General features: G+C 62.6%; 48 protein-coding genes, 2 tRNA genes and 1 rRNA gene (1 of these 51 running past the window's edge). 31 read left to right on the forward strand and 20 right to left on the reverse strand.

Annotated features, from left to right (window positions below):
• Nucleotides 1-310: 310 nt before the first annotated feature.
• Together rrf and AC0L16_RS17605 are read left to right on the forward strand one after the other, a co-directional pair.
• A 5S ribosomal RNA gene (rrf, locus tag AC0L16_RS17600) occupies nucleotides 311-425 on the forward strand.
• A 240-nt stretch (nucleotides 426-665) separates the two neighbouring features.
• A tRNA-Met gene (locus AC0L16_RS17605) sits at nucleotides 666-742 on the forward strand.
• Between the two features lie 753 nt (nucleotides 743-1,495).
• Here the strand turns inward: AC0L16_RS17605 and AC0L16_RS17610 are convergent.
• Nucleotides 1,496-2,323 carry a MurR/RpiR family transcriptional regulator gene (locus tag AC0L16_RS17610; RefSeq protein WP_473622206.1) on the reverse strand — a complete coding sequence of 276 codons (828 nt, stop codon included), beginning with the start codon at nucleotides 2,321-2,323 and terminating at the stop codon, nucleotides 1,496-1,498.
• Between the two features lie 147 nt (nucleotides 2,324-2,470).
• Here AC0L16_RS17610 and AC0L16_RS17615 point away from each other — a divergent pair, with 147 nt between their 5' ends.
• The 20 genes from AC0L16_RS17615 (at nucleotide 2,471) to AC0L16_RS17710 (ending at nucleotide 21,875) form a co-directional block, all read left to right on the forward strand.
• Complete coding sequence (locus tag AC0L16_RS17615) at nucleotides 2,471-3,301, forward strand: N-formylglutamate amidohydrolase (RefSeq protein ID WP_473622207.1); 831 nt, start codon at nucleotides 2,471-2,473, stop codon at nucleotides 3,299-3,301.
• An 18-nt stretch (nucleotides 3,302-3,319) separates the two neighbouring features.
• Entirely contained in the window at nucleotides 3,320-3,832 is a 513-nt protein-coding gene (locus AC0L16_RS17620) for a TRAP transporter small permease subunit (protein ID WP_473622209.1), read from the forward strand.
• Nucleotides 3,829-5,154, forward strand: coding sequence for a TRAP transporter large permease (locus AC0L16_RS17625; protein ID WP_473622210.1), 1,326 nt, complete (start codon nucleotides 3,829-3,831; stop codon nucleotides 5,152-5,154). Before AC0L16_RS17620 ends, AC0L16_RS17625 begins: the two co-directional genes overlap by 4 nt.
• Before the next feature lie 108 nt (nucleotides 5,155-5,262).
• Entirely contained in the window at nucleotides 5,263-6,330 is a 1,068-nt protein-coding gene (locus AC0L16_RS17630; RefSeq protein WP_473622211.1) for a TRAP transporter substrate-binding protein, read from the forward strand.
• A 67-nt stretch (nucleotides 6,331-6,397) separates the two neighbouring features.
• Nucleotides 6,398-7,768, forward strand: a complete 1,371-nt coding sequence (locus AC0L16_RS17635; protein WP_473622213.1) for a glutamine synthetase family protein — start codon at nucleotides 6,398-6,400, stop codon at nucleotides 7,766-7,768.
• 90 nt (nucleotides 7,769-7,858) lie between these two features.
• A complete protein-coding gene (locus AC0L16_RS17640; protein WP_473622214.1) occupies nucleotides 7,859-8,302 on the forward strand; it encodes a DUF7662 domain-containing protein in 444 nt (147 codons plus the stop codon).
• Nucleotides 8,299-8,718, forward strand: a complete 420-nt coding sequence (locus AC0L16_RS17645; RefSeq protein WP_473622215.1) for a type II toxin-antitoxin system VapC family toxin — start codon at nucleotides 8,299-8,301, stop codon at nucleotides 8,716-8,718. Before AC0L16_RS17640 ends, AC0L16_RS17645 begins: the two co-directional genes overlap by 4 nt.
• A gap of 12 nt (nucleotides 8,719-8,730) precedes the next feature.
• Complete coding sequence (locus AC0L16_RS17650; protein WP_473622217.1) at nucleotides 8,731-10,116, forward strand: aldehyde dehydrogenase family protein; 1,386 nt, start codon at nucleotides 8,731-8,733, stop codon at nucleotides 10,114-10,116.
• A gap of 18 nt (nucleotides 10,117-10,134) precedes the next feature.
• A complete protein-coding gene (locus tag AC0L16_RS17655; protein ID WP_473622218.1) occupies nucleotides 10,135-11,307 on the forward strand; it encodes an iron-containing alcohol dehydrogenase in 1,173 nt (390 codons plus the stop codon).
• A gap of 242 nt (nucleotides 11,308-11,549) precedes the next feature.
• Nucleotides 11,550-12,656 carry an ABC transporter substrate-binding protein gene (locus AC0L16_RS17660; protein ID WP_473622219.1) on the forward strand — a complete coding sequence of 369 codons (1,107 nt, stop codon included), beginning with the start codon at nucleotides 11,550-11,552 and terminating at the stop codon, nucleotides 12,654-12,656.
• A 72-nt stretch (nucleotides 12,657-12,728) separates the two neighbouring features.
• On the forward strand, nucleotides 12,729-13,622 hold the full coding sequence (locus tag AC0L16_RS17665; protein WP_473622221.1) for an ABC transporter permease: 894 nt from the start codon (nucleotides 12,729-12,731) through the stop codon (nucleotides 13,620-13,622).
• Entirely contained in the window at nucleotides 13,619-14,413 is a 795-nt protein-coding gene (locus AC0L16_RS17670) for an ABC transporter permease (protein ID WP_473622222.1), read from the forward strand. The genes AC0L16_RS17665 and AC0L16_RS17670 overlap by 4 nt, the downstream gene beginning before the upstream one ends.
• A 30-nt stretch (nucleotides 14,414-14,443) precedes the next feature.
• On the forward strand, nucleotides 14,444-15,508 hold the full coding sequence (locus AC0L16_RS17675) for an ABC transporter ATP-binding protein (protein ID WP_473622223.1): 1,065 nt from the start codon (nucleotides 14,444-14,446) through the stop codon (nucleotides 15,506-15,508).
• A 270-nt stretch (nucleotides 15,509-15,778) separates the two neighbouring features.
• Nucleotides 15,779-16,231 (forward strand): hypothetical protein, encoded by a 453-nt coding sequence (locus AC0L16_RS17680; protein ID WP_473622225.1) that lies wholly within the window; start codon nucleotides 15,779-15,781, stop codon nucleotides 16,229-16,231.
• Entirely contained in the window at nucleotides 16,221-17,003 is a 783-nt protein-coding gene (locus tag AC0L16_RS17685; protein ID WP_473622226.1) for a class I SAM-dependent methyltransferase, read from the forward strand. Before AC0L16_RS17680 ends, AC0L16_RS17685 begins: the two co-directional genes overlap by 11 nt.
• Nucleotides 17,004-17,030: 27 nt before the next feature.
• A complete protein-coding gene (locus AC0L16_RS17690) occupies nucleotides 17,031-17,981 on the forward strand; it encodes an NAD-dependent epimerase/dehydratase family protein (protein ID WP_473622227.1) in 951 nt (316 codons plus the stop codon).
• Nucleotides 17,982-17,998: 17 nt separating this feature from the next.
• Nucleotides 17,999-19,171, forward strand: coding sequence for a glycosyltransferase family 4 protein (locus AC0L16_RS17695; protein WP_473622229.1), 1,173 nt, complete (start codon nucleotides 17,999-18,001; stop codon nucleotides 19,169-19,171).
• 186 nt (nucleotides 19,172-19,357) lie between these two features.
• Nucleotides 19,358-19,984, forward strand: a complete 627-nt coding sequence (locus tag AC0L16_RS17700) for a cation:proton antiporter domain-containing protein (protein WP_473622324.1) — start codon at nucleotides 19,358-19,360, stop codon at nucleotides 19,982-19,984.
• 123 nt (nucleotides 19,985-20,107) lie between these two features.
• Nucleotides 20,108-21,022: an endonuclease/exonuclease/phosphatase family protein gene (locus AC0L16_RS17705; protein ID WP_473622230.1), complete on the forward strand. Its 915-nt coding sequence runs from the start codon at nucleotides 20,108-20,110 to the stop codon at nucleotides 21,020-21,022.
• A 7-nt stretch (nucleotides 21,023-21,029) separates the two neighbouring features.
• The gene (locus AC0L16_RS17710) at nucleotides 21,030-21,875 is read left to right on the forward strand and encodes an EamA family transporter (RefSeq protein WP_473622231.1); all 846 of its coding nucleotides are present in this window, start codon (nucleotides 21,030-21,032) and stop codon (nucleotides 21,873-21,875) included.
• A gap of 28 nt (nucleotides 21,876-21,903) precedes the next feature.
• Here the strand turns inward: AC0L16_RS17710 and AC0L16_RS17715 are convergent, their stop codons facing one another.
• The 12 genes from AC0L16_RS17715 to AC0L16_RS17770 form a co-directional block, all read right to left on the reverse strand.
• Nucleotides 21,904-23,562, reverse strand: coding sequence for a GMC family oxidoreductase (locus tag AC0L16_RS17715; RefSeq protein ID WP_473622233.1), 1,659 nt, complete (start codon nucleotides 23,560-23,562; stop codon nucleotides 21,904-21,906).
• A 12-nt stretch (nucleotides 23,563-23,574) separates the two neighbouring features.
• Entirely contained in the window at nucleotides 23,575-24,336 is a 762-nt protein-coding gene (locus AC0L16_RS17720) for a 3-ketoacyl-ACP reductase (RefSeq protein ID WP_473622234.1), read from the reverse strand.
• Nucleotides 24,333-25,847, reverse strand: a complete 1,515-nt coding sequence (locus AC0L16_RS17725) for a GMC oxidoreductase (RefSeq protein ID WP_473622235.1) — start codon at nucleotides 25,845-25,847, stop codon at nucleotides 24,333-24,335. Before AC0L16_RS17725 ends, AC0L16_RS17720 begins: the two co-directional genes overlap by 4 nt.
• 5 nt (nucleotides 25,848-25,852) lie before the next feature.
• Complete coding sequence (locus tag AC0L16_RS17730) at nucleotides 25,853-26,968, reverse strand: ABC transporter ATP-binding protein (protein WP_473622237.1); 1,116 nt, start codon at nucleotides 26,966-26,968, stop codon at nucleotides 25,853-25,855.
• Nucleotides 26,969-26,972: 4 nt separating this feature from the next.
• Nucleotides 26,973-27,917: a carbohydrate ABC transporter permease gene (locus AC0L16_RS17735; protein WP_473622238.1), complete on the reverse strand. Its 945-nt coding sequence runs from the start codon at nucleotides 27,915-27,917 to the stop codon at nucleotides 26,973-26,975.
• Nucleotides 27,914-28,870, reverse strand: coding sequence for a carbohydrate ABC transporter permease (locus tag AC0L16_RS17740; protein ID WP_473622239.1), 957 nt, complete (start codon nucleotides 28,868-28,870; stop codon nucleotides 27,914-27,916). The genes AC0L16_RS17735 and AC0L16_RS17740 overlap by 4 nt, the downstream gene beginning before the upstream one ends.
• Before the next feature lie 164 nt (nucleotides 28,871-29,034).
• The gene (locus AC0L16_RS17745; RefSeq protein WP_473622241.1) at nucleotides 29,035-30,288 is read right to left on the reverse strand and encodes an ABC transporter substrate-binding protein; all 1,254 of its coding nucleotides are present in this window, start codon (nucleotides 30,286-30,288) and stop codon (nucleotides 29,035-29,037) included.
• A 59-nt stretch (nucleotides 30,289-30,347) separates the two neighbouring features.
• Entirely contained in the window at nucleotides 30,348-31,859 is a 1,512-nt protein-coding gene (locus AC0L16_RS17750) for an aldehyde dehydrogenase family protein (protein ID WP_473622242.1), read from the reverse strand.
• A gap of 19 nt (nucleotides 31,860-31,878) precedes the next feature.
• Nucleotides 31,879-32,655, reverse strand: a complete 777-nt coding sequence (locus AC0L16_RS17755; RefSeq protein ID WP_473622243.1) for an enoyl-CoA hydratase/isomerase family protein — start codon at nucleotides 32,653-32,655, stop codon at nucleotides 31,879-31,881.
• Nucleotides 32,648-34,246 (reverse strand): acyl CoA:acetate/3-ketoacid CoA transferase, encoded by a 1,599-nt coding sequence (locus tag AC0L16_RS17760; protein ID WP_473622245.1) that lies wholly within the window; start codon nucleotides 34,244-34,246, stop codon nucleotides 32,648-32,650. The genes AC0L16_RS17755 and AC0L16_RS17760 overlap by 8 nt, the downstream gene beginning before the upstream one ends.
• Nucleotides 34,243-35,259: a Gfo/Idh/MocA family protein gene (locus AC0L16_RS17765; protein ID WP_473622246.1), complete on the reverse strand. Its 1,017-nt coding sequence runs from the start codon at nucleotides 35,257-35,259 to the stop codon at nucleotides 34,243-34,245. The genes AC0L16_RS17760 and AC0L16_RS17765 overlap by 4 nt, the downstream gene beginning before the upstream one ends.
• Complete coding sequence (locus AC0L16_RS17770) at nucleotides 35,256-36,299, reverse strand: LacI family DNA-binding transcriptional regulator (protein WP_473622247.1); 1,044 nt, start codon at nucleotides 36,297-36,299, stop codon at nucleotides 35,256-35,258. The genes AC0L16_RS17765 and AC0L16_RS17770 overlap by 4 nt, the downstream gene beginning before the upstream one ends.
• Before the next feature lie 217 nt (nucleotides 36,300-36,516).
• Between AC0L16_RS17770 and AC0L16_RS17775 the strand changes: the two genes are divergently transcribed.
• Together AC0L16_RS17775 and fcl are read left to right on the forward strand one after the other, a co-directional pair.
• The gene (locus AC0L16_RS17775) at nucleotides 36,517-37,671 is read left to right on the forward strand and encodes a dihydrodipicolinate synthase family protein (protein WP_473622249.1); all 1,155 of its coding nucleotides are present in this window, start codon (nucleotides 36,517-36,519) and stop codon (nucleotides 37,669-37,671) included.
• A gap of 142 nt (nucleotides 37,672-37,813) precedes the next feature.
• The gene (gene fcl, locus AC0L16_RS17780; RefSeq protein ID WP_473622250.1) at nucleotides 37,814-38,776 is read left to right on the forward strand and encodes a GDP-L-fucose synthase; all 963 of its coding nucleotides are present in this window, start codon (nucleotides 37,814-37,816) and stop codon (nucleotides 38,774-38,776) included.
• Nucleotides 38,777-39,039: 263 nt separating this feature from the next.
• Here fcl and AC0L16_RS17785 read toward each other — a convergent pair.
• Together AC0L16_RS17785 and cpdR are read right to left on the reverse strand one after the other, a co-directional pair.
• A tRNA-Val gene (locus AC0L16_RS17785) sits at nucleotides 39,040-39,114 on the reverse strand.
• Nucleotides 39,115-39,232: 118 nt separating this feature from the next.
• A complete protein-coding gene (gene cpdR / locus AC0L16_RS17790) occupies nucleotides 39,233-39,595 on the reverse strand; it encodes a cell cycle two-component system response regulator CpdR (protein ID WP_006199474.1) in 363 nt (120 codons plus the stop codon).
• Nucleotides 39,596-39,742: 147 nt separating this feature from the next.
• On the opposite strand from cpdR, the gene AC0L16_RS17795 reads away from it, so the two are divergent.
• From AC0L16_RS17795 to AC0L16_RS17805, 3 genes are all read left to right on the forward strand, one after another.
• Nucleotides 39,743-40,699 (forward strand): N-formylglutamate amidohydrolase, encoded by a 957-nt coding sequence (locus AC0L16_RS17795; RefSeq protein WP_473622252.1) that lies wholly within the window; start codon nucleotides 39,743-39,745, stop codon nucleotides 40,697-40,699.
• 372 nt (nucleotides 40,700-41,071) lie between these two features.
• The gene (hisN, locus tag AC0L16_RS17800) at nucleotides 41,072-41,845 is read left to right on the forward strand and encodes a histidinol-phosphatase (RefSeq protein WP_473622253.1); all 774 of its coding nucleotides are present in this window, start codon (nucleotides 41,072-41,074) and stop codon (nucleotides 41,843-41,845) included.
• A 96-nt stretch (nucleotides 41,846-41,941) separates the two neighbouring features.
• Nucleotides 41,942-42,469, forward strand: coding sequence for a DUF1579 domain-containing protein (locus AC0L16_RS17805; protein WP_473622255.1), 528 nt, complete (start codon nucleotides 41,942-41,944; stop codon nucleotides 42,467-42,469).
• Nucleotides 42,470-42,564: 95 nt separating this feature from the next.
• Here AC0L16_RS17805 and AC0L16_RS17810 read toward each other — a convergent pair whose 3' ends face one another.
• Nucleotides 42,565-43,539: an alpha/beta fold hydrolase gene (locus AC0L16_RS17810; protein ID WP_473622256.1), complete on the reverse strand. Its 975-nt coding sequence runs from the start codon at nucleotides 43,537-43,539 to the stop codon at nucleotides 42,565-42,567.
• A 558-nt stretch (nucleotides 43,540-44,097) separates the two neighbouring features.
• Here AC0L16_RS17810 and AC0L16_RS17815 point away from each other — a divergent pair.
• Nucleotides 44,098-44,562, forward strand: a complete 465-nt coding sequence (locus AC0L16_RS17815) for an Hsp20 family protein (protein WP_128169805.1) — start codon at nucleotides 44,098-44,100, stop codon at nucleotides 44,560-44,562.
• 71 nt (nucleotides 44,563-44,633) lie between these two features.
• Here AC0L16_RS17815 and AC0L16_RS17820 read toward each other — a convergent pair whose 3' ends face one another.
• Nucleotides 44,634-45,686, reverse strand: coding sequence for a threonine aldolase family protein (locus tag AC0L16_RS17820; RefSeq protein WP_473622258.1), 1,053 nt, complete (start codon nucleotides 45,684-45,686; stop codon nucleotides 44,634-44,636).
• Between the two features lie 614 nt (nucleotides 45,687-46,300).
• On the opposite strand from AC0L16_RS17820, the gene gltB reads away from it, so the two are divergent.
• Both gltB and AC0L16_RS17830 read left to right on the forward strand, forming a co-directional pair.
• Nucleotides 46,301-51,049 (forward strand): glutamate synthase large subunit, encoded by a 4,749-nt coding sequence (gene gltB, locus AC0L16_RS17825; RefSeq protein ID WP_473622259.1) that lies wholly within the window; start codon nucleotides 46,301-46,303, stop codon nucleotides 51,047-51,049.
• A gap of 143 nt (nucleotides 51,050-51,192) precedes the next feature.
• Nucleotides 51,193-52,647 carry a glutamate synthase subunit beta gene (locus tag AC0L16_RS17830; RefSeq protein ID WP_473622260.1) on the forward strand — a complete coding sequence of 485 codons (1,455 nt, stop codon included), beginning with the start codon at nucleotides 51,193-51,195 and terminating at the stop codon, nucleotides 52,645-52,647.
• A gap of 70 nt (nucleotides 52,648-52,717) precedes the next feature.
• Here the strand turns inward: AC0L16_RS17830 and AC0L16_RS17835 are convergent, their stop codons facing one another.
• Nucleotides 52,718-53,953, reverse strand: coding sequence for an SGNH/GDSL hydrolase family protein (locus AC0L16_RS17835; RefSeq protein ID WP_473622262.1), 1,236 nt, complete (start codon nucleotides 53,951-53,953; stop codon nucleotides 52,718-52,720).
• Between the two features lie 127 nt (nucleotides 53,954-54,080).
• On the reverse strand, nucleotides 54,081-55,307 hold the full coding sequence (locus tag AC0L16_RS17840) for a lytic murein transglycosylase (protein ID WP_473622263.1): 1,227 nt from the start codon (nucleotides 55,305-55,307) through the stop codon (nucleotides 54,081-54,083).
• A 212-nt stretch (nucleotides 55,308-55,519) separates the two neighbouring features.
• Between AC0L16_RS17840 and galU the strand changes: the two genes are divergently transcribed.
• Nucleotides 55,520-56,425, forward strand: coding sequence for a UTP--glucose-1-phosphate uridylyltransferase GalU (gene galU, locus AC0L16_RS17845; protein WP_473622264.1), 906 nt, complete (start codon nucleotides 55,520-55,522; stop codon nucleotides 56,423-56,425).
• Between the two features lie 133 nt (nucleotides 56,426-56,558).
• On the opposite strand, the gene AC0L16_RS17850 is transcribed toward galU, so the two are convergent.
• On the reverse strand, nucleotides 56,559-57,671 hold the 3' portion of the coding sequence (locus tag AC0L16_RS17850; protein ID WP_473622265.1) for an outer membrane beta-barrel protein. 621 nt of this gene lie beyond the right edge of the window; only the last 1,113 of its 1,734 coding nucleotides appear in the window; its start codon lies beyond the right edge, outside the window; the stop codon is at nucleotides 56,559-56,561.

Below are 57,671 nucleotides of genomic sequence, written 5' to 3' on the forward strand. Positions count from 1 at the left end.
AGCTTACCGGTACTAATAGTTCGATCGGCTTGATCGTTCTCATTCCCTATGCCCATCTGACAAAGTCAGATGGTCTTGCCAGCGCTCACGCATGAGCGGCCCTTACGGGCCTATGCTCCGCGAGGGCGCCGGAAAACCGGCGACGCGCAGTCGCGCTTGCGGGCTTCGCCCGTAACAGACTGCAATGTCGCCTTGGCACACATTAAGACCAGCGAACAGCTCAGAGAGAGCAGAAAATAGGCTTCCCTATTCGCTACTCCCTCATGGCTATTCGCTCAAAAAGCTTCTCGAGCAACGTGCGCTTTGCCGACCTGGTGGTTATGGCGGAGCGGCTGCACCCGATCCCATTCCGAACTCGGCCGTGAAACGCTCCAGCGCTGATGGTACTTCGTCTCAAGACGCGGGAGAGTAGGTCGCTGCCAGGTCTGCAAAACGCACGTTGTCAAAATCCAAATCTTCTCCTTACCAAAACAGGCCCGCCAATCGGGAACTCGGGCCGCGCAAGCGGCCCTTTCAGTTGGCGGCTTGAATCCAGTAAGCCAAAGCTTACTTCCGAAGTTGACGCGGGGTGGAGCAGCGCCCCGTCCGCCCGCAAAGGCCGAAGGCCTCAAGGACGGACAAAACAAAAGTCCGGGCTGCCCGGCCGGCATTCGCCGTCTAGTTGACGCGGGGTGGAGCAGCCCGGTAGCTCGTCAGGCTCATAACCTGAAGGTCACAGGTTCAAATCCTGTCCCCGCAACCAAATCCACAAAACGGCCCGCCTCGCGCGGGCCGTTTTGCGTTTGCGGCATGGCGCGGCGCGTGGTGCGCAAGCACCGTTTGGCCGGGGTGGTAGCCGGTCGATGACTTGGAGGTGGGAGTCCTCTGCGGGCCCTGGTGATGGGAACCGCTAGCCGAACAGCAAGGGCGTCGTCGCGAGGCGGGGTCTGAAGGAAGCTGCAAGCAAAGTGCCGGCCTGACGAACAGGAAGCGCATATGAGGCGTCCGCATCCGGGCGAGGGAGCAATGAAGCCCGAAGCCCGACATCACCCGGAGGGTGCGGCCGTAGATGCGACAGGTATATGGCACGAAGGTCACGCGTCTTACCCTGGGAGGTCTGCCGACCTGCCCCTGGTTTCAGGTGTGCTACCGACGTCGTGAGGCGGCGGGATGGGATCGCAGAAGTCAGCAGAGGCCGTAGTAGCCGGACCAACCGGTGAAGGGCTGAACGTGTCGATGGAGGTCGGACTTCATTTCCGACCGCCTTGGGCAGATACCTCGCGAGAGGGCCTTAGTCGGAAGTAGCGGGCGGAACCCGCAAGATAAGGCTGGGCGCCAATAGGGCGGCGGGCATTGAGGACCTCAAGCCGAGCGCGACACGAACCGCCGTGTACGGAACCGTACGCACGGTGGTGTGGGAGGAGGGACGCCGAAAGGCTCCCTCCTACCCGATTGCGGCCTGGCGCGCTCGCCTTCCCGGCACGGAAGCAATCATGCCGCCGGTTCAGGCCGCGCCCTACCGCAGGCTTTCCAACTCGCGGATGCGTTTGGCGCCGTCGGCCTCGAGCTGCCGAGTGACGGCGCCGATAAGCGTTTCGGCAACGACGAAAAGGGCCGCCGAAGAATCCCAGGCCGAGGGCACGGCGGTGCGCCCGGCGATGACATGGCGGGCGAAGCGGGCGATCGGCGACAGCCACTGGTCGGTGAACAGCACGATCTGCACGCCGCGCTGATGCGACGTTTCGGCGAAACGGACCAGGCTGTCCTGGTAGCGCCTGATGTCGAAGATCACCAGAACGTCGCGCTTGCCCATGTCGATCAGCCGGTCCCGCCAGACGCTTTCCTGTCCGGCGAGGTGAAAGACGTTGGGCTGGATGATGGCGAGGTGGGCGGCCATGTAGCGCGCCAGCGGATCGGTGAAGCGGCCGCCGATCAGGAAGGTTTTGCCGCGCCGGTCGGCAAGCTTTGCGACGATGTCGGCAAGCTGCTTGTCGGACAAGTGCCTGAACGTCTCGCGCATGTTGTCGAGCGTCGCCTCCAGCATCGGCGACGCCGCGCCGCCGTTCGGCGATGGCGGGTTGAGCGTGCGCGACGCCGGCGACTGCAGTTGCGCCGCCAGTTCGTCCTGCAGCGCCGCCTGGAACTCCGGGTAGTTCTGGAAGCCGAGCCGGGCGACGAAACGCAGGATCGTCGGCGAGGAGACGCCGGCGGCAGCCGAGAATTCGGCGACCGTCTTTAGGCCGATCAGCGGATAGCTGGCGATCAGCGTTTGCGCTGCGCGGCGCTCGCCCGCCGGCATCGTGCCGATGCGGTCCGAGATCAGTTCGGCAATGCTCGAAATCATCTTTTCTCCATGCCCGGCCGTTTGCCGAAATCGCATTTCGAAATCGCGTTTGACAAAGCCCGACAAACTGTATGAAATCATCCACAGGGACGCAATGAGGCAAAATACGTAACATACGATACAGCGCTCCCCGGGGACGACAGGATAATGGAGACAGCACGGCCCGCCAGCCTTGCATCGCCTGAAACCGTAGGGGTGACGAACCCCGGCGGATCGAGCCCTTTCTTGCTGACCTGCGACCACGCCTCCAATTTCCTGCCGCCGGAATTCGGAACGCTCGGCCTTGCTGCCGAAGAGCTTTCCCGCCACATCGCCTGGGATCCCGGCGCGCTGCCGGTCGCCCGCCGCATGGCCGCGGCGCTTGACGCGACCCTGGTCGAGACCTGCACTTCGCGCCTTGTCATCGACTGCAACCGGCCACTGGATGCGCCGGACCTGGTGCCCCTGGTCAGCGAGACCACAACCATTCCGGGCAATGCCGGCCTGTCGCAAAAGCAGCGCGCATTGCGCATCGCGTTGTCCTGGCAACCCTTCCATGATGCGGTCGCTGACATCATCGACAAAAGGCTGGCGCGTGGGCTCGAGACGCGGCTGGTTTCAATCCATTCCTTCAACCCGGTCTACAACGGCAAGAGCCGGCCCTGGCACATCGGCGTCATCCATGACGAGGATCGTCGGCTGGCAGCGCCGCTTGTCGCCGCGCTGCAGCGGCTCGCCGGCGTCACAGTCGGCGTCAACGAGCCCTATTCGCCGGCCGACCGCGTCTATTTCACGCTGGAACGGCACGCCCGCCCGCGGGGGCTACCCTGCGCGATGATCGAAATCCGCAATGACGAAATATCCGACGAAGCCGGGCAGCGGAAATGGGCGGATCTGCTCGCGGGCATCTTCGTTGGCATTCACACGCCAGAACCATCAATGAGTTCGGATTCCCTGCCGCGGCGCGGCAGGGAATTCCCCGCCAATCCGATCCGATAATTCGACAGGAAGAGAGCATTGCCCCAAGCCGCACAGCTTTTCGTCCGCTACGTTGACGCGATAAACTATCGCGTCGGACGCGTCGCCATGTACCTGCTGTTCGTCATGGGCGCGATCCTGCTCTACTCGACGCTGTCGCGCATCATTTTCGGCGTGCCGATCAACTGGGTGCTGGAAATGTCGCAGTTCCTGCTCTCCGCCTATTATCTGGTAGGCGGCGCCTATGCCCTGCAACTCGATCAACATGTGAGGATGGACCTCTTCTATAGCCGCCTCAATGCAAGGAAGCGTGCGATCACCGACGCCATCACCATCCTTTTTGTTATCTTCTTCCTGGTCGTGCTTCTCGGTGGTGGCCTGTCGAGCACAAATTACGCCATCCAATACAATCAGAAGAACTACTCGGCCTGGTCGCCCGTGCTCTGGCCGATCAAGGTGGTGATGACGACGGGCGTCTTCCTGATGTTGCTGCAGTGCATCTCGACCTTCATCAAAGACGTAGCCGTTGCCCGCGGGAAGCCGATCGCATGAGTTCCGAGGCGATCACCCTTTTCATGTTCGGAACCATGATGGTGCTGCTCTTCACCGGACAGCGCGTCTTTGGCGTCATCGGCTTCGTCGGTTCGGCGGCGGCCCTGTGGCTGTGGGGGCAGGGATCCTTCGAGATGCCCTTCAACGCCTCCTTCCAGGTATTGAACTGGTACCCGCTGATCACCGTGCCCTTCTTCATCTTCATGGGCTACATGCTGTCGGAATCCGGCCTGGCGGGAGACCTCTACCGGATGTTCCACGTCTGGTTCGGGCCGGTGCGCGGTGGGCTGGCGCTGGGCACGATCGGCCTGATGGTGCTGGTTGCCGCGCTCAACGGCCTGTCGGTGGCCGGCATGGCGATCGGCGCGACGATCGCTCTGCCGCAGTTGTTGCGCCACGGCTACGACAAGTCGATGGTCACCGGTGTCATCCAGGCAGGTTCCTCGCTCGGTATCCTGATACCGCCGAGCGTCGTCCTGGTGCTCTACGCCATGATCGCCCGGCAGCCGGTGCTGGACCTTTGGCTGGCCGGGGTCGGCCCTGGCCTGCTGATGGCGCTGATCTTCGGCGTCTATGTCTATTTGCGCTGTCTCATCCAGCCGGAAGCCGGCCCGGCGCTGCCGGCCGAGGAGCGCGCGCTGATCACGCGCGCTGAAAAATTTGCGCTGCTCAGGGAAGGTCTGCTGCCGATTGCCATTTTCGCCGTCATGATGGGCATGTTCATGACCGGAGTGACGAGCCTCGTGGAAAGCTCGGTCGTGGGGGCGGTGCTGGCAACGCTCGGCGCCTGGTGGGCGGGAAACCTGAACCGGAAATCCTTCGAGACGGCTACGCGTAACACGCTTGGCATCAGTTGCATGTTCCTATGGATTATCCTCGGCGCGCTGTGCTTCAGCTCGGTCTATGACGGGCTGGGCGCGGTTAAGGCGGTCAAGGCGCTGTTGATCGACACATGGGAGTTCAGCCCGTGGACCATCCTGGTGCTGATGCTCCTCTCCTTCATCGTCATGGGAATGTTCCTCGACGACACCGCGATGCTGGTCATCGTCGCGCCGCTCTACATCCCGCTGGTTATCAGCCTCGGCTTCAATCCGATCTGGTTCGGCATCCTATACACGATCACCTGCCAGATCGCGTACATCACACCGCCCTTCGGTTATAATCTGTTCCTGATGCGCGCAATGGCGCCGCCCGAGATCACGTTGGCCGACATCTATCGCTCCATCGTGCCATTCTTCTTCCTGATGGTGCTGTCGCTGATCATAATCATGATTTTCCCGCAGATCGCGCTGTGGCTGCCAAGCCTCTATTCGGGACGATAGGCAACTGGAAATGGGTGATGCGTCGAGGAAACCAAAAGAGGAAGGATGAGCTTCCCAGGAATAGTGGACCTGCACGCATGCAGGGGTGTCGAAGAGGAGAACGGAACGATGACTGAGCAAACAAAAAACATAAACAAACGCGATTTCCTGCGAAAAGCGGGATTGACGACCGCGGGCGCTGTCGGTGCGTCCACGCTGTCCATGCCCTACGTTAAGGCACAGAGCCCGATAACATGGCGCCTGCAGACCTATGCCGGCCCGGCCTTGGCCGAGCACGTCATCAAGAACTCGATCGACTGGTTCAACAAAGCCGCCAATGGCGAGATGGTGATCGAGCTCTACACCGCAGATCAACTCGTCCCGCAGGGCGAGCTGTTTCGTGCTGTCCAGTCGGGCACGATCGATGCGGCCCAGAGCGACGACGATTCCGCCGCCGCACCGGTCGACGTCAAGGTGTTCGGCGCTTATTTCCCGCTCGCGGCGCGCTATTCCCTCGATGTGCCGGCGCTGTGGCACTGGCACGGTCTGAAGGAGATCTGGGAAGAGGCCTATGCCGAGATTCCCGACGTGACATGGCTCTCCACCGGCGCCTGGGACCCCTGCAACTTCGGCACGACAAAGCCGATAAAGTCCCTCGCCGACCTGCAGGGCCTGCGTGTCTACACCTTCCCCACCGGCGGCCAGTTCCTGTCGCGCTTCGGCGTGGTGCCGGTGTCGCTTCCCTACGAGGACGTGCAACCCGCCATGCAGACCGGAGAACTCGACGGTGTGTGCTGGTGCGGCATCACAGAGATGCATACCGTGGGCTGGGCCGACGCGCTGAAATACTACCTGACGAACCCGCTGTCGGGCGCCTGGGCCGGCTCCTACTTTGTCAATACCGGGAAGTGGAAGGCTGTGCCCGAGCATCTGCAGCAGCTCTTCCGCCTGGCAATCGACGCCTCACACTACTACCGCCAGCATTGGTACTGGGCTGGTGAAGCCAACTACCGCAACACTGGCAAGCTTGAGCTCACCACCATTCCGGATGCAGAATGGTCGAAGGTCGAGGAAGAGGCCGTAAAGTTCTGGGACGAGATCGCCGCGCAGAGCGAGCGCAGCGCAAAGGTCGTCGACATCATCAAGAAGTACAACGAATCGATGAGGAAGGCCGGGGCGCCCTATCGCTACGGCTGATTGAGACTGCAAACAAGGCCGCCCGCTTCGGCGGGCGGCTTTGCGAACCTGGACGCTGGAGTTTTAAATGGCCGGAAATTTTTCGTTCGATCAGTTGAAGAGAGCAGTCTCCAGCGGTGAGGTCGATACGGTGCTGGCGTGTATTGTCGACATGCAGGGGCGGCTGGCGGGCAAGCGGTTCCTGGCACAGTATTTCGTCGATTCCGCCCATGACGAGACGCATGGCTGCAACTACCTCCTGGCCGCCGACATCGATATGGAACCGGTGCCCGGCTACAAGGCGGCGAGCTGGTCGAAAGGCTATGGCGACTTCGTCATGAAGCCGGATATGTCGACGCTGCGGCGCATTCCCTGGCTGGAAAAGACGGCGCTGGTGATCTGCGACGTGCTCGACCACCACACCCATGACGACCTGCCGCATTCGCCGCGCGCCATCCTGAAGAAGCAGGTCAAGCGGCTGAGCGAACGCGGCTACCTCGGCTATTTCGCCTCCGAGCTCGAATTCTATCTGTTCAGCGAAACCTACGATTCCGCCCGCAAGAAGCACTGGCAGGGCCTCGACACAGCCTCGCCCTATATCGGCGACTACCAGATCGGCATCACCACCAAGGAAGAAGGCGTCATGCGCCGGCTGCGCAACGACATGCAGGCGGCCGGCATTCCGATCGAGAACTCCAAGGGCGAGTGGGGTCCGGGCCAGGAAGAAATCAATGTCCGCTATGCCGAGGCGCTCGAGATGGCCGACCGCCACGTCATCCTGAAGAACGGCGCCAAGGAAATCGCCGAGTCTGAAGGCAAGGCGGTCTCGTTCATGGCCAAGTACAATTACGGGCTGGCCGGCAATTCCAGCCACATCCACAATTCGCTGTGGAGCGCCGGCGGCGAAACGCCGCTTTTCTACGACAAAAAGGCCGAATGGACACTGTCGACGCTCGGCCAGCAATGGGCGGCGGGCCAGCTCAAATACGCCAGGGAATTCACCTGGTTTCTGGCGCCCTACGTCAACTCCTACAAGCGCTTCCAGGCCGGCACCTTCGCGCCGACCAAGATCATGTGGAGCGAGGACAACCGCACCGCCGGTTTCCGCCTGTGCGGCGAGGGCACCAAGGGCATCCGCATGGAATGCCGCATCGGCGGCGCCGACCTCAACCCCTATCTCGCCTTCGCCGCGCTGATCGCGGCCGGCCTGGCCGGCATCGACGAAAAGCTTGAACTGCAAAAACCCTTCGTCGGCGATGCCTATCAAGCCTCGCAGCTGCCGGAAATTCCGAAGACCCTGCGTGATGCCACCGAGACGCTGGCAAAATCGGAGATGCTGAAGCAGGCGCTCGGCGACGGCGTGCTCGAGCATTATGTCCATACGGCGCACTGGGAGCAGTTCGAATACGACCGCCGCATTACCGATTGGGAACTGCATAGGGGGTTCGAGCGGTATTAAAGCTCCATAAAGCTGTTAAATGTTGACAATGTTAGGTTTGGTGCAATACTATTTGTAAACTGCAACCGCGCTTCGTCGAGGAGGTTTGCAATGTCCAAATATGCACCGCTCAGGGATTTTCTCGTTGCCCAAAAGGTCGATCGCGTGCCGATGTCATTCGCTGAAATCGAGAGAGTGCTCAATCTGCCGCTGCCCGCATCAAAACAATACCCTGCGTGGTGGAGCAACAATCCGAGCAACAATCCCATGACAAGGGAGTGGCTCGAGGCTGGGTTCGAGACCGAATCCGTCAATATAGGCAGTGGGAAACTGGTATTTCGCCGCGTGCGCAAAATGCCCAATCCGGCGCCGTCCAGTGCGTCCGCCGCGCCAAACGAAGCGCGCGCGGATCGCCACCCCGGATTTGGTTTCATGAAGGGCCTGATAACAATCGAAGCGGGATTTGATATTACCAAACCTTTCGACGACGAGCCGTGGGATTCCGGCTATCTGGGCGGCGAGGCGCGCGATGGCAAACTTGCGGCGCGTAAATGAGCGAAGCGCCAAACCTGCTTCTGGATACATGTGCGATAATCTTTGTCGCGAACGACAGTCCGCTTGATCCGCAAGCAACCCGTGAGATTTCGGAGGCGGCCTATGATGGTCGTCTCTATCTCTCGCCGATGTCGGCATGGGAAATCGGGATTGGCGTAGCCAAGGGCCGACTCAACCTACCATTGACGCCCCTCGACTTTGTGGAGCGGTTCATCGAGCGAATGTCGGCAAAGCTCAGCGCTGTCTCACCCGCCATCCTGATTGCATCTTCCAACTTGCCTGGGCCGCCTCATGGCGATCCCATGGATAGGATACTGATGGCAAGCGCGAGAGCCTTGGACATGATCCTGGTGACGCGCGACGAGCCTATCCTCCGCTACGGTCGCAACGGCCATCTGCGTACACTAGCCTGCTAATTGGAGCACCCCTTGGAAACCGTGAAAATAAAATCTCCCGTCGATGGTTCGATCTATGCCGAACGGCCTGTGGCCACGGACCAGGCGATCAATGCCGCGGTCGAGCGGGCCAGGGCGGCGCAGGAGAAATGGGCTGAGACGCCGATCGTCGAGCGCGGCAAGTACATGCTCGCCATGCTGGAAGCGCTGGTCGGCATGACCGACGAGATCGTGCCGGAGATCGCCTGGCAGATGGGCCGCCCGGTGCGGTATGGCGGCGAGTTCGGCGGCGTCAGGGAACGCGCCAGCTACATGGTCGAGATCGCCGAAGCGGCACTCAATCCGGTGATGGCCCCCAATCCCAAGGACGGGTTTCGCCGCTATGTGAAGAAGCTCCCGCTCGGCATGGTCATGGTGATCGCGCCGTGGAACTATCCCTATCTCACCGCCGTCAACACGATCGTGCCGGCGCTGATGGCCGGCAGCGCCGTCATCCTCAAGCATGCGGCGCAGACGCTGCTGGTCGGCGAACGCTTTCAACAGGCGTTCGACAAAGCAGGCCTGCCCAAGGGTCTGTTCCAGAACCTTGTCATAAACCATGCGCAGACCGAAAAACTGCTCGGTTCGGGCAAGATCGATCATGTCAATTTCACCGGCTCGGTCGCCGGCGGCCGCGCCATCGAAAAGGCCGCAGCCGGCACCTTCATGACGCTCGGCCTTGAACTCGGCGGCAAGGATCCGGCCTATGTCCTGGCCGATGCCAAGATCGACCATGCCGTCGCTAACCTGGTCGACGGCGCCTTCTACAATTCCGGCCAGTGCTGCTGCGGCATCGAGCGCGTCTATGTCCACGAGAAGGTCTATGACGAATTCGTCGAAGGCTTCATCGCCGAAACCAGGAACTACGTTGTCGGCAACCCGCTCGACCAGGCGACGACGATGGGGCCGATGGCACAGGCGCGCTTCGCCGACCTGATCCGCGAGCAGAAGGCCGAGGCCCTGCGCAAGGGCGCCAGGGCGCATATCAACATGAAGGTGGCCAATGACGAGCCGGGCTCGCCCTATCTGGCGCCGGAAGTGCTGACCGGGGTCGATCACCAGATGAGCGTCATGCGCGAGGAGAGCTTTGGGCCGATCGTCGGCATCATGCAGGTGCGCAACGACGAGGAGGCGATCGCGCTGATGAACGACAGCCCCTACGGTCTGACGGCCTCGATTTGGACCAGCGACACCGAGCATGCGGCGGCGATCGGTGATCGCGTCGAGACCGGCACCGTGTTCATGAACCGCTGCGACTATCTCGATCCGGCGCTGGTCTGGACTGGCGTCAAGGACACCGGCAAGGGCGCGGCGCTGTCGGCCATCGGCTACGACAATCTGACGAGGCCGAAATCATATCATCTGCGTGAAGCCATCTGATTTTTTTGAAAGACAGAAATGACAAAATTGATTTCCAAATGGAACTATCCGACAACCGTGCGCTTCGGCGCGGGGCGCATCAAGGAATTGCCTGATGTGCTTGAAGCCACCGGCATCAAGCGGCCGCTCTTCGTCACCGATCCGGGGCTGGCCAAACTTCCGGTCGTCGCTTCGACGTTGAAGATCCTCGACGATGCCAAGGTACCCTATGGCGTGTTTTCCGAGGTCAAGCCGAATCCGGTGGACTCCAACCTGACCGCCGGCATTGCCGTGTTCAAGAAGGGCAAGCATGACGGCGTCATCGCCTTTGGCGGCGGCTCGGCGCTCGACCTCGGCAAGCTGATCGCTTTTCAGGCCGGTCAGACGCGGCCGGTCTGGGACTTCGAGGATATCGGCGACTGGTGGACGCGCGCCAACGCCGACGCGATCGCACCGATCATCGCCGTGCCGACCACGGCCGGCACCGGCTCGGAAGTCGGCCGCGCCGGCGTCATCACCAATGAAGCGACCCACACCAAGAAGGTGATCTTCCATCCGAAACTTTTGCCGGCCATCGTCATCGCCGATCCGGAACTGTCGGTCGGTATGCCCGGCTTCATCACCGCGGGCACCGGCATGGATGCGCTCGCCCATTGCCTCGAAGCCTATTGCGCGCCGGGCTATCATCCGATGGCCGACGGCATCGCGGTCGAAGGCGTGCGGCTTGTCTTCGAGAACCTGCCGAAGGCCTTCGCCAATGGCAAGGATCTCGTCGCCCGCGCCCACATGATGAGCGCGGCCGCGATGGGCGCTGCCGCCTTCCAGAAGGGGCTGGGCGCCATCCACTCGCTGTCGCATCCGATCGGCGCGCTTTACGACACCCATCACGGCATGACCAATGCCGTGTTCATGCCTTATGTGCTGGCCTTCAACCGCGACGCCATCGAGGCGCGCATCGCCCGGCTCGCGGCTTACTGCGGCATCAAGGGCGGCTTCGACGGTTTCGCCAAGGCCGTCATCAAGCTGCGCAAGGAATTAAAGGTGCCGCACGCGCTGCCGGGCCTGATCAAGGGGTTCGACATGGACAAGAAGCGCAAGGGCCTGATCGCCGACATGGCGGTGGTCGATCCGACCGCCGGCGGCAACCCGGTCAAGCTGACCAGGAAGGCGGCGCTGACGCTGCTCGACAATGCCATTGCCGGCACCGTCTGAGACGGTTTTCGCGCCGAAAATTGATCTGGGAAATGAGGGCAAAGAAAGGGGAAGGGATGAAAGGTAAGACCGAAATTCGTTAGCCGGAAAAATAATCGCTGAGCGATTGCTACACCCGGTTAAAAAGAGTTTACTTTTTCGTACTGCAGGGCATCGCTTTCACAAAGCTTTCATCGGGCTGTCACACGAAAACGATACCGCATCGCAGGCGTCCAACGGCGTCAGTTCAACGGAGAGAACAAATGTTCAAATTCACGGGGAAAGTGCTTTCCCTTACGGCCGTCGCCCTGATGGCGACCTCTGCCATCTCGTCGGCGCAGTCCATGGATGAACTGATCGCCGCCGCCAAGGCGGAAGGCCAGCTCACCACCATCGCGCTGCCGCACAGCTGGTGCGGCTACGGCGACGTCATCGCCGGCTTCAAGGCGAAATATCCGGAAATCACCGTCAACGAGCTCAATCCCGATGCCGGCTCCGGCGACGAGATCGAGGCGATCAAGGCCAACAAGGACAATAAGGGCCCGCAAGCGCCTGATGTCATCGACGTCGGCCTGTCTTTCGGCCCGTCCGCCAAGGCAGACAGCCTGATCCAGCCCTACAAGGTGTCGACTTGGGATACGATCCCTGACAGCGCCAAGGATGCCGATGGCTACTGGTACGGCGACTACTATGGCGTGCTCGCCTTCGGCGTGAACAAGGCCGTCGTGCAGAACGCGCCACAGGACTGGGCCGACCTGCAGAAGCCGGAATACGCCAACTCGGTGGCGCTCGCCGGTGACCCGCGCTCGTCGAACAACGCGGTCATATCGGTTTACGCTTCGGGCCTCGCGGCTGGCGGTACGGGCGGCCAGGATGCTGCCGCCAAGGGTCTGCAGTTCTTCAAGCAGCTCAACGACGCCGGCAACTTCGTTCCGGTCGACGGTGAAGCGGCAGCTGTCGCCCAGGGCACGACACCGATCGTGATGAACTGGGACTACAACCTGCTCGCCATGCGCGACAAGATGGCCGGCAATCCGGAAATCGAAATCGTCGTGCCAAAGAGCGCAGTGGTCGCAGGCGTCTACGTACAGGCGATCAGCGCCTATGCGCCGCATCCGAACGCCGCCAAGCTGTGGATGGAGTATCTCTACTCGGACGAAGGCCAGCTCGGCTGGCTGAAGGGCTACTGCCACCCGATCCGCTTCAATGACCTCGCCAAGAAGGGCGTGATCCCGAAGGAGATGCTGGACAAGCTGCCGGCCGCCGAGAACTACGAAAAAGCGATCTTCCCAACCTTGGAAGAGCAGAACGCCGCCAAGAAGGAAATCAGCACGAACTGGGACGCCGTCGTTGGCGCCGTCGTGAAGTAATTCATAGGGCGCCGGCCGGTTCGCCGGCCGGCGCCCTATGCCAAGTTCGGGAAGTCCATGGCAGACTCCACAATGTCCCAGACAGCCCGCGTCAGCCCTGGCGCGCCGGAGATCAGCCGCGTTCGGCTGCCGCTGCATTGGTTAGGCATAGCTCCGTTCTTCGTTTTCGCACTGCTCTTTCTGATCTTGCCCACCGTAGGGCTGATCGCGGGCGCGTTCAAAAATGCAGCCGGCGACTATACGCTCGACAACATCATAGCGTTGTCGCAACCCAAGCTCGCAGCCGCCTATTGGGTATCCATTCAGATCAGCCTTGTTTCTGCGGTCCTTGGCGCTTTGATCGGCCTGGCCATGGCGGTGGCGGTGATTCGCGGCGGCTTGCCGTCGTGGTTACGCTCGGCAACCTTGACCTTCTCTGGCGTAGCCTCGAATTTCGCCGGCGTGCCGCTGGCATTCTCGTTCATTGCGACGCTAGGCCGGCTCGGCGTGGCGACGATCCTGTTGCGAGACATTTTCGGCATTAACATCTATTCGCTCGGCTTCAGTATCTTTTCGTTTTGGGGCCTGATCCTCACCTACCTCTATTTCCAGATTCCATTGATGATCGTCATCATCACGCCGGCGGTCGATGGGTTGAAGAAGGAATGGGGCGAAGCTGCCGCCACGCTCGGCGCAACCAATTGGCAATATTGGCGCATGGTGGTGATCCCGGTGTTATGGCCGAGTTTTCTCGGTACGACGGTCCTGCTCTTTGCCAACGCGTTCGGGGCGGTCGCAACGGCCTATGCACTGACGGGGCCGTCACTCAACATCGTGCCCATCCAGCTGTTCGCGCAGATTCGCGGCGACGTGCTGTACAATCCGAATCTAGGCTATGCGCTCGCATTCGGCATGATCGTCATCACCGGCCTGGCTAATCTCTTCTACATTTTGTTCCAGCGGCGAGCCGAACGGTGGCTGAAATGAAGCAAGGCAGCCGTTTTTGGGCCTGGCTGGTTTTTGGCGTGGGAACCACTTATTTTGTCCTGCCGCTTTTGGCGACCTTTGAATTCTCGTTGCGTAAGCGGCGAGGGGAATACTCCTTTGACGCCTACCGCTCGGTGCTCGAAGATCCGAATTTCCAGGCGACATTTACCTATTCCGTCGTTGTGGCGGTCTTCACCATCCTTTTGGGCGTGCTCCTCGTTGTCCCGACGGCTTACTGGATACGGCTGCGGCTACCGCAACTGCGGCCGGTCGTAGAGTTCATCACCCTGCTTCCGCTGGTTATCCCCGCTATCGTCATCGTCTTCGGCTACATCAGAATGTTCGGTTCGAACGCAGCGTTGCCTTTTCTGGCGACAGCGCGCGGCACCGATGCTCTGCTGGTCATTGGCTATGCAGTGCTGGCGCTGCCTTATATGTACCGGGCGGTCGATACCGGTCTCAGGACCATCGACGTCAGAACGCTCACCGAAGCCGCACAAATCCTCGGCGCCGGCTGGACCACGATCATCGCCCGCATCATCCTGCCGAACGTGCTGATCGCCGTCTTATCCGGCGCGTTCCTGAGTTTTGCCATCGTCATCGGCGAGTTCACCATGGCCTCGCTGTTGAATCGCCCAGCCTTCGGCCCCTATCTGCAGAACATCGGCGCCAACAGTGCCTATGAGCCGTCGGCACTGGCGCTCATTTCGTTCGCCATCACCTGGGGCTGCATGTCGCTGATCCAGATCCTGTCGCGTTTTGCGCCGCGATCGGCGAACCGGCCAAACTGATCGAAAAGTACTGACCGAAAGAAAAAAGCCATGGCCGAGCCATTCCTCTCCATCCAGCAGCTTCGAAAATCCTTCGGCGCCACCACCGTCGTCCAGGACTTCAACCTCGACGTCGAGCCTGGCGAATTCGTCTCGTTCCTCGGGCCGTCGGGCTGCGGCAAGACGACGGTGCTGCGCATGGTCGCCGGCTTTGAGGAGCCGAGCGCCGGCAAGATCGTCGTCGCCGGCAAGGACATCACCCGGCTCAAGCCCAACCAGCGCAATGTCGGCATGGTGTTCCAGGCCTACGCGCTGTTTCCGAACCTGACCGTGGCGCAAAACATCGGCTTCGGGCTGAAGGTCGCGGGCATGCCAAAGGCCGATGCCGACAGGCGCGTTGCCGAGATGCTCGACCTCATCAAGCTGCCGCAGATGGGCGACCGCTATCCCTATCAGCTCTCCGGCGGCCAGCAGCAGCGTATCGCGCTGGCGCGGGCGATTGCGCCGAAGCCGAAGCTCCTGCTGCTCGACGAACCGCTGTCGGCGCTCGACGCCAAGGTGCGCGTATCGCTGCGCGAGGAAATCCGCTCGATCCAGAAGAAGCTCGGCATCACCACCGTCTTCGTCACCCACGACCAGGAAGAGGCGTTGTCGATCTCCGACCGCATCGCCGTCATGTATGGCGGCAAGGCCGAGCAGGTCGGCACGCCGTTCGAGATCTACAACCGGCCGGCGACCAAGTTCGTCGCCAATTTCGTCGGCACGCTGAACGTGCTCGAAGGCACCGTCACCGATGCAGCCTCGGGCAAAGTGCGCGTCAATTCGCAAGAGGTCTCGCTGCAGGGAAAGCTAAACGGCTCCAAGTCCGGCGACACGCTGTCCTTGGCGCTGCGGCCCGAGGCGATTTCGCTCGGCCGCCATCCCGGCCGCGACGCGAGCCTTTCGGGCGAGATCACCGAAGTGCATTTCCTCGGCTCGGTCATCCGGGTTCGGGTCGGCATCGGCGGCAGCACGGTGTCGCTCGACACGTTCAACAGCCCGGCCACCCCGCCGCCCGCCGTCGGCGAAAAGGCCGAGATTTCGTTCTCGTCGGGCGACATGTTGGTGCTGCATTGAGGCAGTTCTGGAAAAACCGTTCCACATTTCCTGGGATCGCCTTTAGGCGATCCGCCAATAGACAGGCGGATTTGCCTCGGCGCGAGCAACAGAACCGGATCTGCTCAGACCCAAGCTTGGTAGTGTGACAATTGTCGATCGGACGAATATACAGAGGTCGCAACGGTGTGATTTCCTGTGCTCCACATTTCGTCAGGGAATGTTGCAAATTGCGGTCAATCTCATGCGTCAAAAGAGACAAGCGGACCGCCAAGGGAAACCCGCTGGGGAGTGAAGATTGATCCTTGGATTGGAATTGTCTGCAGCCGGTTTTGTGACTTGCAGTTTGGGACATTTTGGCTGATGGGCTCCAGCAATTTTCTCGACTCTGAAGACGCTGTGCGCAGGTTGTTGCCTGGTCAGCCGGAACAGGCCGACTTTGCGTACTTCCATCAACTGAAATCGATGCCGGCGCGCCGCTATCATGGAAGTGCCGAGTTGCGCGGCAATTTGCCGAAGCAGCCTGGGCGAGCCTTTGATCTCGGCTTGGGCAATCGAATCCTGTCTCTTGCGTCGGCGGCCGATGGATGGCAGGGCACGGCGGTTGAGCTGGATCCTAGCGCCTTGGCCGGAGGTGGCGCGATTCGGGCGCCCGCCAGAAACACCGGTGCGCCCATTGATGCCGTCGAAGCCGGTCGCCCAGTGTCGTTCATTTGTGAGAAGGAAGATCGTGATGTCGGCTAAAGGGGTCGAAGAAGCGCGGCCGATAACCGTCACTGATACCGCGGCTGACATCTACTCGGACAGTCAGTACCTTGCCAACAATCCTGACTGGCATCTGGCCGATACAGCCTGGAAGGCGCGCGAGATCGCAAACATCCTGGAGCGCAACAATGTTGCCTGGCGCGACGCGGTTGAGGTCGGCTGCGGCAGCGGCGGCATCGTCGGCGAATTGGCCGCGAAATATCCGGGCAGACCTATTCATGGATACGATATTTCCGAAGACGCAGCAAAACTCTGGCCGCTGCAAAAGGCGGCTGGCGCGATCTTCCACCACGAGGATTTTCTGGCGACCAAGTCAGTGCATGACCTTGTCATGCTGATCGACGTCTTCGAACATGTTGAAGACTATATGGGCTTTTTGCGGGCACTGCGCCCGCACGGCCGCTATCACGTTTTTCATATCCCTTTGGACCTTCACGTTCAGGGACTGGTTCGGCGAGCTTACATGCACGCACGTCAGAAGGTGGGGCATCTCCATTATTTCACGCGCGAGACCGCGCTTGCGACGCTTGAGGACACGGGTTACACGGTGGTCGATTGGCACTTTACCGATGTGGCGGGCGAGGCTAACCTTTCCACGAGGGCTCTGCGCACCAAATTGCTCAACCCAGTGCGCAAACTGATAGGCAGCGTTGCCCCCGCTACCTGCGCGCTGTTGCTGGGCGGCTTTTCCCTCATGGTGCTCTGCCGGCCGCGCGATGATCCGTCCGCCCCGGCTGCCATGCCCTTGTGAACTTCAGATAGCCAGAGAGAAATCCTGATGACGAATCCCCAACGCGTCCTCGTTACGGGCGGAGCTGGTTTCATAGGCTGGCGGTGCGCGCGAAATTTCGCCAAGGACGGCGCTCGGGTGTTGATCGCCGATAATCTTACGGTCGGCATGCCGATGCCTGACATTGAGGGATGCGAGACGCGGGAGATCGACATCCGCGACAAGAGTGGGATGGTGGAGTTGGTTGAGGGTTTCAAGCCCGACACCATCATCCACCTGGCAGCTATTCACCACATTCCGACCTGCGAACGACAGCGCGCCTTTGCGTTGGACGTGAACGTGGTCGGCACCGAAATCGTCCTCGATGCTGCTGAAAAGGCTGGTGTCGGAACGGTCGTGCTGGCGTCCAGCGGCGCGGTGTACGACTGGGTCGATGCCCCGCTCGACGAGGATGCGACCAGGACCTGGCCTTGCGACAACTATGCTCTGTCCAAGCTGACCAATGAAAGCCAGCTTCGTTTCTGGGCCGACAGGACCGGCGGGAGGGGGCGTGTGGCGCGCATCTTCAACACCATCGGCCATGACGACCCCAATGCGCATCTCATTCCCGATATTCTCAACCAGCTCTACAATGCCAAGGGCCGGGCCAGGATCGCATTGGGCAATCTGAAACCACGGCGCGACTACATCCATGCGGAGGATACCGCTGCCGGGGTGGCGGCGTTGGTCGGCGACACCGGTGAGGCGAGTTTCGATGTCATGAATATCGGTTCCGGCAGGGACGCATCGGTGGAGGAGCTTGTTCGCCTGATCGGAGCGGCGATGAAGGTCGATATCGAGATCGTCGAGGACAAGGCGCGCTTACGCAGGGTCGACCGCGCAACGCAACTGGCCAAGGTGGACAAGATCGGAAATCGAGTTGGCTGGTCCGCCAAGATCGAACTTCCTGCCGCCGTGGCCGATATCGTGCGCGGGTTTCCTTTCAAAAAAGCAGGCTGAGGCATCGAGGGGCGAAGATGATCACGGCAGGCTTCACGCTCATCGGCCGAGGCAACTGGTCAGGTGGGGAAACCTACCTGCGCAACATGCTCGGCGTTATTTCCAGCGAATTGGCCGGGAAGTTGCAGGCCAAGCTGTTCTTGACTCCGGCGCAGGCAGAAAAGATCGGCACATCGATGGATGCTTTCCTGGCCGCGCCGCCAATCGTCGATGCGAAGGTTGCTGATTTTGGCCGCGGCCGCAACGCCATCCGGGCGCTGGCCAGCGGCAGCGACGCCGATGCGGCACGGATACTAAGCCGCGAAGGCGTCGACGTGGTCTTCGAGCCGGCGCAGTTCTACGGCAACCGCTTTCCGATTTCTGTTGTGTCGTGGATTCCTGACTTCCAGCACCGACACTTACCGCACCTGTTCTCGCGCTCCATGTGGTGGCGTCGCGATTTGGGATACCGTCTGCAGACGTCCGGCAAACGCATCATCCTGTTGTCAAGCGATGACGCCAGGCGGGACTGCGAGACGTATTATCCCGCAGCACGCGGTAAGACGGCAGTCGTTCGGTTCGCGATCGATCTCGATCCGGCCCCGCATATAGCAAGGCAGGCGGAGGTGATCGCACGGTATGAACTGCCGCAGCGTTATTTCTACCTGCCGAACCAGTTCTGGTCGCACAAGAACCATGGGCTTGTGATCAAAGCATTGGCGCACATATCGGCAAATGGCGGGCTTGATAAGGTTGCCCCCGTGATCTTGACGGGGCGAACCGAAGACCCGCGCAATCCCCGACATTTCGACCAGTTGCTGGCTAGTGCCAGCGAGGCCGGCGTGTCGGGTCATTTCCGTCATCTGGGCCTTGTGCCTTACGAGGATGTGTTCGGCCTCAACGCTGCTTCCGATGCCCTCATCAATCCTTCGCTGTTCGAGGGCTGGTCAACCACGGTCGAGGAGGCCAAAGCGCTCGGCACAAGGATGCTCCTCTCGGATATCAGCCTTCATCGGGAGCAGGCGCTAAACGCGACGTTCTTTCCGGCCGACGATGCCGCCGCGTTAGCGTCCGCCATGGTCACCATGTCCCAGGGACCGGCGCGAACGCATGAAAAGGCCGAAAAGCTTCGTGCCGATCATGCCGTGCGTCGCCAGATGTATGCGGACGCACTTCTTGGAGCATTCCAGCGCGCCGCCGTAGTTCGCTGACGCCCTCAGTCACGATCGAACCGTCCATGCCCCTGCCGTCGGTCGCTTTTCGCGGTTATAACTGGGCATGGCGCTTTTTGAACTGACCCTTGTTCTTCTCCTGGCCGCGGTCGCACTGACGGCGCTGTCGCGGCGTCTCCAGATTCCTTATCCCTCCTTGCTGGTGCTGGCAGCGAGCTGGCTGTCATCGTCGTCTCGCGCCTCGTCTGGGTGCTGGAATGCGGCGCGATCATGAGGTGGCTTGCCAGCTTCGGCGACGCGGACCGGCAGGCCGAAGCCCCGTCGTTCCGCGGCGGCGTGCTGATCGGCTGGTGCGGCATGCGCGGCCTGGTCACCCTTGCGGCAGCGTTTGCCTTGCCGGCCGACTTTCCCGGCCGCGACCCGATCGTGCTCGCCGCTTTCTCGGTCGTCCTCGGCACCTTGGTTCTGCAAGGCATCAGCCTGAAGCCGCTGCTTCGCCTGCTTCGTCTCGATCCGGACGAAACTGTCGACCGCGAGGTCGCGCAGGCACGCGTCGCCATCATGCAGGCCGCGCTGGACGTGTTGAGCGGCAAGACATCGAATGCCGCGGCCGTGGTCCGCGAGCAATTTGCCGCGCAGCGCGCGATCGCTGAAAACCCGGAGGATGCCCAGGCTGCAACCGAGTACGACAGGTTGCGCCTCTATGCCATCAAGAGCCAGCGTGACGCGCTGGAACAGCTGCGCATCGACGGGACGATCGGCGACGAGGCGTATCATCGCCTGGAGGAGGAAATCGACTGGTCGGAACTGGCCGCTTCGCCGCCCGGACGATTCCAGCCGTTGACGACTTAGAGCGGCGGACATTCAAAATCGATTCGTACCGCCGCTCTATCTTTTTGTTTGAGCATCCGGCTGCACATTGCAGCCGATCAGCCCAACGGCTACTGCTTCCAGGAAATTTGAGCCGGATAAGCAATGAAGCTGGTCAGCTACAACATCCAGTACGGGTTCGGCGGCGACGGCCGCTACGATCTCTCGCGCTGCGCCAAGATCGTCGCCGGCGCCGACATCATCGCCTTGCAGGAGGTGGAACGGCACTGGCTGCGCAGCAACGAAGACGACCAGCCGGAACTTCTTTCGCGACTGCTGCCAAAATACTATTGGGTTTATGGACCGGCCTTTGACTTGGACGCCAGCGAGCGACGTGACGGCCGCATCGTCAACCGGCGGCGGCAATTCGGCACCATGCTCCTGTCGAAGCTGCCGATCGCCTGGTCGCGCCTGCACACGCTGCCGCTGCGCCGCACCGTGCGTCCGCTCAACACCCGCAACGCAGCGCTGGAATGCATGATCCACACCCCTGCCGGTCCGGTGCGGGTGCTGTCGCTGCATCTGGCGCATATCGCCGCCGAAGAGCGGCTGGAGCAGATCGACTATCTGCTCGCCGAGCATCGCCGGGCGCCGTCCGATGGCGGCCCGTGGAGCGGCGCCGACGATGAGCCCGTGCGCAACTGGAGCAATGGCGAGCCGGAGCCGGAAAACCCGCTGGCGGCGATCTGGATGGGCGATTTCAACATGGAGCCGGGCAGCGCCGAGTACCGACGCATCGTCGGCAGCACGCCCTATCATCGCGGTGCCGCCTATCTCGACGGTTTCGTCGATGCTGCCGCCGTCGCCAGCGAACCGACGGCGGATTTCCATACCCATGTGAAGACCATCGACGGCAGGCTGGCAAAGCGACGGCTCGACCACTGCTTCGTCGGCGGCATGTTGGCGGGACGGGTGCGCTCGGTCAGCGCCGAGATCGACGAAATCGCCTCGGACCATTTTCCGCTGCGGGTCGACATCGACCTGGAAACGCCGTTCGCGACGGGGGCCGAAGGCGGATGAGCCGCAGATGACCTTGTTCGTCTTCTTCGCGGTGCTTGCCGCCGCCGCCATGCACGCGATCTGGAACGCGCTGGTCAAGGTTCATCTCGACCGCTTTTTGTCGATCACGCTGATGACGCTCGGCATGGGCGCCGTGGCGCTTCTGGCGCTGCCTTTCGTCGAGGTGCCGAGGGCGGAAGTGTGGCCGTACATCATCGCCTCGGTGATCTTCCACATGGGCTACAGGACGTTCCTGATCGGCGCCTACAGGGCCGGCGATTTCGCCCAGACCTATCCGTTGGCGCGCGGCACCGCGCCGCTGCTTGCCGCACTTGGCGGCATCGTGGTGGTCGCCGAAGTTCCGGCGCCGCTCGCCATCGTGGGCATTGTTCTCTTGTCGGCCGGGACGCTGGTGCTGTCGTTTCGCGGCGGCGCGCATCTGGAAAGGCTGAACCTGCGCGCCGTCGGCTTTGCGCTTGGCACCTCGATCTTCATCGCCGGCTATACGCTGTCCGACGGCCGCGGCGCGCGGCTGGCCGCGACGGCGTCCAGCTATGCCGCATGGCTGTTCGTCTGCGATGCGCTGTGGGCGCTGGTGCTGTGCCTGATATTCCGCGGATCGAAGGCTTTGCCGGTGCTGGCGCGCGACTGGAAGGCGGGCGTGTACACCGGCGTGCTCAGCGGCGCCGCCTACTGGATCGTGATGTGGGCGATGACCAAGGCGCCGATCGCCTCGGTCGCGGCGCTGCGCGAAACCTCGATCCTGTTCGCCATGATGATCTCGGTGTTTGCGCTCGGCGAGAAGATGACCACCTGGCGCGGTGCCGCCGTGCTCAGCATTGTTGCCGGCGTCGTCGCGCTGAGGCTCGGATAGCGCTGGGGATCATGCGCAAGTCAAAGTGCTACAGCGTCCTTTGCACGTCCATAGGATGCGTGGCGCTGTAGTTGCCTGAGAATACGGCCGGCGGCAGCGGGTCGCGGCCAAGGATCAGATCGGCGCCTTTTTCGCCGACCATGATGGTTGGCGCGTTGGTATTGGAGGAGGGGATGCGCGGCATCACCGAGGCGTCGCAGACGCGCAAGCCCTCGATACCGCGCAGCCTGAGATCCGGCGTCACCACGCTCATCGCATCATGACCCATGCGGCAGGTGCCGACAGGGTGGTGGTCGGTCTTGGAACTGCGGCAGGCATAGTCGAACAGCTCGTCGTCGCTGGTGAGTACCGGTCCCGGCTGCACCTCGCGCAGCACGTAGGCAGCAAGCGCCTTCTGCCGCATGATCTCGCGCGCCAGCCTGAGCCCCTTGATCGACACGTCACGATCGTAGGGGTCGGACCAGTAATTCGGATCGATCAGTGGATGGTCGGCCGGATCGGCGCTGTTCAGCCGCACCGTGCCGCGCGAATGCGGGCGCAGGAAGGCCGAGTTCAGCGTCACGCCCGGATTTTTCAGTTTTTCGACACCGGCCTCGATGCCGGAGCCGAGGCCGAGATGCAGCTGGATGTCGGGCGAGGCGGCGGTCGGGTCGGCGTACCAGAAGCCGCCGGTCTCGAACAGGCTGGAGGCAACCGGGCCTTTTTTCAACAGCAGGTACTGTAGGCCGGCCCACACCGTCCGGTGCAGCTTGGCATAGTTGTCGTAGGTGTGGTCGCCGGTGCATTCGGCAATGACGAACAGGTCGAGATGGTCCTGCAGGTTGGAACCGACCCCGGGCAGGTCGTGGACCGGCATCACGCCGACCGACTTCAGGTGGTCGGCCGGGCCGATGCCCGATTGCATCAGCAGCTTCGGCGAGCCGATGGCGCCGGACGAGACGATCACTTCGCGCTCGGCACGCAGGGTCGTCGGCTGGCCGTCCGGCCTGTCGACGATTTCGACACCCACGGCGCGGCCTTTCTCGACGACGATGCGCGTCACCAGCACGCCGGTCCTGACGGTCAGGTTCTTGCGCTCGCGGATCGGCCTGAGATAGGCGACCGAGGCGGAGGAGCGTCTCGCGTCCTTCTGCGTCAATTGGTAATAACCGACGCCTTCCTGGGCTATCCCGTTGAAGTCCGGATTGAAGGGAATGCCCATCTCCTGTCCGGCGCGGAAATAGGCTTCGCAGATCGGCAGCGGCGCAATCGGGTTCGACACACCGAGCGGACCCTGGTCGCCGTGAAAATCATTGGCGTAGCGCTGGTTGTTCTCGGCCCGCTTGAAATAGGGCAGCACGTCGCGATAGCCCCAGCCGGCAAGGCCCTCTTCCTTCTCCCAGGCGTCGTAATCGCGGGCATTGCCGCGTGTATAGATCTGGGCGTTGATGGAGGAGCCGCCGCCGATCACCTTGGCCTGTGTGTACCGGAAGACGCGGTCCTTCATGTGCTTTTGCGGCACGGTCGACCAGCCCCAGGCGGCGATGCCCTTGGTCATCTTGGCGAAGCCGGCCGGCATGTGGATCAGCGGGTGCCAGTCCCTGCCGCCGGCCTCGAGCAGCAGCACCCGATGCGACGGATCTTCGCTCAGCCGGTTGGCCAGCACGCAGCCGGCCGGGCCGGCGCCGGCGATGATGTAGTCGGTCATGGCGTCACCTGTTCACAGCCTCGGCACCGACAGCGCACCGTCGACATTGATGATCGAGCCGGTCGAAAAACCGAGCTTGCCGCCGGCGAGTGTCGCCACCGCGGCGCCGACGTCGCCCGCTTCGCCCCAGCGCTTCGCCGGCACCAGCCCGCCGTCGATCAGCGCGTCGTATCTGGCGGTGACGCCTGATGTCATGTCGGTGCGGACGATGCCCGGCCGCACCTCGAACACACCGATATTTTCGGGAGCAAGCCGCAGCGCCAGGGTCTTTACCCACATCGACAGCCCGGCCTTGGAGATGCAATAGTCGGCGCGCTCGGGCGAGGCCATTTCGGCGCTGACCGAGGTGATGGTGATGATCGATTTTGGGTGATCATCAGGCGCAGCAAGCATCGCCCTGGCAACCGCCTGGCTGAGGAACATCGTGCCGCGCAGATTGATGGCAAGGATACGGTCGAAATTTTCCGGTTTCAATTCCAGCAGGTCGCCGCGTACCACAGCGCCGATGCCGGCATTGTTGACCAGGCAGTCGATGCGGCCGAAGGCGCTTGTCGCGGCATCGACCAGTGCTGCATGGCGGTCGAGATCGGCGATGTCGCCGCAATGGTAGGCGAAATTCGCGCCGCGGGCGGCGATGTCAGCGGCAAGCCCGCCGCCGGCTTTTTCGGCAAGGTCCACGACAAGGATATCGAAGCCCGCATCGGCCAGCGCTTCGGCGCAAGCGAGGCCGATGCCGCGCGCGCCGCCGGTAACGATGGCTGCCGGGCGGCTCATGCGACAAGGTCCGTCTTGCGGATGTGGTCGGCGACGCGCAGCGCCTGCGCGGCGATCGACAGCGCCGGATTGACCGCGGCCGAGTTCGGCAGGAAGCTAGCGTCGACGACAAACAGGTTATGGTGGTCGAACGACCGGCAGAACGGGTCGAGCGGCGAGGTCGCCGGATCGTCGCCCATCTTGACCGTGCCGCACTGGTGCGACGGCGTGCGCTTGTCGAAAGGCCGCGACAGGACGATCGGATAGCCGCAGGCGCGGAAATTCTCGCGCATCATCTTGGTCAGCCCGTCGAGCGACTGCATGTTGGAGCGCCGCCACTGCATGACGATATCCTTGCCGTCGACCATGATGCGGCTTTCGGGGTCGGGCAGGTCCTCGCACATCAGGTACCAGTCGATGGCGTGGCCGGCCATGAAGTCCAGCGCGAATTTGGGTGCAAGCTTGACGTTGGCCCTCAGGATATGACCGTCGATCTTGCCGAGAAGCTGGACGTTGCCGAGCGGCTTGCCGCCCTTGCCGTCGGATAGATAGTAGTCGTTGAGCATCAGCGTCTTCTGGTAGACGGAGGTGTTCCTGCGGCGCGGATCGATCGCCAGCATGGCGCTCGAATTGTGGTTCATGAAGTTGCGGCCGACCTGGTCGGAGCGGTTGGCAAGGCCCTTGCCGGCTCCCTTGCTGCTGGGGGAGGGCGAGCGCAGCAGAATCACCGCCGAATTGACCGCGCCGGCCGAGAGGATGACCAGCTTCGGCGTCACTTTCTTCAGCGTGCCATTCTGGCGATAGTGAACGGCGGCGATCGTCGTGGCATCCGACGAGGCTTCGAAGTATTCGACATGGGCGCCGGTCTCGAGCCTGATGTTCCGGTCGGAGAGTGCTGTCACCAGGGGCCCCGATTGGGCGTCGACCTTGCCGGTCCCGGTGTTGGGAAACGCGTCCCAGCCTGTCTTGCCGTCCTTGAGCCAGGCATCGATGTCGACGCCGAGCGGCAGCGATGCCGGGTGCAGGCCGAGGCCCATGAGTTCGGCGCGGGCGCGGGCGATCGGCGGCTCGTCCGGCACCGGCCCGAAGGCATAGGGGATCGAATGGAACGGTTCGGTCGGGTCTTCGCCGAGTGCGCCGCGCACGCGAAAAAGCTGCTCGGCCCGGGAGTACCACGGCTCGAACTCCTCATAGGAGAACGGCCAGGCCGGCGAGACGCCGCCATAGTGCTCCATGACAGAAAAGTCTTGCCTGCGGTAGCGGATCAGCACCGCGCCATAGAATTTCGAATTGCCGCCGACGTAGTAATAGTTGCCCGGGCTGAACGCAGCACCCCCGGCCTCGCGCCACATCTCCTTCGGCCGGTAGTGGCCGTCGACGAAAATGGCGCGCGTGTCGCGCGTGTGCGGCGTCGCCGGCAGCGGTTCGCCGCGCTCCAGCATCAGGATCGAGGCGCCGCTGCCGGCAAGGCCGGAAGCGATCGTGGCGCCGCCGATGCCGGAGCCGATGATGACGATGTCCGGGTTTGTCATGGCTGTCAGCGGATGCGGTTCTCGGTCGCCGGATCGAAGAACACCGCCTTGGTCAGGTTGAAGGCGAGCGGCGTGACCGTGCCCGGCTGGATGTTGGCGTCGGCGCGCAGACGCGCCACCACCGCCTTGCCGCCCAGGTTGGTGACCGCGAAGGTGTCGGACCCCGCCGGTTCCACGACCTCGATGTGACAGTCGGCGGTGGCGATGTTTGATGCGTTGCGTTCGGCGCCTTCGGGATCGGTCAGGGCCTCGGGGCGGACGCCAAAAATGATCGGCCTGTCGTGGAATGCCGACAGGCCCGTCGGCGCATCGGCCAGCGGCAGCGAGATCGGCTCGCGCGCCTCGCGCTGCAGCACTACGGACAATGCATTGCCATTGCCGCCGATCGTCGCCGGGATCAGGTTCATCGCCGGCGAGCCCATGAAGTCGGCAACAAACAGGTTGGTCGGATTGTTATAGATTTCGGCAGGCGTGCCGAATTGCTGCACCTCGCCGTCGCGCATCACCGCGATCTTGGTGGCCAGCGTCATCGCCTCGATCTGGTCGTGGGTGACGTAGACGATCGTCGTACCGGTGGTCGCATGCAGGCGCTTGATCTCGATGCGCATGTCGACGCGCAGCTTGGCGTCGAGATTGGAGAGCGGCTCGTCGAAGAGAAAGAGCTTGGGGTCGCGCACCAGCGCCCGGCCCATGGCGACGCGCTGGCGCTGGCCGCCGGAAAGCTGGCTCGGCTTGCGCTGCAGGAGGTGGCCGATCTGCAGCACCTTCGCCACCTTGTCGATCGCCTTCTGGCGCTCCTGGGCCGGCACGCCGCGCATCTCCATGCCGAAGGCAATGTTGCCCGCGACGGTCATATTCGGATAGAGCGCGTAGCTCTGGAACACCATGGCGATGTCGCGCTTCGAGGGGTGGAGATCGTTGATCGTCCGTCCGTCGACACGGATTTCACCTTCGGTGATGGTTTCCAGGCCGGCGATGGTGTTGAGCAAGGTCGACTTGCCGCAGCCGGACGGGCCGACCAGCACCAGGAAGCCGCCCTTTTCGAGATCGAGGTCGATGCCCTTCAGGATCTCGACCGATCCGAACCGCTTCCTCAGCCCATTAATTTCGAGAAAAGCCATTCGATTATCCTTTGACGGCGCCGGCCATCAGGCCGCGCACAAAATAGCGGCCAGCGACCACGTAGACGAGAAGGGTCGGCAGTGCGGCGATCATCGCCGCCGCCATGTTGACGTTGTATTCGACGACGCCGGTCGAGGTGTTGACGACGTTGTTCAGCGCCACGGTCATCGGCATCGCGTCGCCGGTGCCGGCATAGGCCGAGGCGAACAGGAAGTCGTTCCAGATGTTGGTGAACTGGTAGATGACGGTGACGACGAAGATCGGCATCGAATTCGGCAGCATGATGCGCCGGAAAATCTGGAAAAAGCTGGCGCCGTCGACCTGTGCCGCCTTAATCAGTTCGGTCGGGAACGCCTCGTAATAATTGCGGAAGAACAAAGTGGTGAAGCCGAGCCCGTAGACGACGTGGACAAAGACCAGGTTGACCGTCGGATTCCCCAAGCCGAATGAAAATCCCGTGGCGTTTCGCAGCGTCACGCCGAAACGGCCGAGGCTGCCGAGGATCGTCGCCATCGGCAACAGCACCGACTGGAACGGAATGAAGCAGGCAAACAGCATCAGTCCGAAAACCAGCGTGTGGCCGCGGAAGCGCCATTTGGTCAGGACATAGCCGTTGAGCGCGCCGAGCAGCGTCGAGATCAGCACCGCCGGAACCACCATCTTGATGGAGTTCCAGAAATAGCCCTTGATGCCGGCGCAGGTCAGGCCGACGCAGGTCTCGCCCCACGCCTTCAGCCATGGTTCGAAGGTCGGCGCCTGCGGCAGCGCCAGCATATTGCCGTTCTGGATCTCGTCCATCGTCTTGAACGAGGTCACCAGCATGACGAACAGCGGCATCAGGTAGAACAGCGCGAACAGCGCCAGCAGGCCGTAGATGACGATACGGTTGACGGTCCTGGCGCTGACGCCGCCAGTGCTCTGGCGAGCGGGCGTGGCAATGACGCTCATCGCGGCCGCTCCCTGAGCTCGGAATAGAGATAGGGCACGATGATCGCGGTGATGGTCATCAGCATGATCACCGCGCTGGCCGAGCCGACGGCCATTTCGTTGCGCTTGAAAGTGTACTCATACATGAAGTTCGACGGCAGCCAGGCCGAGCCGCCCGGCCCGCCGCTGGTCAGCGCTACGACCAGATCGTAGGACTTGATGGCGAGGTGCGCGAGCACGATGAAGGCCGACAGGAAGATGGGCCGCAGCAGCGGGATGACGATCCGCCGATAGAGCTGGAAGGTGGTGGCGCCGTCGATCTGCGCCGCCTTCATGATCTCGCCGTCGATACCGCGCAGGCCGGCCAGGAACATTGCCATGATGAAGCCCGAGGCCTGCCAGACGCCGGCGATCACCACCGTATAGATGACGAAATCCTTGTTCTTGATCCAGTCGAAATGGAAGCTCGTCCAGCCCCACTGGTGCAGCGTCTGCTCGAGGCCAAGGCCGGGATCGAGGAACCATTTCCAGGCGACGCCGGTGACGATGAAGGACAGCGCCATCGGGTAGAGATAGATCGGCCGCAACACGCCTTCGCCGCGGATCTTCTGGTCGAGCAGGATGGCCAGGAACAGGCCGAGCGCCAGGCAGATGAAGATGTAGAGAAAGCCGAAAATGCCCATATTGGTGATCGAGGTGTACCAGCTCGACGGCGGGTCGCTCTCGAAGGTCCAGCGCCACAGCCGCTGATAGGCGCGCGCCCCGGTGAGCGTATAGGACGGGAAGGTCTTGGAGTTGGTGAAGGACAGATAGACCGTCCATAGGATGAAGCCGTAGACGAAGACGATGGTGATCGCAAAGCTTGGCGCCAGCACGATCTTCGGCAGCGCGTCCTGCAGGCGCGAACGCATGGAGACATCCGGGCGGGCGCCATGCTCCGGCGTCAGCTTGATCTGGGTCGTGACCGTAGTCATGGGCTCCTCCCTTTCGGGTCCCTTCACCGCCAGGCGGAGAAGGATAGCCCCGTCGAGACGGGGCGTGTTGGTTGATCGCCGGCGCCATTCCGACCAGAGGCAGACCATCCTGGCCCGGTGGAACCTTCCCCACAGGAGCGGGGAAGGTCCTTCCATGCCTGGTTCTACTTGGCGTCTTCGATCGCGTTGACCAATTGGGTCACGGCCTCGTCCGAGGTCTTGATCTGGCCGTGGACGAATTTCGAGACGACGTCCTTGTAGGCATTGGCGACGGCCGGCGGCGCGCCATAGCCTTGCGCCAGCGAACCGAACAGCGTGCCGCCTTCGCTGGCGGCCTTCAGGTCGGCCATCCCTTTTTTGCCGCAAGCGTCGAAGTCGGTATCGGGCACGTCGGTGCGGGCCGGGACCGAGCCCTTGACGATGTTGAAGGCCGACTGGAAGCTCTTCGACAAAGTTGCGGTGGCTAAGGCGACCTGGGCGGCCTTGCGGTCCTCCGGAACGTCGAACATGCCGAACATGTCGGAGTTGTAGACCACGCTGCCGTCGGTGCCCGGGAAGCGATAGCACAGGAAGTCGGTGCCCGGGGTCTTCTTGGCTGCGTTGAATTCGCCCTTGGCCCAGTCGCCCATCACCTGCACGAGCGCATCGCCCTTGATGACCATGGCGGTAGCAAGGTTCCAGTCGCGGCCGGAGAAGTTCGGGTCGACATAGGTGACGAGCTTGGCGAGGTTGTCGAACGACTTCTTCATCGTGTCGGACTTCAGCTGCTCCTCGTCGAGGTCGTTGAAGGCCTTCTTGTAGAACTCAGGGCCGCCGGTCGACAGCACGACCGAATCGAACATGGTGGCTTCCTGCCAGTTCTGGCCGCCGAGCGCGAGCGGGATGACGCCCGCCGCCTTGGCCTTGTCGAGCAGCGCGATGAAGTCGTCGAAGGTCTTGGGCTCGGTGCCGCCGATCTTGTCCATCACCGCCTTGTTGATCCACAGCCAGTTGACCGAGTGGACGTTGACCGGAGCCGCGACCCACTTGCCGTCATAGACCGAGAATTTCTGCAGGGCGGCCGGAACGGACTTGTCCCAGCCTTCCCTAACCGCCGTCTCGGTCAAGTCGCCCATCACGCCGGCCGCGGCATAATCGAGCACGGTATAGCCGAGCATCTGCGAGGCGGTCGGGTAGTTGCCGGCCGCGACCATCGCCTTCAGCGCGGTCATGGCGGCGTCGCCGCCGCCGCCGGCCACGGGCACGTCCTTCCAGGCAAAGCCTTGCTTGGCCAGATCCTCCTTGAGCACGTTCAAGGCAGCCGCTTCGCCGCCAGACGTCCACCAATGCAACATCTCGACTTCCTTGACGTCCTGGGCATGGGCCGCGAACGCAAGACCCGAGCCGAGAGCCGTCCCGATAAGCAATTTGCGCAACATGTACTTCCTCCCTTGTTGCAGCTACACGACCGGCGGATGTCCGCCGGGTTCTTCCCAACTCAGCCGACCCACCACCCGGTGCGCTGGCCGCGATGAAACTGGATCGTCTTTTCCTCGGTATAGTCCTCGACGGCGCGCTTGCCGAGTTCGCGTCCGAGACCGGACTGCTTGTAGCCTCCGAAAGGCAGCTCGGGATAACCTTCCATGAACGTGTTCACCCAAACGGTTCCCGAATGCACATTCCGCGCCACCGACATGCAGGTGTCGATGCTGGCGCTCCACACGCCCGCCGATAGACCATAGGGCGTGTTGTTGGCGATGCGCAACGCCTCCTCAATCGATCCAAACGTCAGCACCGACAGCACCGGTCCGAACACTTCTTCACGGGCAATGGCCATGTCTTCGGTGACGCCGCGAAGGATGGTCGGGTCGAGATACTGACCGGCACTTGAGGCGATCTGCTTGCCGCCGCTATAGACGCTGCTGCCGTCGTTTGCAGCCGCCGCCACGTAGCCGGTCACCTTGGAGAGGTGCTCGGAAGAGATCATCGCGCCGACCTTGGTGCTGTCGTCGAGCGGATCGCCAACGGTGACCCTGGCGGTGAGCGCCTTCACTGCGCCGAGGAAGTCGTCGGCGATCGCCTCATCGACGATCAGCCGGCTGCCGGCGTTGCAGCATTCGCCGGCGTTGAAAAAGCCGCCGAACACCGCCGCGTCGGCCGCCGCTTCGAGGTCGGCATCTGGAAAGACGATCTGGCCGTTCTTGCCGCCGAGCTCCATCGAGACCTTCTTCAGCGCGTTTGCAGCCGACGCCATGGTCATCTTGCCGACCCGGGTGGAGCCGGTGAACGACACCATCTCGACCAGTGGGTGGGCGACCATCGGCGCGCCGACATCGGCGCCCAGGCCGGCGAGGATGTTGACGACGCCATCCGGCAAGCCGGCCTGCATCAGGATGTCGCCGAGCACGAAGGTCGAGGCCGACGTCATCTCGCTCGGCTTGACCACAGCCGTGCAGCCGGCGGCGAGCGCGAACGGCAGTTTCTGGCTGACGATGAGGAAGGGAAAATTCCACGGCGTGATGATCGAGACGACGCCGATCGGTTCACGCAGCACGACGCCCAGCATGGCGTCACCGAGGTTGGCGTAGGTTTCGCCATGGAGCGTGCGGGCAAGTGCTGCGGCATAGCGCCAGATGTCGACGGCGCCGCCGATCTCGCCGCGCGCCTGGGCGATCGGCTTGCCGGATTCCAGCACGTCGAGCCGGGCAATCTCCTCGAGCCGCGCCTCGATCAGGTCCGCTGCCTTGAGCAGGATCGCGGCGCGCTCGCCGGCCTTCATGCGCGGCCACGGGCCGGTCTCGAAGGCCTTGTGCGCGGCCTGCACCGCTGCCTCGACGTCCGCTTCGCCGGCTTGCGCATAGCGCGAAACGGTGAAGCCGTGGCCGGGGCTGTTGCGCTCCAGCATGCGGCCTTCGCGGGCATCGACGAACTTGCCGTCGATCAGCAGCCGGTAGCTCTTCGGTGCTGCGGATGCCTCGGCGGGCATGGCGATGGTGAGGGGCAAGTTCATGTGACGTTCCACTCGCATTCTATGATCTTGAAAACGCCGGTTTCTGCTTGGCCTTGAAAGCCTCGACACCGGCCTTGAGGTCGCCGGTCAGCGCGATGAAGCCGCTGGCCAGCGCCTCTGCAGCGGCGGCACTTTCCTCGCCCTCGGCGATCGCGATCATCAGCTTGGCGGACTCGGTTGCCAGCGGGCCGCGCGCGGCGATATTGCCGGCCCAGGCCCAGGCCTCGGTGAACGCGTTGCCCGTGTCGACCACCCGGTCGACGAGGCCCAGAGCGAGCGCTTCGGCCGCCACGAACGTCTCGCCGCCGATTGCCATGCGCCGCACCGTCTGGGCGCCGAAGCGGCGCACGGCGCGCTGCGTGCCGGACCAGCCGGGCACCACGCCGATCGAGGTTTCCGGAAAACCTAATTTCACCTGCGCCTCGGCTACGCGGAAGTCTGTAGCCGCCGCCAGTTCCAGCCCGCCGCCCAGCGCATGGCCGGAGAGAACGGCGATGGTCGGCTGCCGCAACTGCGCCAGCCGGTCGAAGACGCGGTGGCCATAACGCACCCATTGCACCTGAAAATCGGCTGCGCTCATTCGCGACCAGGCTTCGACGTCGCCGCCGGCGCAAAAGCCCTTGCCTTCGCCGCACAGCAGCACGACACGAACGCTGTCCGCAGCTTCCGCCGCGTCGAGCGCGGCTTCCAGCGCGCGCAGCATCGCGATGTCGAGCGCGTTGAATTTTTCCGGCCGGCGCAGCGTGACGATGCCGATGGCACCATCTGTTTCAAAGGTGACGAGACGCTCAGCCATGCGCGCCTCCAAGCGAGGCGCGGCCATTGAGCGACAGTCCGATCGGCCGGTCAAGATAGAGAGCGTCTGGCGTGACCTTCAGGTCGTTGGCGACGGCGAGCGGGATCTCGGCCTGCGCCAGCACGTCGCGCTCGAGGTCGATGCCGGGTGCCAACTCCGTCACCATCAGCCCATCCGGCGTCAGTTTCATGACGCAGCGCTCGGTGACATAGGTGATGTCCTGTCCTTGCGCGACAGCGCGCTTGCCCGAGAAGGAGATGTGCTCGACCTCGCCGACCACTTTTTTGACCTTGCCTTCCCCGTTGATGCGGATGCCGCCATCGGCCAGCGACAGCTTGGCGCCGGCATTGAAGAAGCCGGAGAAGACGATCTTCTTCGCCCGCGCGGTGATGTCGACAAAACCGCCGGCGCCGGCGGTGACATGTGGCCTGGCCGAGAGCTTCGACACGTTGACCGAGCCGTGGCGATCGATCTGCAGGAAGGACAGCAGCGACGCGTCGAAACCGCCGCCCTGGAAGTAGATGAACTGGTGTGGCGAAGGCATGAACGCGTCGGCATTCGATGAGCAGCCGAACTTGAAATCGAGCAGCGGCACGCCGCCGACCGCGCCCTGTTCGATCACCCAGGTGACCTTGCCGTGCTGGCCCTCCTCGATAAGGATGCGCGGCACGTTGGCCGAGATGCCGAAGCCGATGTTGACGGCCATGCCGTCGGCAAGCTCCATGGCAACGCGCCGCGCGATGACCTTCTGGACACTCATCTCGGCGTTGCGGAAAGTCGACAGCGGCCGGAAGATCTCGCCCGAGATGGCCGGATCGTAGGGCGTCAGTGTCGTCTGCAACTGGTCGGGCGCCACCACGATATGGTCGACCAGCACACCGGGCACGCGTACGTCATGCGGCTTCAGCGTGCCGTTCTCGACGACGCGCTTCACCTGCGCGATGACGATGCCGCCATTGTTGCGGGCGGCGAGCGCCTGCTCCAGCCCGCCGAGATAAGCGCCCTCGTGCTCGTAGGTGAGGTTGCCGCGCTCGTCGGCAGTGGTGGCGCGGATGATGGAAACGTCAGGCACGATCGAGCGGAAGTAGAGCCATTCCTCGCCGTCGAATTGCTGCACCGAAACGATCGGCTCGCTGGCCGCCGCATTCATGGCGCAGCCCTGATGACGCGGGTCGGCGAAGGTGTCGAGGCCGACCTTGGTGAGCACGCCAGGGCGCTTGGCGGCGGCCTCGCGGTGCATGTCGAACAGGATGCCTGATGGCACGTTGTAGGCGGCGACCGAATTGTCGCTGATCATCTTCCAGATCTGCGGCGGCTCCGAAGAGGACGGGCCGGACGGATAGGAGCCGCACAGCGTGCGCTTCAACAGGCCGGGCTTGGCCAGATGGTCGATACCCCTGATGCCGTACATGTCGCCGGCGGCGATCGGATGCAGCGTCGTGATGTTCTTCGGATGGCCCTCTGCCTCGAAGCGCTCGCCGATCGCGGCGAGCACCGCATCCGGGCAGCCGAGACCGCTCGACGACGATACCGAAACGACCATGCCGTCCCCGATCAGGCTGGCGGCTTGCGTTGCGGAGACGAGCTTCACTCTGCGCCCCCGAGTTTCGGATCGATCGCGACTGATTTGCCGGACCTGGCGGATTGCAACGCCGCCTCGGCCGATGTCAGCGACCAGACGCCGTCCTCGCCGGTGGCCGACGGCTGGCATTCGCCACGGATTGCCGCATGGAACTGGCGCAAAGACCTGACATAAAGGTCTTCGCGGTCGAAGTTCAATTCCTCCTCGCCCTTTGCCGTGCGCAGCAGCACGGAGCCGATCGGCTTCTGCGTCATCACATCTTTCGCGATCAGGGAGCCTTCGCTGCCATGCACCTCGAAGCCGGTGCCGGCGAATTTGGTGGTGAAGCCCTCATGCGACTGGGCGATGATGCCCGATCTGAAGCGCCAGATGCACATGGCGCCATCTTCCAGCCCGCTACTGGCCATGCCTGCGGCCTGGGTGAACGCCGAACCCTCGAGCGGATCGTCGTCGAGCACGAAACGCAGCGTGTCGGCATCGTGCACGGTGATGTCGAGCACCACACCGCCGCCGGCTTCCGGCCTGGTGATGCGCCAACCCTGCAGATTCTCAGGCAAATAGACGGAGTGAAAGACGCGCGCGGCAATCGGTTTGCCGATGCGGCCGGCGGCGATGGCTTCGCGCATCGCCCGGTGCGAGCCGGCATTGCGCAGATGATGGTTGGTGCCGAGCACGAGACCGGCCGCCCTGGCGGCAGCGACCATTGTGCGCGCATCGGCGCTGGTCAGCGCCAGCGGCTTTTCGCACAACACATGTTTTCCCGCCTTGATGGCGGCTAATGCCTGTTCGAGATGCAGTTCGTTGGTGGTCGAGATGTAGACGGCGTCGACGCCGGAGCCGAGCAATGCATCGAGCGTCGAGACGGCGAGCGCAATGCCGTTCGCCTTGGCATAGGCAGCGGCGCGCTCCGGGCTGGAACTCATCACCGCCGCGATCTCGCTGTTCGGTTGCGCGCGGATGGCGTTGATCATGAATTGCCTGGCGATCGTGCTTGCGCCGATCAGTCCCCATTTCACGGTCATGCAGCGTCTCCCATTCCCGCACGGCGATCAGGACCGCAACTGTCCCTGACCACGAGGTTGACGGCGCCGATATGATCCTCGGCGCGCGTGGTGCGCGACTGGATCATCTTCAGCATGACATGGGCGGCGCGCTCGCCGAGGCCTGCCGAATCCACCGCGACACTGGTCAGCGCCGGCATGTAGTGCTGGGCTTCGATCACGTCGTCGAAGCCGACAACGGCGAAATCGGCGCCGGGCTCGAGGCCGCGCTTGCGCAGCGCCAGCATGACGCCGAAGGCAACCGCATCGTTGAAGCACAGCGCCGCGGTAGGCGGCTCGGCCATGGCGAGCGCCGTCTCCAGGCAGGCAATGCCGCCCTTGCGGCTGGTTTCGCCTTCGACGACGAGCGTGTCGCGTTTGGCGATGCCGAGCCCCTCGCAGGCCTCGCGAAAACCACCGAGCCGCTCGTGATAGACCACCAGGTCCGATGAGCCGCCGAAGAACGCCAGCCGGCGATGCCCTTTGCCGATCAGATGGGCGGTGGCGAGCCAGGCGCCGCGATGATTGTCGGGCGCGATCACCGGGATGCGGCTTTCGGGAAGGCGGCGCATGGTGAAGACGATCGGAAGGCCCGCCATCTCGATGCGGCGGAAAGCACCAGGCGCCGTGCCGCGCGCCGGCGACACGATGAACCCGGCGACACCTTGCTCCATCAGCGATTTCAGCACTTCTTCCTGGCGCACCGGATTCTCCGCCGTGTTGGCGATGAACGGCACGATGCCCGCCGACTGGAAGACGCGCTCCATGCCGACCGCCATTTCGGCGAAAAAAGGGTTGGTGAGATCGTTGATGACCATGCCGATGACATTGGAATGGGCCTTGCGCAGATTGGCGGCGCCGCGGTTGTAGACATAGCCGACATCCTCGATCGCCTTGCGAACCTTCAGCGCGGTCTCAGGCCGGATCAGATCGCTGCCCTGCAGCACGAGCGACACCGTCGACTTGGACACGCCCGCCTCACGGGCAATGTCGAGTATCGTCGCCTTGGGCCTGATGGCCATCCAGATGCGTCCCCCGGTATTTTTGGTCAAATTTATTGGAACGTTCTAATTCTGGGCTGGATTTGAGTCAATCGGGATTTTTAACAAAATCGAGCAATCCGGCATTCACGGCTTTCCTCGCTGCGACGCAGCATTGTGGAGTGTGGATTGAGATTACACAAAGGCCCTTGATTTTTTGGAACGTTCCATTTAATAGGCGCGACCGAGGGAGAGATCGATGGACATTGCCTTGCCCGGGGAGGGCGGTCGCAGCACTCGCTACCGTCTTGTCGGCCAGCCGGCGCAGCCGGTGATCGGCGCGCGGTTTTCGCGCATCGCCTATGCCGCCGCCCATGTCGTTGCCGATCCGTTGGCAATGGCCGATCCGTGGTCTCATCCAGCGGTCGACTGGGAGCGCACGATGGCGTTTCGCCATCATCTGTGGCGGCTCGGCTTCCGCATCGCCGAGGCGATGGACACCGCGCAGCGCGGCATGGGTTTCGACTGGGCAAATGCCAGGGAATTGATCCGCCGCTCGATCGCCGAGGCGCGATCCGTCGAGGGCGCCGATCTCGCCTCAGGCGCCGGAACAGACCATCTGGCGCCAGGCGCCGCCAGGACGCTCGATGATGTCGTCGCTGCCTATGAGGAGCAGTTCGGTTTCATCGAAGGCCTGGGCGGCAAGGCGATCATGATGGCCAGCCGCGCGCTGGCGGCTGTCGCCAAGGGTCCCGAAGACTATGCCAGCGTCTATGACCGCATCCTGTCCCAGGCATCCGGCACGGTCATCCTGCACTGGCTGGGCGACATGTTCGATCCGGCGCTGAAGAATTATTGGGGCAGCCATGAATTTGAGACTGCGCTCGATACGGTCGTCGCCATCCTCGAACGCCACGCCAGCAAGGTCGAGGGCATCAAGATATCGCTGCTCGATGCCGACAAAGAGGTTGCCCTGCGCGACCGGCTGCCGGAAGGGGTCGTCATGTTCACCGGCGACGACTTCAACTATCCCGAGTTGATCGCCGGCGATGGCGCAGGACATTCGCACGCGCTGCTCGGGAATTTCGACGCCATTGCGCCGGTCGCCAATGCCGCGCTGGCGAAACTGGCCGCTGGCGACCGCTCAGGCTATGACGCGCTGATGGCGCCGACAGTGCCTCTGTCGCGAAAGATCTTCGAGGCGCCGACCGAGTATTACAAGGCCGGTATCGTCTTCCTGGCCTGGCTGAATGGCCACCAGGACCATTTTTCGATGATCGGCGGTATGCAATCGGCACGCGGCATTTGCCACTATGCCGATGTGTTCCGTCTTGCCGACCAGGCCGGATTGCTGGCCGACCCCGAGCTTGCCATAGCCAGAATGAAGAACCTGTGCGCCGTGGCGGGCGTCTGAGCGCCATACCACAGGAAGAGCTCGCCCGAATCTGGGATTTGCCTTGTCCGGGCAAATCTGTATGCGCTATGCGTCCGACGCAGGGCCATCCGGCGCGCCGACGCCGGTGGTCACAGCGGCCGTTCTGCATAGGGATACGCCAATGGATTTCGACCTAAGGGGCAAGCGCGTTTTCGTAGCCGGGCATCGCGGCATGGTCGGCTCGGCCATATTGCGCAGGCTGGCGGACGAGGACTGCGAGGTCCTGACCGCATCCCGCGATGAACTCGACCTCTTGGACCAGGCCGGCGTGCGGCGCTGGATGGCTGGCCACCGGCCGGACGCCGTGGTGATGGCGGCGGCCAAGGTCGGCGGTATCCTGGCAAACAACAAATTGCCGGTCGATTTTCTGCAGGACAATCTCATCATGCAGACCAACGTCATCGAGAGCGCCTTTCGCAACGAGGTGCAGAAATTGCTGTTCCTCGGTTCGTCCTGCATCTATCCGAAGTTTGCGGCGCAGCCGATCTCCGAGGATGCCTTGCTGACCGGTCCGCTCGAACCGACCAACGAGTGGTACGCGATCGCCAAGATCGCTGGGCTGAAACTGTGCCAGGCCTATCGGCGCCAATACGGTGTCGAGTACATCTCGGCGATGCCGACCAACCTTTTTGGCCCCGGCGACAATTTCGACCTCTCCACCAGCCATGTCGTGCCAGCCCTGATGCGCAAGGCGCACAAGGCCAAGCGGGCCGGCGACAAAACCCTGGAGGTCTGGGGATCGGGCACGCCGATGCGCGAGTTCCTGCATGTCGACGACGCCGCCGACGCCCTGGTCTGGCTGCTGAAAAACTATGCCGGCGACAGCCACGTCAATGTCGGCTCGGGCGAAGACATCACCATTGCCGAACTGGCCCGCACCATGCTTTCCGTCGTCGGCGCCGAGGCGGCGCTCACATTCGATGCGACGAAGCCGGACGGCACGCCGCGCAAGCTGATGGACGTATCGCGCCTGTTTGCCACGGGCTGGCGCCCACGCTACTCGCTTCAGAGCGGATTGGAGCAGACCTATGCCTGGTTTCTCCAGCATATCGAGAAGGGCGATCTCCGCCTCGGCGCGGCTTGATCTCAATCGACGCTGATTGCTGCCAGCAGACATGGGCGGCCGGCTTCTGGCCATGGCCAAAGCAAAATCGCTCGCTGACACGCTTGAACCGTCTCGGATTCACCTGGAAGAGCGATGCCCCGGGACACCAATTTCATATCGTCGAGGTGGCCGAAGAGATTCTCTGCCGACTTCATTGAAAAATACGCCATTCACGCAGTCCAGCTTGGAAGCGCCCAAGACGAGGAAATCTGCGGGGTACGAGGGACGGCGGCTTGTCTGGATGGTGGGCGTGACAGGGATTGAACCTGTGACCCCTGCAATGTCAATGCAGTGCTCTCCCGCTGAGCTACACGCCCATCCGAAGCCGCGCATACACCATTTTTGCCACCGCGCGTCAATAGCAGGAAAAGCGAAAGAAAGGTTCGCCTTGCCACGCCGTCGGAGGCGCGCCGGAAGCCGGCGGCGGAAAGCGCGTCAGGCTGCCTGCAGCATCTTTTCGACCTCGTTGACGAGGTCGCGCAAATGGAACGGCTTCGACAGCACCTTGGCGTCTTTCGGCGCCTTGGAATCCGGATTGAGCGCAACGGCGGCGAAGCCGGTGATGAACATGACCTTGAGGTCGGGATCGATCTCGGTGGCGCGGCGGGCGAGTTCTATGCCGTCCATCTCCGGCATGACGATGTCGGTCAAGAGCAGCGAGAAAGGCTCTTCGCGCAGCCGCTCATAGGCGCTGGCGCCATTGTCGAAATCGCTGACCTGGTAGCCGGCACGCTCCAGCGCCTTGACGAGGAACCGGCGCATGTCGTCGTCGTCTTCCGCCAGTAGAATGCGTGCCATCTTGTCCCGTCCGAATCACCCGCCCGGGACTGCCGTGGGGCAGCCCGTTAACCATCCTGTATATGAGGAGGCGAGGGTAAACATCAAGTGAACGTTAAAGGCCCGATCCGGCTTTAAACAAGCGGTCCGGACGCCGAAACGCTGGACATGCGGCCGGGGAGGTGGCACCTTTCCAACCATGATGCATTGGTGTTTCCAGGTTCGTTCAAATTGAAAACGGCAGCCGAGGATTTTTCGGTCGTTCCCCCCTTCGAAATCCGGTCGGGCGCCGAACAGCGCGTCCCCTTCCTCTTCAACTCACCGCATAGCGGCCGTCACTATCCGGACCGGTTCCTGGCGATGGCAAGGCTGGACCGAAACGCCATCCGCCGCTCCGAAGATTGCTATGTCGACGAATTGTTCGGCGGCGCCGTCGCGCTCGGCGCGCCGATGCTGGCGGCAAACTTCCCGCGCGCCTATCTCGACGTCAACCGGGAGCCGTGGGAACTCGATCCGCGCATGTTCGCCGAACCCGTGCCGTCGTTCTGCAATATCCGCTCGGCGCGCGTCGCCGGCGGGCTTGGCACGGTGCCCAAGCTGGTGGGAGAGGGGCTCGAAATCTATGCCGGCCGCTTGCCGCTGACGGAAGCCGTCGGGCGCATCGAGGCCGTCTACAAACCTTATCACGAGACGCTGAAACGGCTTTTGACCAGGACCCATGCGCGGTTCGGCTTTGCCGTGCTGATCGATTGCCACTCGATGCCGGCGAGCATCAGGGTCGGCGACAGCGGTGTCAGGCCCGACTTCATCGTCGGCGACCGTTTCGGCATCTCCGCCTCGGCAGCGTTGACCGAGACGGCGATCGGCCTGCTCATCGGCATGGGCTACACCGTCGCCCACAACAAGCCCTACGCCGGAGGCTTCATCACCGAGCACTATGGCCGCCCCGTGCGCCATCTCCATGCGCTGCAGATCGAGGTCAATCGCGGGCTTTACATGAACGAGCGGACGTTCCAGAAATCCGCCGGCTTCGATGCGCTCGCCGACGATCTGGCGCAATTCTCGGCCGACCTGATGGCAATGCCCGACCACAATTTTATCGACCTGCCGCTTGCCGCCGAATGATGCCGAAAATCGAAACGAGATCTTGCACCGGATAAGGCGTCGGCGTGCGGGTCGGGGACGCGCAATCGCGTGGATGTCGGGCCGAAAAAAAGACCGCATCGTTTGCACGACACGGTCGAAGTCTAGGGAGGAAACGCCCAAGGAGGGCATGGACAGGAGAACCTGTCCGAGAACAAATTTATTGTGCGATGCACAAATGTCAAGCCGCCGAGCGGCGTTTTTAATTCACTATGATGTGGAAACTGAGTTTCGAGGGCGCCAGCGTTGCATTCGAGCAACAGTTGTCGATGCGCAAAAGTGCCGCACGCCCTTGTTTTGGCGCATTACCGCAGGCAAACGAGTTCCAGCAGGCTGCAGCGTGGGGAGACTCAGTTGGATATCAGCATCGATTTCATGCGGCGCATCGCGGATGCCGCCGCAGCCGAAACCTTGCCGCGCTTCCGCAGCCAGGGCGCGGTCGCCAACAAGGAGCAAGGCAGCTTCGACCCGGTCACCGAGGCCGACCGCGAGGCTGAGCGGGTCATCCGGGCGCTTATATCAGCGGAATATCCCGATCACGGCATTCTCGGCGAGGAGCATGGCAGCGAGAATATTTCCAGCAGGCATGTCTGGGTGATCGATCCGATCGACGGCACCCGTGCCTTCATTTCCGGCCTGCCGGTGTGGGGAACGTTGGTCGGGCTGACGGTCGACGGCGATGCCGTTGCCGGCATGATGTCGCAGCCCTTCACCGGTGAGCTTTTCTACGCCAACGCGTCCGGCGCCCATTATGAAGGCCCGGGCGGACCGCGAAGGTTGACGACACGCAAGACGACGAGCCTCGCCGAGGCGACGCTGTTCACCACCACGCCGGCGCTGTTCCAGGGAGACGCGCGCCTGCGCTACGACCTGTTCGAGCGGCAGGTCCAACTCGCCCGCTACGGCACCGACTGCTATGCCTTCGCCATGGTCGCGGCGGGAAGCGTCGACATCGTCGCCGACCCCGGTTTGAAACCCTACGATATCGTCGCGCTGATCCCGATCATCGAGAAGGCCGGCGGCGTCGTCACCACCTTCGAAGGCGGACCGGCGGAAAGGGGCGGCGATATCCTGGCTGCGGCAACGCCGGAGCTTCATGCCGCCGCGATGGCGGCGCTGCGTGGCTGAACCGGCTGGGCAACTGGCCGTTTCACAGCCCACGTTCCTGACGGCAGGGTGTCAGCAGCTCTCGGCTATGGAGACAATATCACCGAAGGGAATCACATGCCGACGCAGTCAACAGCCAGCCGTTCCGAAAATGCTCGAGCAGAAAATGCTCCAGCAGATGGCCGGGCCGATTTCGATTTCTTCTTCGGACGCTGGAACGTCAGCCATCGAAGGTTGCAGAAGCGCCTGCAAGGCGACACCAACTGGGACGTGTTTGGCGGGACATGCGAGGTGCGCCCGATCCTTGGCGGCCTCGGCAATGTCGACGACAATGTCATTGAATTGCCCGGCGCCGCCTATCGCGCCGCCACGCTGCGGACGTTCGATCCGGCGACGAGACAATGGTCGATCTGGTGGCTCGACGGCCGCAACCCGGCGACCATCGATGTTCCGATGCGCGGCGCCTTCGAAGCAGGCGTCGGCACGTTCCTGTGTGAAGACGTTTTTGACGGACGCGCTATCCAAATTCGTTTCCTGTGGTCGCGGATCACTGAAAAATCGGCGCGCTGGGAGCAGGCTTTTTCACCGGATGGCGGCAAGACCTGGGAGACCAATTGGATCATGGATTTCGCCCGGCAGGCGTAGGCCGACGATCGACCAGGTAGGGCATTTTTTCAAGCCAGTCATATTTTCAATGATTTGGAGCGCTCTTTGCGCGTCCGGGGGAGCACGGCACTCAATCAGGCGGTGTCGTCGCTTCCCGGGATGAAGGCATCGAAGGCGGCAAAGAACTGCTCGCGAAAAAAGTCGGCTTCCTGCAATATTTCATGGCGTGCGCCATCGATCACCAGCAGCGAACCGAGACGCAGCCGTCTGGTGTAGGTTTCCACCGCCTTCGTCGAGACGACCTGGTCGGCGCCGGCGGCGACCACCAGCAAGGGAACCTGGATCCTGGCCATGAAGTCGGGATCGCTGACCGCCTCGGAGGCCTCAGCCGCCGCTTTCAGCCATCGGATCGTCGGGCCGCCGAGCGCCAGCTGCGGGTAGGTTTCGTAGATCAGCGTGTTGCGTCGATACCGCTCCGGATCCGATGTCACCATGTTGGCGGCAAACGGTATGGTTCTTCTGGGCCGCGGACCCCAGGCGGCATAGAGCCGGCCAAGGCCCAGCAGACAGAACAGCGAGCAGAGGCGGCGAACGGTGGTTGTCGAGACCGGCAGGTCGGGAACGGCCAGGAATGGCGCGATCAGCACCATGCGGCGTACGCGGTTCACCATCGACGGCCCGGCAAGCAGTGTGATCACCGCCCCGGCCGAATGGGCCAATATGTAATACGGCCCCCGGCAGTCGGGCAGCACGATCTCCTCGAAGAACTGTTCCAGGTCGCCGGTGTAGTCGAAGAAACTGCGGACATAGCCGCGCTGGCGGTCGCTGATTAGCCGGTCGGAACCGCCCTGGCCGCGCCAGTCAAAGGTGGCGACGCCAAAGCCGCGGTCGGCGAGGTTGCGGATGGTCTCGAAATATTTCTCGATGCACTCGTTGCGGCCGGTCAAGACGACCACGGTGCCTTTCAGCGGGCGCGCAACCGCGGCAAAGAGGCCATAACGGATTTTCTTGCCGTCGCGCGTGGTGAAGAAACCACCGGCGGCATTTTCCGGCAGCGGATTGCCCGGAATTTCGCAAAAAAGGGGGATTTTGTCGAGGCGGTCCGTCATTCGGCGCTGCGTTTTAAGTGTCGCTGCCTGCAGGGCGCAAGCTTTGCTAGGCATAGACGCCCCATACAGCAAAAGCAAAGGGCAGCGAAAGCAAAGGAATTCCGGACGCGCTGGAAAGGCTGAACGAGGCAGCCAGCGAGTGAGGCCGAAAGCAGCTTGCGGCATGCTTCCGGCCCCCCGTCGATCCGGGCGGAAGGGACGTTACACCCGGTCGGCCCTGTTGCGGCATCTCGCGCATAACCCCGAAATCGCAGCCGATTTCGCCGTGAATCATGCGCAATCAAAGTGTACAGCTTGCGTGTCCGAGAGGACGCGCGGCGCCGTAACCGCCGCCTGTTCCTTGATCCTGGAAGCAGATTAGCGCGACCTAGCTGAACGTCCGCCGAAGCCGCGGTTCATCTGCCGTTCATCGAGGCGGCAGAATCTTGAAATGCCTTCTGGTGCTCCCCAAATGTCTGTTGCGGCCGCCCATGTCGGGGCCGCTGGCCTATCCGGAACGCCGTCACGGGTTTCGCACCGGCCATACGCAAACCTTGTTGCTCAACAGGAGAACACACTATGCGTCACGTTGATTTTTCCCCGCTCTATCGTTCGACCGTCGGTTTCGACCGGCTGTTCACCATGCTCGATTCGCTTGCGCAGCCCGAAGGTGCGCAGACCTATCCGCCCTACAACATCGAGCGCACCGGTGAGGATTCCTATCGCATTTCGATGGCGGTCGCCGGCTTCTCGGACGATGAGCTCTCGATCGAGGCTCACCGCAACGTCCTGACTGTCAAGGGTGAGCGCAAGGAGGGCAATGGCGAAGGCTCCGAACTGCTCTATCGCGGTATCGCCAGCAGGGCCTTTGAGCGCCGCTTCCAGCTTGCCGACCATGTTGACGTCGTCGGCGCCTCGCTGAAGAACGGCCTGCTCTTCGTCGACCTCAAGCGCAATATTCCCGAGGAGTTGAAGCCGCGCAAGATCGCGATCACCGCGTCTTCGGCGAAGGCCAAGCAGATCGAGGCCAAGACCGCCGCGTAAGCTGCGTCACAAAGACGATCTCAGGGACGAAGGGCGGCGCCTGGCGCCGCCCTTTTCACGATAAGGTGCCGCTATCCAGCAATTAGCTCGCCAAAGCGGTCGACCTCTTCGGCCGTGGTCGCAAAGCTGGTGACGAAACGGTAGAGCGCTTCGTCCTCGCCGATATGGCCATCAAAGTCGTGCGGCTTGTGCCAGTCGTAGAAGGCGGCACCCGCCAAATGCACCCGTTCAGCCTTGGCCTTTTTCAGCACCGCGAACACTTCGTTGGCTTGCGGCAGCCAGGCCAGACGCGCCGACGCGGAATCCTCGATCAGTGCTGCGAGGCGTGCTGCCATGGCGTTGGCATGCCGGGCCGTGTCGAGCCATAGTTCGTCCGTGAAATAGGCTTCGAACTGTGCAGCGATGAAGCGCGATTTCGAGAACAATTGTGCCGCGCGCTTGCGCAGGAAGGCCAGTTCCCTGGCGCGGTCGAGGTCGAACAGCACGATAGCCTCGGCGCACCAGCAGCCGTTCTTGGTGCCGCCGAAAGAGAGGATGTCGACGCCGCCCTTCCAGGTCATCTCCGCCGGCGTTGTATCGAGCGCGACCAGCGCATTGGCGAAGCGGGCGCCATCCATGTGCAGGGGCAGTTTGTGATGCTTGGCGATCGCCGAAATCCTGGCGATTTCGTTCAGTGTGTAGATGGTTCCGACCTCGGTCGACTGGGTGATCGACACCGCCATCGGGCGCCCGGAATGGACGATTTCAGGCGCGAAGCGGCCGACCGCCCTGTCCAGCTTACTCGCATCGATCTTGCCCAGCGCACCGTCGACGGCATAGAGCCGTGAGCCGCCGGTAAAGTATTCCGGGGCGCCGCATTCATCCTCGATGACATGTGACTCTCGATGGCAGAAGGAAATGCCGCCTGATTTGTTGTAGGCGGTCAGCGACAGGGAATTGGCGGCGGTGCCGGTGGCCACGAAAAACACCGCGACCTCGCGCTCGAAGATTTCGTTGAAGCGCTGGTATGCGGCCTCGTCGAGGGCGCCGTCGCCATAGGCGGTGGAAAAGCCGCCGGCATGGGCCGACAGGCCCGCGGCGATGCTGGGATGGGCGCCTGCCCAATTGTCAGAAGCGAAATTCATGGGTTTGCCTGTGCTGGGAAAATCGAGGCGACCTTGGCGGCTTTCGCATGCCGCTCGCAAGTGCCAATCTCCGGAAAAGCGGTAAAGCCAGCGAGAGGCCGGGCCCTAAAGCGCGTCGCGTTCGGCCAACCTCGTGCGACGCGCTTTAGGTTGTTGTTTCATGCATGTCGTTATCGCAAAACCGCTGAACACCCTCGGGTCAGGCCCGAGGGCATGCTTTTGCGCGACATGCATTAAGGCCGCGACTGAAGCTTGCGTTTTGGCGGGGTCGAGCGTAATTTTCTGTCTCTGGATGCCAACGATTGTTGCGAATCGGTCTTGTGCGCATCCGCAATTTCTGTCATAAAAAATTTAGGACAGTAGTACTGTCTTATTTTGTCGCACAAAACAGGCTGGATTGGCGTATCATTGGGCCTCTCCGGCCGTTGCCGCGAGCGACAGGTAGACAGCCTGGCTTTGGCCTGTACGATTGCCGGATGCGAACCTGGCCGCCTGGTTCGGCAAAGGATTTCGCAAGACGGGATTTCGCAAGACGTGCCGCAATGATGAGAGGGAAGCTCATGCGCTTCCCAACGGAAACCAGCGCCCTAAGGGCTGGCATGGAGGACAGGACGATGACGGAAGTGACGCCATCTGCGACGAACGGCCCGGCCGCGCAGACGAAAGCGCCAGCCGTCAAAAATCCGTCGATCGCGAATGGTCTGACCAGGATCGGGCGGACCCCTACCGGGTTCGCCGCCCACGGCCTTTACGATCCGCGCAATGAGCACGATGCCTGCGGCGTCGGCTTCATCGTCAACATGAAGGGCGTCAAGTCGCATCAGATCGTCACGGACGGCCTGGCGATGCTCGAAAACCTGACGCATCGCGGCGCCGTCGGTGCCGACCCGCTGATGGGCGACGGTGCCGGCGTGCTGGTGCAGCTTCCCGATCGCTTCTTCCGCGACGAGATGGCCAGCCAGGGCGTCGAACTGCCCAAGCCCGGCCATTACGCCGTCGGCCATGTGTTCATGCCGCGCGATCCTGAGCTTCAGGCGCATATCGAAGGCATCATCGCCGAGGTCGCGCAGGCCGAAGGTCAGCCGCTGCTCGGCTTTCGCGACGTGCCGGTCGACAATTCATCGCTGTCAAAGGCGCCTGATATCGCTGCTTCCGAACCGGTCCAGCGGCAGGTGTTTCTGGGTCGCGGCGCCGAGATCGAGAGCGACGACGATTACGAACGGCGGCTCTACATCCTGCGCAAGGTCATTTCCGGTCGTATCCATGAAGAGACCAAGGGCGTCGACAATGGCTTCTACGTCGTGTCGATGTCATCGCGGACCATCGTCTACAAGGGCATGTTCCTGGCCTACCAGGTTGGCGCCTATTACAAGGATCTGACCGATCCGCGTTTCGAGACGGCGCTGATCCTCGTCCACCAGCGTTTCTCGACCAATACCTTCCCGTCGTGGAAGCTGGCGCATCCCTATCGCATGGTCGCCCATAATGGCGAGATCAACACGCTGCGCGGCAACGTCAACTGGATGGCGGCGCGGCAGGCCTCGGTCGATTCCGAACTGTTCGGCAACGACATCTCCAAGCTGTGGCCGATCTCCTATGAGGGGCAGTCGGACACCGCCTGTTTCGACAATGCGCTCGAGTTCCTGACGCAGGGCGGCTACTCGCTCGCTCACGCGATGATGATGCTGATCCCTGAGGCCTGGGCCGGCAACAAGCTGATGGATCAAGATCGCAAGGCCTTTTATGAATACCACGCCGCCCTGATGGAGCCGTGGGACGGGCCGGCGGCGGTGGCCTTCACCGACGGCCGCCAGATCGGCGCTACGCTCGACCGCAACGGGCTGCGCCCGGCGCGCTACATCGTCACCGACGACGATCGCGTCATCATGGCCTCGGAAGCCGGCGTGCTGCCGGTGCCGGAGGAAAGGATCGTCAAGAAGTGGCGGCTGCAGCCCGGCCGCATGCTTTTGATCGACCTGGAGAAGGGCCGCATCGTTTCCGACGAGGAGATCAAGTCGGAGATCGCGACGAGGCATCCCTACAAGAGCTGGCTCGCCAACACCCAGCTCATCCTCGAAGACCTGAAGCCGGTCGAGCCGCGGGCGCTGCGCAGGGACGTCAGCCTGCTCGATCGCCAGCAGGCGTTCGGCTTTACCCAGGAAGACACCAAGCTGTTGATGTCGCCGATGGCGACCACCGGCCAGGAAGCGGTCGGCTCGATGGGCACCGACACGCCGATTTCGGCGATGTCGGACAGATCGAAGCTGCTCTACACCTATTTCAAGCAGAACTTCGCCCAGGTCACCAACCCGCCGATCGACCCGATCCGCGAGGAACTGGTGATGAGCCTGGTGTCGTTCATCGGGCCGAGGCCGAACATCTTCGACCTCGTCGGCAATTCGCGTCGCAAGCGGCTCGAAGTGCGCCAGCCGATCCTGACCAATGGCGACCTGGAGAAGATCCGCTCCATCGGTCACACCGAGGACCGTTTCGACACCAAGACGATCGACATCACCTATGCTTCGAACGAAGGCGCGGCCGGCATGCAGGGCGCCATCGACCGGCTGTGCGAGCGCGCCGAGGCGGCGGTCGCCGGCGGCTACAACATCATCATCCTGTCCGACCGTCAGCTCGGGCCGGACCGCATCGCCATCCCGGCATTGCTGGCGACGGCGGCGGTCCACCATCATCTGATCCGCAAGGGATTGCGCACGTCGGTGGGGCTGGTCGTCGAGTCCGGCGAACCGCGCGAGGTGCATCATTTCTGCTGCCTTGCGGGCTATGGCGCCGAGGCGATCAATCCCTATCTCGCCTTCGACACGCTGCTCGACATGCACAAGCGCGGCGAGCTGCCGGCCGAAGTCGACGCCAATGAGGTCGTCTCCCGCTACATCAAGTCGATCGGCAAGGGCATTCTCAAGGTGATGTCGAAGATGGGCATCTCGACCTACCAGTCCTATTGCGGCGCGCAGATCTTCGACGCCATCGGGCTGAAGACCGATTTCGTACAAAAATATTTCACCGGCACCGCGACGCTGATCGAAGGCGTCGGGCTGGAAGAGATCGCAGCCGAGACGGTCAGCCGCCACGCCGATGGCTTCGGCAACGACCCGGTGCTGCGCAACAGCCTTGAGGTCGGCGGCGAATACATGTTCCGCATGCGCGGCGAAGCGCATATCTGGTCGCCCGATGCGGTGGCTACCTTGCAGCACGCCGTGCGCCAGGGATCGTGGCAGACGTTCAAGGACTATTCCGCTCAGATCGACAGCGAGACGGCGCGGGCGCAGAGCATTCGCGGCCTGTTCAAGATCAGGCTGGCCGAAGAAACCGGGCGCAAGAAGGTCGCGCTCGACGAGGTCATGTCGGCGGCCGATATCGTCAAGCGGTTCTCGACCGGTGCGATGTCCTTCGGCTCGATCTCCAGGGAAGCGCACACCACGCTGGCGCGCGCCATGAACACGATCGGCGGCAAGTCTAACACCGGCGAGGGCGGCGAAGAGGCCGACCGTTACCTGCCGCTGCCGGGCGGCGGCAAGAACCCCGAGCGTTCGGCGATCAAGCAGGTCGCTTCCGGGCGTTTCGGCGTGACGGCGGAATATCTGGTGAATTCCGATGTGATGCAGATCAAGGTCGCGCAAGGCGCAAAGCCCGGCGAGGGCGGTCAGCTGCCCGGCCACAAGGTCGATGCCACCATCGCCAAGGTCAGGCATTCGACGCCCGGCGTCGGCCTGATCTCGCCGCCGCCGCATCACGACATCTACTCGATCGAGGATCTGGCGCAGCTCATCTACGACCTCAAGAACGTCAACCCGGCGGCTGATGTCTCGGTCAAGCTGGTCTCCGAAGTCGGTGTCGGCACGGTTGCGGCCGGCGTCGCCAAGGCGCGTGCCGATCACATCACCATTTCCGGCTATGACGGCGGCACCGGCGCATCGCCGCTGACCTCGCTCAAGCACGCCGGCAGCCCGTGGGAAATGGGCCTTGCCGAGACGCACCAGACGCTGGTGCTCAACGGCCTCAGGTCGCGCGTCGCGCTGCAGGTCGATGGCGGCCTGCGCACCGGCCGCGACGTCGTCATCGGCGCGCTGCTTGGCGCCGACGAATTCGGCTTCTCGACCGCGCCGCTGATCGCGGCCGGCTGCATCATGATGCGCAAGTGCCATCTCAACACCTGCCCGGTCGGCGTCGCGACGCAGGACCCGGTGTTGCGCAAGCGCTTCAAGGGCACGCCGGAACATGTCATCAACTTCTTCTTCTACGTGGCGGAAGAGGTGCGGGCGCTGCTCGCCGAGATGGGCTACACCCACCTCGACCAGATCATCGGCGACACCGACCTCCTGGAGAAGCGGGCGCTGATCCAGCACTGGAAGGCGCGCGGGCTCGACTTCAGCAAGATGTTCTTCAAGCCCGATGCCCCGCACGAGGCGGTGCACTGGACCGAGCGGCAGAAGCATCCGATCGACGACGTGCTCGACCGCAAGCTGATCGAGTTGGCCAAGCCGGCGCTGGAAGCCCGGCAGCCGGTCAGCATCGAGCTGCCGATCCGCAATGTCGACCGTTCGACCGGCGCCATGCTGTCGGGCGAAGTGGCAAAGCGCTTCAAGCACAAGGGCCTGCGTGAGGACACGATCTCGGTGAAACTCACCGGCACCGCCGGCCAGTCTTTTGGCGCCTTCCTGGCGCGGGGGGTTTCGTTCGATCTTATTGGCGCTGGTAACGACTATGTCGGCAAGGGCCTGTCGGGTGGACGCATCGTCATCCGCCCGCCGGAAAACACGAAGATCGTCGCCGCGGAGTCGATCATCGTCGGCAACACGGTGCTTTACGGCGCGACCGAGGGCGAGGCCTATTTCTGCGGCGTCGCCGGTGAGCGTTTTGCGGTTCGCAATTCGGGCGTGGCCGCCGTCGTCGAAGGTGTTGGCGACCATGGCTGCGAATACATGACCGGCGGCATTGTCGTCGTCATCGGACAGACCGGCCGCAATTTTGCCGCCGGCATGTCGGGCGGCGTCGCCTATGTGCTCGACGAGGAGGGTGATTTCGCCGAACGCTGCAACATGGCGATGGTCGAACTGGAACCCGTTCCCGAAGAAGACGACCTGATGGAGAAACTGCTCCATCATGGCGGCGACCTCGACCACAAAGGCCGCGTCGACGTGTCCGGCGACATGACCAGCCATGATGAGGAGCGTCTCTATCAGCTGATCTCGAACCACGTCCATTACACCGGTTCGGTGCGCGGCCGCGAGATCCTCGACAACTGGGCGGCTTTCCGGCCGAAATTCCGGAAGATCATGCCGGTCGAATACCGCCGCGCGCTGATCGAAATGGAACGCATGCGCATGGGCGTTGCAGCGGAATAGATTTTTGCGACGGCCGGGAAGCCTGGCTTCCCGGCACGGGTCTCATCAACAATCCTGACCTCGTGCTGAAGGTTGCCATGGCTGCCTCAAGAGGTTAACGGGTGCGGCGAAAACCGCACCATCTGGACAGCAGGAACTGGACTATGGGCAAGGTAACAGGGTTTCTCGAGATCGACCGGCAGGTGCACAAGTACCAGCCGGCTTCCGACCGCATCCGGCATTTTCGCGAGTTCACGCTGCCGATGTCGGACAAGGAGGTCGAGAAACAGGCCGCGCGCTGCATGGATTGCGGCATTCCGTACTGCCACGGGCCGACCGGCTGCCCGGTCCACAACCAGATCCCGGACTGGAACGACCTCGTTTACAATGGCGACTGGGACAATGCGATCCGCAATTTGCATTCGACCAATAATTTCCCGGAATTCACCGGCCGCATCTGTCCGGCACCTTGCGAGGAAGCCTGCACGCTGAACCTCGAGGACATTCCGGTCGCCATCAAGACGATCGAGCAGGCAATCGCCGACAAGGCCTATGAAACCGGCCATATCCGGCCCTATCCGCCGGAAAAGAAGACCGGCAAGCGCGTCGCCGTCATTGGCTCGGGGCCGGCCGGCATGGCGGCCGCCCAGCAGCTTGGCCGCGCCGGGCACGACGTTCACGTCTATGAGCGCGAGAGCCGGCCGGGCGGGCTGATGCGCTACGGCATCCCCGACTTCAAGATCGAGAAGCACTACATCGACCGGCGCATTGAGCAGATGCAAGGCGAGGGCGTGAGTTTTCATTGCGGGATCAATGTCGGCGTCGACAAGCCGGTGGCGGAGCTGCTCGCCGAGTATGATGCGGTGCTCTATTGCGGCGGTTCGGAAACGCCGCGCCCGGCCAACATTCCCGGCGACGATCTCGACGGCGTGCATGACGCAATGCCTTACCTGGTGCAGCAGAACAAGCGCATCGGCGGCGAGCCGATCCAGTCGGTGGCGTGGCCCTCGCCGCCGATCGTCGCTGGCGGCCAGCATGTCGTCGTCGTCGGTGGCGGCGACACCGCGTCGGACTGCGTCGGCACCGCCTTCCGCCAGGGCGCCGTTCGTGTCACCCAGCTCGATATCCGGCCGCAGCCGCCGGAAAGGGAAGACAAGCTTTCGGTCTGGCCCTACTGGGCGACGAAGATGCGCACCTCGTCCTCGCAGGCGGAAGGCGCCGAACGCGAGTTCCAGGTGGCGACGCTCGAATTCATCGGCGAGGACGGCGCGTTGACCGGCGTCAAATGCTGCGAGGTCGATGAGAAGCGAAAGCCGATCGTCGGCACGGAATTCGTCATCCGCGCGGATCTCGCCTTCATCGCTATCGGCTTTGCCGGGCCGGCTACCGTCGGGCCGGTGTCAGAGCTGGCTGGCCAGATGAAGATCGCCATCGACAGCCGCCGCTCGAACAACGTCGAGGCCAATGATCGCGACTACAAGACCAGCGTCGAAAAGCTCTATGCGGCGGGCGATGTGCGCCGCGGTCAATCGCTGGTCGTCTGGGCGATCCGCGAGGGCCGTCAGGCAGCGCGTTCGATCGACGAGGCGCTGATGGGATCGAGCGTGCTGCCGCGCTGAGACCGTTTGGAAACTCTACTCCCCGCGGCCATCTGAGGCGCTTTCTGCCCTTCCGGTGCCCGGGGCAGGTTTACGGAGTGATCGCCGTGGTCGTTTCGGGTGCGGCCGCCGCCGCAGGCTGTCCCTTTGGCGGCCAGGAAAAATCGTCGGCGCGGCCGGGCGAAGCAGCTGATGCCTTGCCCTCGACTACGAGTTTTTCGCCAGGCCCGTCCGCCTTTGCCGGCGCTGCGGCGCCGAGAAGTTCCGTACCGCCGTCGAGTGCCGGATCGTTGAGCAGCATCGGCACGGTGCGATCGACGGCCATGGGTGTCGGCACCGGCGCCCCGACGGGAGCGCCGGCCGGCGCATAAGCTGCCGGTGTGCCCGGAGGCGCCGTCATTCCAAGGAGCTTCAGCAAGGGTTTTTCGGCATAGAAGGCGAGCTTGCGTTTGCCGGCTTTCGAGACATAGATGCCGTCGTCGGTGCGCAGGCGCACCGGCTGGCCGTTGATATCGGGCCCGCTGGTGACAAAGGCGCCTTCCTCGTCGACGAAACCGTCCCAGATGTCGATGAATTCGCCGCCGTGACTTTCGGCCGTCGAGCGGTAGATGTCGTTGAAAGCCAGCATGTCGGACGTCATCTTCGGCGCCTTGAAGGCCGGCATGCCGACCCACAGATATGGCACCTTGGCCGACGCAATGGCGTTGCCGAACGATTCGGTGCGGCGCTCGTATTCCTTGGTCCAGGCTTCGGACCGCGGCTGTTCGCGTTCACCGTTCACGCGCATTTGCTGCCGATCGTTGGAGCCCAGCATGACGATCACGGCCGCCGGCTTTTCGGTCTCGATCAGCGACTTGATCTGTTCGGGCCAGTTGTAGAAATCGTCACGCACGAAACCGGACGAACCGTTGCTGCGGACGACGATCCTGATCTTGCTGTTTTCGGCAAAGGCGGTGTCGAGACCTTCGGCGAGGCCGGTCGCCATGAAATCGCCGACCACCAGAACGGTGCGGGCATCCGGCGCCTTCTCGACAATCGGGGCTGCCGGCTCAGCCGGCCGGCGCGGCGCGGCACGGGCCTTTCTGGCTTTTGGCTTGCGTGGCCCGATCCTCTGAATCTGTCGCGGCTGAATCAGTCGCGGCGGCTCCACCCGCTCGCTTCGGCGCAGAAACAACAAGTCGCGCAGCGACCAGCCACGCCTTTGTTCTTCCTGCGCCACGGCCGGCGTGTGAAAGACGGCGGCAGTGCTGACGGCCAGAACGGCAATAGCCAGAATCAGGATCGGCACGCGACGAAGGATCACACGGATACGCGCAGCCGAAACCAATTACCGTCTCCATCCCTTAAGAGCGCCGGACTCTAGTATAACCGTGCCGCCGCTCTATCTTTTTTTGGAGCATCGGATTCCCCAAACCGGTTTGGGTCCGATGCTCCAAGCCAGCCCCTATGCGAGGCTAGTTCTGCCTGAGCGATTTGAGCACTTCCATGCTCGGATGTCCGTCCTGGGTCAAGCCAGCCTTTGCCTGGAAGGCCATGATGGCGGCTCTCGATCCCTCGCCGATCTTGCCGTCGAACTTGCCGTCGTAGTAGCCGTACTGGGAAAGCCGTTGCTGAAGCTCCTGCCTCTCCTCGAAGGAGAGCTTCGTGAAAGGCCGCTGCCAGTCCTGCACAAGCCCACCATAGCCGGCGATTTCGTCGGCAAGAAGGCCAACGGCTACCGCGTATTTGTCGGCATTGTTGTAGCGCTTGATGACCGAAAAATTCTTGACCATCAGGAAAGCCGGGCCGCCGCGGCCGCCTGGCACCTTCAGCGTGGCCTTCTCCGCGCTATTCTTGAACGGCTTGCCGTTGACACGCGTGACACCCAGCGCTTGCCATTGCGACAACGACTTCGATCCGGCCGGGAACTTCCTTCCGTCGGGGAGGCTGACTTCATAGCCCCAGGTTTTGCCGGCCTGCCAGCCGTTCTTCCTGAGCAGATTGGCGGCCGTTGCCAATGCATCGGGAATCGAATTCCAGATGTCGCGCTTGCCGTCGCCGTCCATATCGACCGCATAGGCCTGATAGCTGGTGGGAATGAACTGGGTATGGCCCATGGCGCCGGCCCATGAGCCACTGAGGTGGCTTTTATCGATGTCGCCTCTTTGCAGGATCTTCAGCGCCGCGATCAACTGTGTGCGGGCAAACTTCGATCGTCTCGAATCGGCATAGCCAAGCGTGGCCAGCGAACGCACGACATTGCGCATGACGTCGTCGCGCTTGAGGATTTCGCCGTAATTCGATTCCATCGACCAGATCGCCAGCAGGATGTGACGGTCGACGCCGTATTTTGCCTCGATCCTGTCCAGCCACGGCTTCCACTTCCTGGCCATCTGCTTGCCAACAGCGACCGACTGGTCATGGACGCGGTTGTCGAAATAGTCCCAGGCGGGCGCGGTGAATTCGGGTTGATAACGCGCTTTTTCCAGCACGACCGGGTCGGCATCGCTGATGCCCTCGAATGCGCGGTCGTAAACGGCGCCGGAAACGCCGCTCCGCACCGCGGTGGCGCGGAAGCTCGCCACCCATTGCCGGAAACCGGCGTCGGCAAAAGCCGATCCGGTTGAAATCAGCAAGGCAAGCGAAAGGCTGGCGGCCGCAACGATGCTGGTGAAGCGCTTTGCGGCGTCGCGAACGGACATCTTTTCCTCCTTCTTCATCACAGGAAGATCATTCATCGCCGAACCCGGTTAGCATTTAGTTTACCATAGGTGCCGTTGGGAACGAAAAGGCGGGTTGGTGCTTTACGGACTACAGATTTTTTCTGACCAGCCGTTCCATAATCCCAGATTCCGGCACGAAAATGTTTTGAAGCGGGATTGCCGAACAACCTTAGAAGCGGATATTTGACAGCATGAAGAGAGTTCGCAAGGCAGTTTTCCCGGTCGCCGGCCTCGGCACGCGTTTTCTCCCGGCCACCAAGGCCATACCCAAGGAAATGCTGACCGTCGTCGACAGGCCTGTCATCCAGTATGTGGTCGACGAGGCACGCGAAGCCGGCATCGAGCATTTCATCTTCGTGACCGGACGCAACAAGGCGGTCATCGAGGATCATTTCGACGTCCAGTTCGAACTCTATGACACGCTCGCCCAGCGGGGCAAGGACGACGAGCTCGCCCGCCTGCAGCGGCTGCAACCTTCGCCAGGGCAGACCAGCTTCACCCGCCAGCAGGTGCCGCTTGGCCTTGGCCATGCCGTCTGGTGTGCCCGTGAGCTGGTCGGCGACGAGCCCTTCGCGCTGCTTTTGCCCGATATGATCATGCAGTCCGAAAAAAGCTGCATGAAGGAAATGGTCGAGCTTTATGCCGAGACCGGCAACAACATTGTCGCGGTTCAGGAATGCGACCCCGCCGAGGCGCACAAATACGGCATCGTCGGCCGCGGCGAGGATACGCATCATGGTTTCCGCATTACCGGCATGGTGGAGAAGCCGAAAGCAGGCACGGCACCCTCCAATCTATACATCAACGGGCGCTACATCCTGCAGCCGGAGATATTTGGGATACTCGAAGGTCAGGAGAAGGGCGCCGGCAACGAGATACAACTCACCGATGCGATGCTGAAGCTGGAGAAGCAGCAGCCCTTCTATGGCTGCCACTACCGAGGGCGCACCTTCGATTGCGGATCGCCGGAAGGCTTTGTCGAGGCCAACGTCGCCTTCGCGCTTTGGCGCAGCGACATAAACGGACGCATGGCGGGCGCTATCAGCAAGCTTCTCGACGAGATGAAACCGTCAGAGCAGCGGGGCGCGGCGTTCTAATGCATGCGCGCGAAAGCATGCCCTCGGGCTTGAACCGGGCTTGAACCGAGGGTGCGATAACGACGGGCATACCACCGTTCCCGCCACGGCCTGACTTGAATCTCGATATGCCCCAAACCTCCAACAACTTGGTTTACGGCTGCAGCGTCACCCCGACAAAGATGCTGTGGGCGGTGTAGTCGCGACCCTCCAGGTTGCTGGTCTGTTTTTCAGTTCTGGCGCGGGTGGTCAGTCCGGCATATCGGTTGAGCCACCATGTCAGTCCGGCCTCGGCGCTCAGTATCAGATCATGGCCATCGGACCCGACGTAGTCGCGCCAGCCCACGCCGAAAGCTGCGTTCCCAATCAGGTTGGCACGGATTTCCCGCTCGCCCGCGAGGAGGCCGGAGTAAAGGATGTCGCCGCTTTCGTAGGGGGTTGTCGTGCCCTCGACGGTCGTTTGTCCGATGAGGCCGATCGTGGTGCCGCGTTCCGGCGACCATCTGAGGTCGGCGTTCACCGTGGCACCCGAAATTGCCGGCAGCCGGTCGTCGTCGAACGCCTCCCGCAGCCAGCCGGCCGAGAATTCGCCGGCAAGCTTCTCGCCGAGGTCGAGCTCGGCGCCGGCCCGAACCCCAAGTCCCGTCGAGGATCGTTCGAAACCATTGGTGTCGACGCGCAAATCATAGACCCGGCGGCCGATTTCGACTTCGGTGAAGGGGGTGATGGCGGGGGAAATCTCGTAGCCGGTTCGCAAGGTGGCGGTATAGAGCGTCGAGTCGCGGTCTTTCTGCGACAGCGTTCCTCCCGTCGAAAGCTTGGCGTCGCCATAAATGTCGTGCTCGACCGCGCCGGTCAGGACGAAGCGCATCTTGCCGGCGTCCTTCTCGACCGCGAGGCTGCCGTCAATGGTCTGGCTCACTGGCTGCTCGACGGTGTCTTCGATGACGACCGGCGACGAAGCCGTTTCCGGCGCCGCCTCGTAACCGAGTGTGGCGATAGCGCGCAGATCGTTGTCGAGGTCGACATTGAGCGTGCCATCGACACGGCCCCGTGCCTCCTGAACCTCGTCGCCCGATATGGTCTTGAGAAAGGTGCCGTAGCCGTCGATGACAGCCGAATTCTCCCGCCAGTCGGAGATGGCATTGAAGCGCAGCGTCGTTTCCGACAGCAGGGCCGGCTTGCCTTCGCTGCTGGAATCGGCATTTGACGAGGCCCTCAGGCCTTGCTCGAGCGTCGGCCTGATCACGAAGGAGCCGAGCTTGAT

The organism is Mesorhizobium sp. WSM4848 (genome assembly GCF_055811375.1).

Bases quoted from the DNA above. Each gene is read 5' to 3' on its own strand.
- AC0L16_RS17820 (WP_473622258.1), bottom strand. From the start codon at position 45,686: ATGAATTTCGCTTCTGACAATTGGGCAGGCGCCCATCCCAGCATCGCC.
- AC0L16_RS17725 (WP_473622235.1), bottom strand. From the start codon at position 25,847: ATGACAAACCCGGACATCGTCATCATCGGCTCCGGCATCGGCGGCGCC.
- AC0L16_RS17770 (WP_473622247.1), bottom strand. From the start codon at position 36,299: ATGGCCATCAGGCCCAAGGCGACGATACTCGACATTGCCCGTGAGGCG.
- fcl (WP_473622250.1), top strand. From the start codon at position 37,814: ATGGATTTCGACCTAAGGGGCAAGCGCGTTTTCGTAGCCGGGCATCGC.
- AC0L16_RS17710 (WP_473622231.1), top strand. From the start codon at position 21,030: ATGACCTTGTTCGTCTTCTTCGCGGTGCTTGCCGCCGCCGCCATGCAC.
- AC0L16_RS17690 (WP_473622227.1), top strand. From the start codon at position 17,031: ATGACGAATCCCCAACGCGTCCTCGTTACGGGCGGAGCTGGTTTCATA.
- AC0L16_RS17635 (WP_473622213.1), top strand. From the start codon at position 6,398: ATGGCCGGAAATTTTTCGTTCGATCAGTTGAAGAGAGCAGTCTCCAGC.
- AC0L16_RS17840 (WP_473622263.1), bottom strand. From the start codon at position 55,307: ATGTCCGTTCGCGACGCCGCAAAGCGCTTCACCAGCATCGTTGCGGCC.
- AC0L16_RS17815 (WP_128169805.1), top strand. From the start codon at position 44,098: ATGCGTCACGTTGATTTTTCCCCGCTCTATCGTTCGACCGTCGGTTTC.
- AC0L16_RS17765 (WP_473622246.1), bottom strand. From the start codon at position 35,259: ATGACCGTGAAATGGGGACTGATCGGCGCAAGCACGATCGCCAGGCAA.
- AC0L16_RS17665 (WP_473622221.1), top strand. From the start codon at position 12,729: ATGTCCCAGACAGCCCGCGTCAGCCCTGGCGCGCCGGAGATCAGCCGC.
- AC0L16_RS17810 (WP_473622256.1), bottom strand. From the start codon at position 43,539: ATGACGGACCGCCTCGACAAAATCCCCCTTTTTTGCGAAATTCCGGGC.
- AC0L16_RS17795 (WP_473622252.1), top strand. From the start codon at position 39,743: ATGCGGCCGGGGAGGTGGCACCTTTCCAACCATGATGCATTGGTGTTT.
- AC0L16_RS17735 (WP_473622238.1), bottom strand. From the start codon at position 27,917: ATGAGCGTCATTGCCACGCCCGCTCGCCAGAGCACTGGCGGCGTCAGC.
- cpdR (WP_006199474.1), bottom strand. From the start codon at position 39,595: ATGGCACGCATTCTACTGGCGGAAGACGACGACGACATGCGCCGGTTC.
- AC0L16_RS17740 (WP_473622239.1), bottom strand. From the start codon at position 28,870: ATGACTACGGTCACGACCCAGATCAAGCTGACGCCGGAGCATGGCGCC.
- AC0L16_RS17805 (WP_473622255.1), top strand. From the start codon at position 41,942: ATGCCGACGCAGTCAACAGCCAGCCGTTCCGAAAATGCTCGAGCAGAA.
- AC0L16_RS17720 (WP_473622234.1), bottom strand. From the start codon at position 24,336: ATGAGCCGCCCGGCAGCCATCGTTACCGGCGGCGCGCGCGGCATCGGC.
- AC0L16_RS17730 (WP_473622237.1), bottom strand. From the start codon at position 26,968: ATGGCTTTTCTCGAAATTAATGGGCTGAGGAAGCGGTTCGGATCGGTC.
- AC0L16_RS17755 (WP_473622243.1), bottom strand. From the start codon at position 32,655: ATGGCTGAGCGTCTCGTCACCTTTGAAACAGATGGTGCCATCGGCATC.
- AC0L16_RS17625 (WP_473622210.1), top strand. From the start codon at position 3,829: ATGAGTTCCGAGGCGATCACCCTTTTCATGTTCGGAACCATGATGGTG.
- AC0L16_RS17655 (WP_473622218.1), top strand. From the start codon at position 10,135: ATGACAAAATTGATTTCCAAATGGAACTATCCGACAACCGTGCGCTTC.
- galU (WP_473622264.1), top strand. From the start codon at position 55,520: ATGAAGAGAGTTCGCAAGGCAGTTTTCCCGGTCGCCGGCCTCGGCACG.
- gltB (WP_473622259.1), top strand. From the start codon at position 46,301: ATGACGGAAGTGACGCCATCTGCGACGAACGGCCCGGCCGCGCAGACG.
- AC0L16_RS17630 (WP_473622211.1), top strand. From the start codon at position 5,263: ATGACTGAGCAAACAAAAAACATAAACAAACGCGATTTCCTGCGAAAA.
- AC0L16_RS17685 (WP_473622226.1), top strand. From the start codon at position 16,221: ATGTCGGCTAAAGGGGTCGAAGAAGCGCGGCCGATAACCGTCACTGAT.
- AC0L16_RS17610 (WP_473622206.1), bottom strand. From the start codon at position 2,323: ATGATTTCGAGCATTGCCGAACTGATCTCGGACCGCATCGGCACGATG.
- AC0L16_RS17745 (WP_473622241.1), bottom strand. From the start codon at position 30,288: ATGTTGCGCAAATTGCTTATCGGGACGGCTCTCGGCTCGGGTCTTGCG.
- AC0L16_RS17775 (WP_473622249.1), top strand. From the start codon at position 36,517: ATGGACATTGCCTTGCCCGGGGAGGGCGGTCGCAGCACTCGCTACCGT.
- AC0L16_RS17615 (WP_473622207.1), top strand. From the start codon at position 2,471: ATGGAGACAGCACGGCCCGCCAGCCTTGCATCGCCTGAAACCGTAGGG.
- AC0L16_RS17640 (WP_473622214.1), top strand. From the start codon at position 7,859: ATGTCCAAATATGCACCGCTCAGGGATTTTCTCGTTGCCCAAAAGGTC.
- AC0L16_RS17645 (WP_473622215.1), top strand. From the start codon at position 8,299: ATGAGCGAAGCGCCAAACCTGCTTCTGGATACATGTGCGATAATCTTT.
- AC0L16_RS17830 (WP_473622260.1), top strand. From the start codon at position 51,193: ATGGGCAAGGTAACAGGGTTTCTCGAGATCGACCGGCAGGTGCACAAG.
- AC0L16_RS17695 (WP_473622229.1), top strand. From the start codon at position 17,999: ATGATCACGGCAGGCTTCACGCTCATCGGCCGAGGCAACTGGTCAGGT.
- AC0L16_RS17660 (WP_473622219.1), top strand. From the start codon at position 11,550: ATGTTCAAATTCACGGGGAAAGTGCTTTCCCTTACGGCCGTCGCCCTG.
- AC0L16_RS17750 (WP_473622242.1), bottom strand. From the start codon at position 31,859: ATGAACTTGCCCCTCACCATCGCCATGCCCGCCGAGGCATCCGCAGCA.
- AC0L16_RS17715 (WP_473622233.1), bottom strand. From the start codon at position 23,562: ATGACCGACTACATCATCGCCGGCGCCGGCCCGGCCGGCTGCGTGCTG.
- AC0L16_RS17675 (WP_473622223.1), top strand. From the start codon at position 14,444: ATGGCCGAGCCATTCCTCTCCATCCAGCAGCTTCGAAAATCCTTCGGC.
- AC0L16_RS17670 (WP_473622222.1), top strand. From the start codon at position 13,619: ATGAAGCAAGGCAGCCGTTTTTGGGCCTGGCTGGTTTTTGGCGTGGGA.
- AC0L16_RS17705 (WP_473622230.1), top strand. From the start codon at position 20,108: ATGAAGCTGGTCAGCTACAACATCCAGTACGGGTTCGGCGGCGACGGC.